The following is a 53,367-nucleotide window of genomic DNA, read 5'->3' as shown; positions in this document are numbered from 1 at the left end:
GGACTGCCTCGTCCTCGGCGGCACCCGCGAGCTCCTGGGGTACCGGGCCGTCGCCCGGACCGGCGCGCTGGTGCTGATCCAGCTGACGGCCTGTCTGCGGGAGCCGTCGCACCCCACGCTCCAGCAGGTGCAGGAGGTGCTCGACTCGATCCGGACCGTCGAAGGGATCAGTCCCTCGCCGCCCACGGTCCGCTGAGGACCGCCCGGGCCGCCGTGTCAGTGGCTCCTGCTAGCGTCCCGAGCACGATCGGAGAACGGGGGTCTTCTCATGGGTGGCGGGCTGCGACAGGTGGGTGCCGGGGGCTGCGACCGGTGGACGGCGCGGTGGAACGGCGAGGGCGGCATGGCGGCCCTGAGCGGTACGGACGCCCTGCCGATCACCGGCGGGCTGATACCCGGGGCCCGGTCGGTCTCCTCGGGTGCCGCCGGGCGGGCGTTCCACCGGGCGCTCCCTCAGCCGTGACACGGCCGTGACGCGGCGGTGCGAGCCCCGGCGGCCGTGCCGGGGCCCGCACCGGGGCGGGTCAGTACCGCAGGACGGCGGCGATGTGACCGCGCGCGTCGAGTTCGCCGGTGGGGACGAACTGCACCTTGGCGCCGGTGTCGAGGGCGCGCTCGACGATCTCGTCGACCATGTCCTCGCGGACGTCGGGCTCACCGGCCGCCGCCGGAACGAGGTGGTTGTCGGTCACCCGGACGGGCTGCCAGTAGTCCTCCTCCACGGCGACCAGCGCGGCGCGGCCCTCGGCGACGGTCTGCCAGACCTCGTCGATGCCGGCGGCCAGGCCCTTCACGCCCTGGGCCTGGTCGAGGCGCTCGTGCAGCTCGGTGACGGCCTGGCGGCCCTGCTCGGCGACGGTGGACCGGACGGCCTCGGCCACCGCAGCGGCGGCGGCGTGGCCGAGGCCCCCGCGCGAGACCTGGGCGGCGGCCCGCTTGGCGGCGGCGCCGACCTCGTCGAGCAGGGAGATCGCGGCGGCCTCGCCGAGCACGTACAGCGAACGGTTGTCGGACTCCAGCACGGCGGCCAGCGCGGTGTCGGCCGAGCGCAGGAAGCGGCGGGTCTCCTCATCGCGGAAGGTGCTCGGTACGTCCCCGATCCGCTCCTGGCGCTCGACGTCCCAGTCCGGCCGGACCTGGTCGAGCGGGAAGGCGCCGCTCGTGTGCTCGGCCAGGCGCGCCCCGCTGCCGCTGAACAGGGCGACCCGGTCGGCGGCGACGGTCAGCACCCAGTAGGGCGCGCCGGCGGTGTAGGCGGAGACCAGGTTGCGGGTCAGGAAGGTGTCGGACAGCACGACCCGCGCGGGCACCGGGCGCGGCAGGGACCACACCTGGTGCTCGCCGGGGGCGGCGAAGATCACCAGGCCGTCCTCGGCGTGCACGAGGTCGACCTCGGCGAGCGCGCGGTCCAGCTGCTCGACGACGTCCAGCCGGTCGGCCCGGCTGACCGCCTCGTCGGCGTGCAGCCGGTTCTTCGCCTCGGCGACGAGGTTGCGCAGGCGGACCGGGTCCTGGGTGTTGTCGGGCTCGCTGCGGTGGGTGGGCAGCAGAACGGAGACGGCCGGGTAGCGCCGGGGGCGGCGCAGCTCGGCGAGGACGGCTGGCGTGAGCTCGGCTGCGTGCATCGGGTGCCCTTCGTGTCGCGGTGGGTGGGTCCTGGTCGATGAGACCGGCAGCGCGGCGAATCGACCGATTTGCCGGAATCATTCCCGACCCCTCCCCATCCCACCGCCCTCCCATGCCTCCCGCCACCGGAAAAGGCCCGGGGCCCGACGGCCCCGCCCAGCGCCCCCGGCCGTCGTCGTTCGGCTGACCGGCCGTCACCAGGATGCGGCTGTTCCACGGCCCCGGCGGCACGGCCACGGACGAGGGAATCCGCCGTCGTCCTCGTAACCCGCCCGGCGGATCGTCGTTGGACCGGCCATGAAGAAGCGCAGCATGCTCGCCGTCGCCTCGCTCGCCGTGGGTTTCGCGGCCTCGCTCACCGCACCGAGTGCGCACGCCAGTGCCGTCGGAGGGCAGGACGGGCTGTCCGGGTCGTTGACCAGTGCGCCCGACGCGCTGCCGGGGCAGGTCGGGGACGCGGGTGGCGTGGTCGGGGAGGCGACCGGGTACGTGACGGGCTCGGCCGACGGGCTGGTCGGGGTCACCCCGGCATAGGCAGCACGGCACCGGGGCGGCACTCGGGGCAGTCCGGCCTGAGGGCAGCACGGCCTCAGGAGAGCGGGGCGCCGAGGTCCTGGGTCCAGTAGGCGCCGGCGGGGCCGGTGGCCAGGCCGATGCCGACGTCCCTGAAGCCGCAGTCCAGCAGGTTGGACTGGTGGATGCCGCCGTCCATCCAGTGGGCGAGCACCGTGGCGGGGGAGGTCGGACCCCGGTCGAGGTTCTCGCCCCACTGGGACCAGCGGTAGCCGACGGCGGTGAGCCGGGCGTCGGTGCGGACGCCGTCGGGGTTGACGTGGTCGAAGAAGCCACGGGCGACCATGTCGTCGGCGTGCTTCTGGGCGGCCGCGTGCAGCCGGGGGTCGATCCGCAGGGGGGCGCAGCCGACCTTGCCGCGTTCGGCGTTGACGAGGTCGACGAGCTGGCGTTCCGGGCTGGTCGGTGGCGGGGCCACCGACCGGGTGGCGGCGGGTGACGGTGTGGCCGTCGGCGTCCCGCTGGGGGTCTCCGTGGGCGACGGCGTGACCGCCAGGGTGACCGGGGCGGAGGCCGGCGTCACGGTGGGCACCGGGGTGTCGGGGGCGGCGGCCGGGGCGGTGGGTTCGGGGGCCGCCTCCGACGGGGTTTCGGCGGGGTGCGACCAGACCAGGGCGAGGGTGGTGACGGCCACCACCGCCACCGCACCGCTCGCCAGGACGGCCTTGCGCGCGGCGGTCCCGGCCCAGCCGCCGTGGGTGCTCGCGGCGGTCGGGGTGGCGGTGGCGACGGTGGCCGCGGTGTGCTGGAAGTGCAGCAGCGCGGGCGAGCCGAGCGGGATCGGCACCAGGGCGAGGCCGGCCAGCAGCCCTTCGGCGGGGAAGAGGTCGCGGCCGAGGCGGTCACAGGTGCCACAGCCGCGGATGTGGCGGGCGATGCGCTTGCGCCACACGGAGTTGGGGGTGCCGTCGAAACCGGTGGTGACGTCGGCGAGTTCGGGGCAGCGGGGGTAGGCGCCGAGGGCGCGGACGACGATCCGGCCGGCTTCGAGCTGCTTCTTCATCCGCTGGACGCGGACGGCGGTGTGCTGCGGGGTGAGGTCGAGGGCTTCGGCGAGTTCGGCGCGGGTGAGTTCACCGCTGGCCTCCAGCCACCAGAGGGCGAGGAGTTCACGGTCGTCGGGGTCGAGCCAGCGGGTGGCCTCGGCGACCTCCCGGCGCTGGCCGGAGAGGCCGAGGCGCAGGACGGTGAGGTCGGTGAAGTCGGCCCTGGGGTCGGCGAGTTCCCAGGTCTCGTCGAGGCCGCCGACGGTGGGCTGCTGCTGGCCGGCGGCGTGGCGGCGGCGGATCTGGTTCATGGTGATGGCGACCAGCCAGGAGCGGAAGGACTCCGGCTCGCGCAGGCCGCCGAGGCCGTCCAGGGCCCGGATCATGGTCTCCTGGGCGACGTCGTCGACGTCGGCGTGGCCGTCCAGGGCGCGCCCGGCGACGTTGTAGACGAGCGGCAGCCAGGCGGCGACCAGCGCCTCCTGGGCCTGCCGGTCGCCCGCCTGGGCCGCGCGTACCAGGGTGGTCCCGGTCCTGTTCTGCACGTCAGCGTTCATGGTCCGCACTCCGTCTTGCCGTGTTCCGTCCGCCGCTGCCTCCTCGGAGACCTGTGGTGAGTGATCAGATAACAACAATTTGCGCGGAATCGGAAAACGGGCCCCGCCGGAGGGCCGGTCAGGCCGGGGCGGCGAAGACCTGGGTCCACCAGGGGCCGCCGGAGCCGGTCCGCACGCCCACCCCGAGCTGCTTGAACGCGCAGTTCAGGATGTTCGCGCGGTGACCGGGGCTGTTCATCCAGGAGTCCATCACCGCGGCCGGGTCCTTCTGGCCGCGGGCGATGTTCTCGCCCCAGGTGCTCCAGCGGTAGCCGGTCACCTCGATGCGGTGGTCGGCGTGGTCGCCGTCGGGGCTGACGTGGTCGAAGTAGTTGCGGTCCGCCATGTCGTCGCTGTGCGACTGGGCGGCGCCGGCCAGCCGGGGTTCGGCGGTGACCGGGCCGCAGCCGGCCTTGGCGCGCTCGACGTTGACCAGGTCGACGACCTGCTGGGCGGAGGAGGGCGCGGCGCCGCCGCCGACCGGGGTCGGTGCCACGGTGTGCGCGGGGGCGGGGGCGCCGGTGCGCTGCGCGGTGGCCGGGGTGCCGGTGGGCTTCGCGGGACCGGTCGCGGTCGTGGTCGGGCTCGGCTTCCCGGCGGCCGTCGGGGTCGCGGTCGCCGGGGCCGTCGGAGACGCCGGGGCGGCGGGGGTGGTCGCGGCGGCACTGGTCGGGGCCGACGCCGGGTCGGTGGCGGCCAGGTTGACCGGCGGGGTGGCGCCGGGGCCCGCTCCCCCGGCGCCGGGGACCTGGATGCCGTCGTGGGTGCCGGCCTCGGCGGCTATCAGGGCGTCCGCCGCCAGCGCCTGGCCGGTGGCGTCCCGGTCGGTCTGCTTGCCGCCGTAGGCCGCGTAGCCGGCGCCGGCCAGGGCGGCGAGCAGTCCGGTGCCGGCCACGGCGGCGACGACTGCGGCGACCGGGCCCAGCGGACCGCGCCGGCGGGCCCGCCGGCCCGGGCCTCCGGGGTGCTCCGCGTGCCGCTGGGCGGCCCGGCGCGCGGCACGGCCGCCCGGTCGGCCGGAGGCTCCGCCCCGTGCACCGCTCTCGGCACCGTTCGCCGGGAGGATGGTCGTCCTGTCGTCGCTGCTCACGTGCCCACACTTCCTGTCCGGGTCGGCGGGTCAGGTGCCGACACCTGGGAGACCGCCCGGCGGCGCGCCGATAACAGAAAGTCCGAACGAATGTCCGGCAGCAGGCTCACGGGCCCGGTCGCGACCGCACCCGGGGCCCCGTTCCCGAGGCACGCCCTCAGGCCTCCCGGGCCCGGGTCACGGGGCGTCCGGGGCCATGTCGTAGGTGACGAACATCGTCCGGGTGGCGACCTGGTCGTACTTGCTGCGGGCGCGGTGGTTGTCGTCGGCGGTGATCCAGCGGACGGCGTTCCAGCCGCGCTCGGCGGCGATCGCCCGCAGCCGGGCCAGCAGCAGGTCCACCGCGCCGCCGCCGCGCGCCTCGGGCGCGACGAACAGGTCGTCGAGGAAGCCGCCGACGGCGCCGTGCAGGGGGCGGGAGAAGGGACGGTAGTGGGCGAGGCCGACCGGTGTGCCGTCGCCGTCGCGGACCAGCAGGCCCTCCAGTTCGTGGTCCGGGTCGTGGAGCCAGGACCAGACCAGTTCGGCCTTCTCCTCCGGCATCGGCAGCCGGTAGAACGCGCAGTAGCCGCGGAAGAGCTCGCGCCAGGCGGGGTAGTCGGCGCGCTCCGGCGTGCCGACGCTCCAGCGGGTCGTGGTGGTCAACTCGGTCTCCCTCGGTCGGGCGGGCCCTGGGTCGCCGGGCCGCGGTGTGGCGCCAGCATGACGGGCCGTCGGCTCCGCGCCGATCTCCACCACGGCCAAGACCGACGCCCGCGCACTCCACTGCGGCACGGTACGGGCGCACCGCCCGCCGTGCGGGGACCGGTCGGGTGGCCGATCCTGGACGCCCGGCCACGCACCACCCGAGGAGCGCCATGCGGCTGCGCGACCTGGCCCTGACCTCCCGCGCCGTCGCGGCCGAGCCCGGACGGCGGGCCAAGACGGCGCTGCTCGCGGACCGCCTGCGCGCACTCGGCCCGGCCGAGGCCCCGGCGGCCGTGGGCCTGCTGTCGGGCGAGTCGCAGCGGTTGCGCACCGGCGTCGGCCCGGCGGGCCTGCGCGATCTGCCGCCGCCCGCCGCCGAGGCCTCGCTCGGTGTCCGGGAGGCCGAACGGGAGCTGGAGCGGATCGCCGGGGTGCACGGGACCGGCGCGCAGGCCGAGCGGCGGCGGCTGTTGTCCGGGCTGTTCGCGCGGGCGACCGAGGTCGAGCAGGCGTTCCTGCGCGCGGTGCTGATCGGCGAGCTGCGCCAGGGCGCGCTGGACTCGGTGGTCGGCGACGCCGTCGCCCAGGCGGCCGGGGTGCCCGCAGCGGCGGTGCGCCGGGCGCTGATGTTCCGCGGCTCGGCCCGGGCGGTGGCCGAGGCGGCGCTGACCGGCGGGGCGCCCGCGCTGGCGGCGTTCCGGCTGGAGGTGGGCCGGGCGGTGCGGCCGATGCTGGCCGCCTCCGCGCCCGACGTGGCCTCGGCGCTGGAGCGCACCGGCCCGGCCGCGCTGGAGTGGAAGCTGGACGGCGTCCGGGTGCAGGTGCACCGGGACGGCGCGGAGGTCGCGGTGTTCACCCGCGGCCTGGACGACATCACCGCGCGCGTCCCGGAGGTGGCCGAGGCGGCGCTCGCGCTGCCACTGCGTTCGGCGGTGCTGGACGGCGAGGCGATCGCGCTCGGGCCCGACGGGCGGCCGCGCCCGTTCCAGGAGACCGCCGCGCGCACCGCCTCCCGGCGGGATCCGGAGCGGCTGCGCGCCGAAGTCCCGCTCAGCGCCTTCTTCTTCGACCTGCTGCACCGGGACGGCGAGGACCTGGTGGACCGGCCCGGCCGGGAGCGGTGGGCGGCGCTGGACGGGGCGGTGCCGGAGGGCCTGCGGGTGCCCCGCACCGAGACCGGGGACGGCGAACGGGCGCTGGCGTTCTTCCGCGAGGCCCTGGCCCGCGGTCACGAGGGCGTCCTGGTGAAGGACCCGGCGGCCGGGTACGCGGCCGGGCGGCGCGGCGCCGGCTGGATCAAGGTGAAGCCCCGGCACACCCTGGACCTGGTGGTGCTGGCCGCCGAGTGGGGCAGCGGTCGGCGGCGCGGCTTCCTCAGCAATCTGCACCTGGGCGCCCGGGCGGCGGGCGAGCCCGGGCTGGGCCCGTGGGTGATGCTCGGCAAGACCTTCAAGGGCCTCACCGACGAGACGCTCGCCTGGCAGACCGCCGAACTCCTCGCCCGCGAGAGCGGCCGGGACTCCTGGACGGTGCGGGTCCGGCCGGAACTGGTCGTCGAGATCGCCTTCGACGGCCTCCAGCGCAGCCCCCGCTACCCGGCGGGGCTGGCCCTGCGGTTCGCCCGGGTGGTGCGCTACCGGCCGGACAAGGGCGCGGCCGAGGCCGACACCGTCGCCACCGTCCGGGAGATTGCGGCCGCCGAGGGGCTGTGACCCGCCCTTTGGCGGAGTAACGTCAATTTCAAACCCCCTTCGCGGCGGCGCTGGCCCGGCGCCGAACCGAATCGGCCATTCTGGGCGATCCCGGCATCGGACCCTCCGTGGATGCAAGGGCGGCGGTTAGGTTGGCAATGACAACGAGAGGCGGCCGCCGGACGCCCGGCGCCGCACTGGCGAGAGGTGCTCGACCATGAAGGTGAGCGTCGACCGGGACCGCTGCTGCAGCTCCGGGATGTGCGTCCTGAACGCTCCGGAGATCTTCGACCAGGACGAGCGGGACAGTCTGGTGATCCTCCGTCAGACCGAGTTCGAACCCGAGCAGTTCGCGGTACTGAGGCTCGCCGCCGAGCTCTGCCCGGGCGGCGCGATCACCGTCACCGAGGAGGACTCCGCCGAGGACGCCGGCTGACGCCCCCGACGGCTCCCGACGGCTCCCCACCGTACCGACCGCCGTGACGGCCACCCGTGACGGCCACCGCTGCGGCCACCGCTGGCGACCACCGCCCCCGACCGCTCCCGGCCGCCGTCGCGCGAACCGCCGGCCCCGGCACCACCCCACCCACCCGAGGACATTGCGACGCAAGGAGACCCCACCTTGACGAGCACACCCACCGCCCAGACCGTGCCGATGCCCGCCCCGCGCGCCGCCGGCTGCCCGTTCAGCCCGCCGCCCGCCTACACCGAGGCCGCCGCGACGGCGCCCATCACCCGCGCCGCCCTGCCCGACGGCGAGTCCTGCTGGCTGGCCACCGGCTACGCCGAGGTCCGCACCATCCTGTCCGACCGCCGGTTCAGCGCGGACGCCCGCCACCCGGCGTTCCCGCTGCTGGTGCCCGGCCGCCGGGACGCCCTCGTCGCCAACCCGCCCTTCCTTCGGCTCGACGACCCCGAGCACGCCCGGCAGCGCCGGATGGTCACCGGCGACTTCCTGGTCAAGCGGGTCGAGGCGATGCGCCCCGGCATCCAGCAGATCGTCGACGAGGCGCTCGACCGGATGACCGACGGCCGGACCGAGGCCGACCTGGTCGCCGACTTCGCGCTGCCCGTCCCCTCCCTGGTGATCTGCCTGATGCTCGGCGTCCCGTACGAGGACCGGGACCGCTTCCAGGGCCTCAGCCGGACCCTGCTCAACAAGCACAGCTCGACCGAGGAGGTCCAGGCCGCCTCGGACGAGCTGCGGGACTACCTCGGCGGCCTCGCCGCCCGCAAGCGCGAGGAACCGGACGACGACATACTCAGCCGCCTCGCCGTCCGGGACGACCTCACGCCGGACGAGGTCGCCACGAACGGCATCCTGCTGCTGATAGCCGGGCACGAGACGACCGCGAACATGATCTCGCTCTCCACCGCCCTGCTGCTCGAACAGCCCGAGCAGATCGCCAGGCTCGCCGACCCGGCCGCGCTGCCCGGCGCCGTCGAGGAACTGCTGCGCCACCTCACCATCGTGGACAACGGGCTGCCCCGGGTCGCGCTGGAGGACGTCGAGCTGGGCGGCACCGTGATCAAGGCCGGGGAGGGCGTGATCGCGCTGATCTCCACCGCCAACCAGGACGAGGAGGTGTTCGGCGGCGCCGACCGGCGGCCGGCCGACCAACTCGACCTCGACCGGGACGCCCGGCGGCACATGGCCTTCGGCTTCGGCGTGCACCAGTGCCTCGGGCAACCGCTGGCCCGCGCCGAGCTCCAGATCGCCCTGGCCACGCTGTTCCGGCGGCTGCCCGGCCTGCGGCCGACGGCCACCGGGGGCGGGCGGAAGTTCCGTTCGGAGGCGTTCATCTACGGAATGCGGTCACTGCCCGTCACCTGGTGACGGCCGTCGGTCGACGAGCGGGCGGGGCCGGACGGACCCTAGGCCGTTCGGCTGGCCCCGGGGCCGGGGCGGGGGCAGGCTGGAGGGTGAGAGACAGACCCGGCCCCGTCGCGCCTCCGGCGCGGGGCGCGCCCGGACCGGCCGAGGAGACGGAGCCCGCGATGACCGACATGAGCGCACGGTCCGAGGTGAGCACCGACCGCGACGAGGACGTCCGCGCCGCGGATCCCGAAGAGGGCATCACCTCGATGCAGAACCTGCACGCGCAGGACACCTCCCAGGCGGAGGGCGAGCCCACCCTGGAGGAGTCCGGTCCGGACCGCTGAACAGCTGTGAGCACCCGACCGCCCAGTGGGACCGGGCGGTCTTCGCGACCGCAGGTGTCGCTGCCCGGACAGCGGCTCACCGGCGGGGGAGGATAGGCGCATGACAGAACACGATCAAAACGACAGGCAGGCCCGACCGCCCGTCGACCCGCGCACGTCGTGGGCGACCTGGACCACGCAGTCGATCATCAGCGGACCCGGCGGGGTCACCACCACCGAGGTCGGCCCGATCTCCGGCGACCTCACCGTGCACACCACCTGGGTGGACGGCGAGGCCCGGCTCACCGTCCAGTACACCGGCGCGCTGGACTGGTACACGGTGACCGGCAGCCCCGTCCCGGCGGCCGACGAGACCACCGCGCGGGCGATCCACCAGGCGATGGTGAACGGCGTCAAGGCCGGCCGGGGCTCGGCCGCCCCGGCTCCGCCGGGGAACTGAACCGCCAGGGCACCTCGGCACCGGGGCACTGACCCGGCAAGGCACCCTCAGTCCCCCGGGACGGCCTCGCCCCGCACCACCGGCGCTGCGGCGGCCCAGTAGGCGCGGTCGACCGGGGGACGCGTGCGCAGATCGGTGCGGACCTCGCCGGCCAGCCGGCGGGTGTCGCGCCGGTTGACGGTGGCGCCGACGCCGGCGCCGACCAGCAACGGGGTGAGCGACGGCAGGCGGCGCAGCGAGCTGCGGGTGAGCCGGCGGCGGACCTGCTGGCGCACCTCCGCCCCGAGCGCCATGGCCGCGAACCCGGCCGGCCGGGCCAGCAGCCCCGCGTCGATCCCCCGGCGGTTGGCCCAGGCGCTCAGGTAGGCCCCGGCCCGCTGGGTGGCGCCGCCCGGGGCCCGGGCGCCGTAGACCTCGTGCAGTTCGGCGATCAGTTTGATCTCCACGGCCGCCACGGCGAGCGTCTCGGCCGCGATCTCCACCGGCATCGCGGGCGGCACCGGCAGCATCGCCGCCGCGCCCACGCCGGCACCGAGCGCGCCGGAGGCCCGGGCCGCGCCGGTGACCAGCAGGTCGGCCAGCGCCTCGGGGTCGGCCGCGCCGGGGTGCTGGGCGCGCAGCGTGGCGAGGTCGCGCACCGGGATCCGCGGCGCGGCCCGCACCAACTGCTCGGTGAGGGCGCGGCCGCCGAACGCGGCGCCCTTGGCGGCGACCCGGCCACCCCGACCGAGCAGGCGGGCCACGTTCGCCACCAGGGCCCGGCCGCGGCCGCGACCGGCCCGGTACTCGGTGACCTGCCAGTCGCCCGTGGGCCGCTCGGCCCCCTCGACCAGTTCGGCGAGCTCGTCCGCCAGGCCGGCGTCGGGCGCGGGGGCGGGCCTGGAACGTCCGGGTTTGCGGAAGACTGCCATGGATGTCCGGTACCCGCTCCGCCCCCGGGGTACGCCCTACCCGGTGATCTCCACCCCGCGCCAGAACGCCACCCGGCCGCGGATCTCCTCGGCCTCCGGCTTCGGGTCGGCGTAGTACCAGGCCGCATCGGGGTTGGTCCGCCCGTCCACCTCCAGCGTGTAGTAGCCGGCGGTGCCCTTCCAGCTGCACACGGTGGTGGTGTCGGACGGGCGCAGGAACTCGGTCCGGACGGATTCGGCCGGAAAGTAGTGGTTGCCCTCGACGACGACGGTCTCGTCGCTCTCGGCGACGACGGTGCCCTGCCAGCGCGCTGTGGTCATGCGGCCGATTCTGCCCCAGGGACGGCCGGTGCCCGGGCGGTTCCCGGAAATCGCCGCGGAGGCCGGACGGTCAGGGCAGCGGCTCGGCGTGGACCGGCAGGTGCGGGGACTGGTGGCCGCCGCTGGCGAGCATCCGGACCTCCCCGGCGTCGCTGATCTCGGCCCGGACGATGCCGCTGGCGTCCTCGTACACCGGGTGTCCGCCCGGGCCCGTCGCGCTGGTGCGGCTCACCACGACGACGTCCTGCGGGGCCTGGGTGCCGGGGGTGCCGGGGAAGGTGAGCACGTAACGGTTCGCGGGGGTCATCTCCATCCTCCTGTCCCGATTGTCCCGATCTCCTGGTCCCGATGCACGGCCGCGGCCGGCGTGCCGGCGAACGGCGGTCGGCCCTACGCGGTGGCCCCGGCGGCCGGGGCGGTCGCGCCGCGGACCTCGAGGTCGGCGAGCAGCCGGGCGGTGGCCTCGGCCACCGCGTCCACGGCCCGGTCGAAGGCCTCGCGGTTGTGTGCCGCCGGGGCGCGGAACCCGGACACCTTGCGGACGTACTGCAGCGCGGCGGCGCGGAAGTCGTCCTCGTCGGCGTCGGGCGTCACCGGTGGGCGCAGCGTCTTGATGTTGCGGCACATGCCCCCAGTCTCGCGCGTGGACGCCGCGCTGGCGACCCCCTCCCGTCACACGCACCTCACGGCGGCGTCATCCGGCCGGATTAGGATGCCGGACGAACGAATCCCCCGTCCCGCCGTCGCAACCCGTTCGCGGGCGTCACCCCGGAGTCACCCCCTTGCCTCTCGCGCTGCTCGCGCTGGCCGTCACCGCGTTCGCCATCGGCACCACCGAATTCGCCGCGATGGGGCTGCTCCCCCAGGTCGCCGACGATCTGCAGGTCTCCATCCCGCAGGCCGGCTGGCTGATCTCCGCGTACGCGCTGGGCGTGGTCGTCGGCGCCCCGCTGCTCACCGCGCTGGCCTCCGGCCGGCCGCGCAAGGCGGTGCTGGTGACGCTCGCCGGGCTGTTCGCCGCCGGTAACCTGCTGTGCGCACTCGCGCCGGACTTCTGGACGCTGGCCGCCGCCCGGCTGATCACCGGGCTGCCGCACGGCGCGTTCTTCGGCGCCGGCGCGGTGGCCGCGGCCGAACTGGTCGCCCCCGACCGGCGGGCCCGGGCGGTGGCCGTGATGTTCTCCGGCCTGACCGTCGCCAACATCGTCGGCGTGCCGGCCGCCACCCTGCTCGGCCAGCACCTGGGCTGGCGGGCGACCATGCTGGTGGTCGTCCTGATCGCCGCCGCCGGGACGCTCGCCATCGCGCGGCTGGTGCCGTCGCTGCCCTCCCCCGGGCAGGCCGGGATCCGGCACGAGCTGCGGGCCTTCCGGGACGGCCAGCTGTGGTTGGCGCTGGCCACCGTGGTGTTCGGCTGCGGCGGCTTCTTCGCCTGCTACAGCTACATCGCGCCGCTGCTCACCGAGGTCTCCGGGTACGCCACCGGCTCGGTGACGCTGGTGCTGGCGCTGTTCGGGGTGGGGATGACGATCGGCAACGTGATCGGCGGGTTCGCGGCCGACCGGGCGCTGCGCCCGACGGTCTGCACCGCCTTCGTGCTGCTGGCCGCCACCCTGGCGCTGTTCGCGGTGACCGCGCACGCCCGCTGGTCGGCCGCCGTCACGGTGGTGCTGATCGGGCTGTTCGGCTTCGCGATCGTGCCGGCGGTGCAGACGCTCGTCCTGCAGAAGGCGCGCAGCGCGCCGACGCTGGCCTCGGCGACGGTGCAGGGCGCGTTCAACCTGGCCAACGCGCAGGGCGCCTACTTCGGTGGGCTGGCCCTGGACGCCGGGTTCGGCTGGACCGCGCCGACCCTGGTGGGCGCCGCCCTGGCCGGCGCGGGCGCGCTGATCGCGCTGCTGGCCTGGGCGGCCGACCGGCGCCGGCCCGTGCCCGCCGCACCGGAGCCGGCCGCGTCGGCGGCTCCGGTCGGCGTCCAGGGTTAGCTCCTGTCCGGGGCGAGCGGCTCGATCTCGCGGTGGGCGGCGGCCAGCAGCAGGTAGCCCTCGCCGTTGGCCTTGATGCCGGCCTTCTCGTCCTCGGTCAGCTCGCGGCGGACCTTGGCCGGCACGCCGGCGACCAGCGAGCCGGGCGGCACCTGCACGCCCTGCGGCACCACCGCGCCCGCCGCGACCAGCGAACCGGCGCCGATCCGGGCGCCGTTGAGCACGGTGGCGTTCATCCCGACGAGGGCGTCGTCCTCGACCACGCAGCCGTGCAGCACCGCGTTGTGCCCGACCGAGATCCGCTCGCCGACCACCAGCGGGCAGCCGGGGTCGGCGTGCAGGGTGCAGTTGTCCTGGATGTTGCTGTCCCGGCCCACGGTGATGGACTCGGCGTCGCCGCGCAGCACCGCCCCGTACCAGACGCCCGCGCCGGGGCCGATCGTCACGTCCCCGACCACCACGGCGTTCGGTGCGAGGAAGGCGCTCGGGTCGACGGTGGGCACCTTGCCCCCGACTGCGGCGATCAGCGGCTCTGCCATGTCTCGTCCTCCTGGTGACGGTCGGCCGTTCCTGTCGCCGGTCAGCGTAGGGGGCGGCCTGATCCGCACGACACGCCCTACCCCTGTCCGCCGCAGACGCCGGCGTTCACCGCCCGCTGCCAGGCGGCGAGGCCCGCGGCCGGGTCCGGGGTGTCGTAGAAGGTCGTGCTGTTGGCGAACTGGCGCTTCCCGTCGAGCGAGCCGAGCATCATCGTGCTGTAGCCGGGGATCCCGCCGGCGTGGCCCCAGAAGGCTCCGCACGGGGTGTCCACCCGCTGGAGGCCGAGCCCGTAGGCCTGGCCCCCGCCGTGGGCGCTGGTCTTCTGCATCTCGGCGAGTTCGGCGGGACGCAGCAGCCGGCCGCCGAGCAGGGCGCGGATGAACGTCGTCAGGTCCGCCGTGGTGGAGATGCCCGCGCCGGAGGGGCCGGCCATGGAGGGGTTCAGCGAGGTGACGTCGGCCGGGCCGCTGTCGAGCTTGAGGTAGGCGTGGGCGTGCGAGCCGGGGATGACCGGGGAGTCGAGGGGCATCGAGGTGCCGGTCAGGCCGAGCGGGCGGATGATCCGGCGTTCCACCTCCTCGTTCCAGCCGTGGCCGGTGAGGCGTTCGATGATCAGCGCGACCAGGGCGTAGTTGGTGTTGGAGTACTGCCAGTCCTGGCCCGGGCGGAAGGCGGGCGGGTACTTGTCGGCGATGTCCACCTGGTCCTGCGGGCTGTAGGACGTGTAGCGGCCGGCGTCGAGCCAGTTCTGGTCGTAGGTGTTGAAGGCCGGGTCCTGGGTGTAGTCGGCGACGCCGCTGGTGTGGTTGAGGAGTTCGCGGACGGTGATGTCCGCGCTGTTCGGCACCGCGCCGGGCAGCAGGCTCTCCAGCCGGTCGTCCAGGCCCAGGCGGCCCTCGCCGACGAGTTGGAGCAGCACGGTGGCCACGAAGGTCTTGGTGGTGCTGCCGATCCGGAAGCGGCCCGCGGGGTCGGCGGGGGCGTCGGCGCCGAGCCGGGCGACGCCACTGGCGGCGCGGTGGACGAGTCGGCCGTTCTCCCGTACGCCGCCGAGGGCGGAGGTGGCGACGTTCTTCGCGGTCAGGTCGGCGAGGGCCGTGTCGAGGACCGTCCAGTCGGTACTGCGGTCGGTGACGGTCGCCGGGCGGGCCGCGCCCTGGGCAGCGGCGGCCGGGGCCAGCGTGGCGATCAGGCCCGCGCCCGCGAGGGCCGCGACGGCAACGCGCAGGGCCGGCCCGCGTCGGCGGCGCGGGGTGGTGGCGGCTGGGTCAGTGGTCATGACGTCCTCCCTCGTCCGGCTGGCAGGGCTGTCAACCTCCGCCGCTGCCACGGTCTTTGACACCATGGCAGGGCGGCTGCGGGCGGTCGTCAGCCTCCGGGGCGGCGCGTCTGCTACCTGGGGAGGGGCGTGACCCTGACGGGTTCCCGGAGCCGCGCCCCTGAGACGGGTCGGGGGCGCGGCGGGCCGGGGCGGGTCAGGAGGCCGGCGCCTTGGTGCGCAGGATCTCGATGAACGCGCGCAGCCACGCCGGGTGGTCGGGCCAGGCGCGGGCCGAGACGACCACGCCGTCCACCACCGCCTCGCCGTCGACGAACTCGGCGCCCGCCGCCTTCACGTCCGGCTCCAGCGCCGGGTAGGCGGAGCTGCGGCGGCCGGCCAGCACCCCGGCGGCGGCGGTGATCAGCGGGCCGTGGCAGATCTGTGCGACCGGCTTGTCGCCCGCGAAGAAGTGCTGGACGATCCGCTGCACGTCCGGGTCGTTGCGCAGGTACTCGGGGGCGCGGCCGCCGGGGATGACCAGCGCGACGTAGTCGGCCGGGTCGACGTCGGCGAAGGCGAGGTCGGCGGGCCAGGTGTAGCCGGGCTTCTCGGTGTAGGTGTCGTAGCCGTCGACGAAGTCGTGGACGACGAACTGGAGGCGCTTCTTGGTCGGGGCGGCGATGTCGACCTGGTAGCCCTCCTCGCGCAGCCGTTGGTACGGGTAGAACACCTCCAGCGACTCGGCGGCGTCCCCGGTGACGAGCAGGATCTTCGATGTCATCGCCGACATCCCTCCACATGGTCGAGCGTCCGACAGGGCGCGGGCCCCGGCCGCTGGCGACCGGCCGCGGGCCCGGACCAACCTCCCGCACCGGCCACGCCGTTGGCAACAGGGCGCACCGGGCGTGCTGCGGCGCGCAACCGGGTGCGCGCGCCCGCCGAGGGCCGTGCGCACCGGGTGACCGCCCGGCTGCGGGCCGCGGCGGCCCGCGTCCTAGACTCCTGCTGCCCGCCACGACCGCACACCGGAGGAGCCCATGCCGGACCGCACCACCTACCTCGTCCTGCCCGGCTACCAGAACTCGGGCCCCGAGCACTGGCAGACCCGCTGGGAGTCCGCCGAACCGGACGCCTTCCGCCGGGTGCAGCAGGCGGACTGGGACCACCCCGACCGGCCCGACTGGGTGGCCCGGGTGGACGCGGCGGTGGCCGAGGCCGCCGCCGACGGGCCGGTGGTGCTGGTCGCCCACAGCCTGGGCTGCGTCACGGTGGCCCGCTGGGTGGCCACCGCGCCCGCCGAGCGGACCGCCGCGGTGCGCGGCGCGCTGCTGGTCGCCCCCGCGGACATCGACACCGCCGGGATCCCGGAGCTGTTCGGCTTCCGCCCGGTGGCCCTGGCGCCGTTCCCGTTCCCGACCGTGGTCGTCGCCAGCACCGACGACCCGTGGGTCAGCGCCGAGCGGGCCCGGCTGTTCGCCGGGGCCTGGGGCGCCCGGTACGTCGAGCCGGGCGCGTACGGGCACCTCAACTCGGGCTCCGGACTGGGCGACTGGCCGGAGGGCCGCAAGCTGCTCGCGGAGCTGTGACACATCGGACGGGGGGACGATGAGGAACCGGATGCCGAAGGCCAGACGCCTCCTGGTCCGGCTGCTGCTGGCGGGCGGGGCGGCCGCCGTGCTGCTCTACACCGAGGGGCAGTGGGAGAGCCGCTCGGGCGGGCTGATGCTGGTCGCCGACCTGTTCAACCAGCCCGAGCTGCTGCTCGGCGCGGCGCTGGCCGCGCTGATCTCCGCCGCCTGGCTGGGCGACCGGCGCACCGCCGTACGGACGGCCACCCGGGCGGTCACGGTGACCGCCGGCGTGGTGTTCCTGCTCGGCGTGCTGGCCGCGCACAAGGTCGCGGCGGCCGAGACGCGCAGCCGGGAGACCGCCCCGGCCCGCCCGGAACTGGCCCTGGTCGTGGTGCACCGCTCGTACGCCACCGCCCCGAAGGACGGCGACGACTGGCAGGTGCTGCTGGAGGTCGGCGCGGGCTGGTCCGCGCGGCGCTGGTCGCTGGCCCAGATCGGCCGGGCACCGGACGACGCCCGGCTGGTGGAGGCGAGTTGGACCGGCCGGGACCAGATCACCGTGGTCACCGACTCCTACCGGCGGGTCTTCAACCTGGACCAGGACACCGGCGAGCCGGTCGAGGCTCGGTAGCGTCCGCGCTAGGGCGTGTCTGGGACCGCGGCCCCGCCTGAGTACGGGTACTCAGGCGGGGCCGGGCGGCTCACTGGTCCTGGTTGTCGCCGGGGTCGGACTGCGCGGAGGGGGCCCCCGGGGTGGACGGCGCGGACGGCGCGGAGCGGCCGACCGGACTGTTCGGGTTGAGCGGGCCGACCGGACTGTTCGGGCTGCTCGGGTTGCCCGGGGTACTCGGGTTGCCCTGGTTGCTCGGGCGCTGCTTGCCCGAGCCGCTTCCGCAGGAGCCGCCCGGCGAGCCGCTGGGGGTGGCGCAGTTCGGGTCGCGCTTGGGCGGGTCCGGGATGTGGACGGTCGGGAAGTCCTTCTCGGGCATGTTCCGGACGGCGTCGCTCATCGCCTGCTCCCAGATCGGGCCCGGGCCGGTCGCACCGAAGACCTCCTGCTGGTAGTGGCCGCCGATCCGGATGTTCTTCATCGGGACCTTGGTACCCGGGCTGCCCAGCCAGACCGAGCCGGCCAGGTTTCCGGTGTAGCCGGTGAACCAGGCCGACTTCTTCTCGTCCGTGGTCCCGGTCTTGCCGGCGATCTGGCGGCGGTCGTCCAGGCCGAGGTCCTTGGCGGTGCCCTTCTCCGTCACCCCGAGCAGCACGCTGTTGATCACGTCGGCGGTGTCCTCGGACATCGCCTCGGTGCACTTGACCGGGCTCACCGGGACGTCCTTGCCGTCCACCGTGGAGATCTTGTTGATCGCCAGCGGCGCGCAGTAGGTGCCGCGGGCGGCGAAGCTCGCGTACACGTTCGCCATCGTCAACGGGCTCACCTCCTGGGTGCCGAGGCCGAGGGCGGGGACCTCTTCCAGCGGCTTGCCGCTGGCCTTGCCGGTGACGCCCAGCTTGTTGGCCATCTGCTTGACCGTGCAGAGGCCGATCTCCTGCTCCATCTGCACGAAGTAGGTGTTCACGGAGAGGGCCATCGCCTCCTTGAGCTCGTACGGGCCGACCTCGCGCGGGCTCTCGTTCGGGACGCTGCCCTCCTTCTTGCCCTTGTTCACGTTCTTCCAGGTGCCGTCGCAGGTCTTCATCGTCGGCCAGTCCATCCGGTTGGGCGAGTCGTACCGCTGGACGGGCGGCAGGCCGGCCTCCAGGGCGGCGGCGGCCACGATCGGCTTGAAGTTGGAGCCGGGCTGGAAGCCGATGCCGCCGCCCATCGCCGCGTCCACGTTGTAGTTGACGACGGTCTGGTTCTTCTCCTTCGCCAGGCCGTAGGGGCGGGTCTGCGCCATCGCCAGGATCTTGCCGGTGCCGGGCTCGACCATCGTCATCGCCGCCGAGACCGGGTCGGTGACGTACACCTGCTGGGAGACGGCGTTCTGGGCGGCGGCCTGCTTGTCCGGGTCCAGGGTGGTGTAGATGTTGAGGCCGCCGGTGTCCCAGAGCTTCTTGCGGTCGGCGGCGTTCTTGCCGAACACCGGGTCCTCCTTGACCACGTGGCGCACGTAGTCGCAGAAGAAGCCCATGCCGGCCTGGGCGGTGATGCAACCGTTCTGCGGTTCCCGGTACTTCAGGCCCAGCGGGGCCGCCTTGGCCTCCTTGGCCTGGTCCGCGGTGATGTGCTTGTTCTCGACCATCTTGTCGATGACGGTGTCCCGGCGCTTCTGCGCGGCCACCGGATGCAGCTTCGGGTCGTACTGGGACGGGTTCTGCACCAGCCCGGCGAGCATGGCCGCCTCGGGGAGGGCGAGGTCCTTGGCGTCCTTGCTGAAGTAGCGCTGGGCGGCCGCCTGGATGCCGTACGCCTGGTGGCCGTAGAAGGTGATGTTCAGGTAGTTGGTGAGGATCTGATCCTTCGTCAGATCCTCCTCCAGCTTGATGGCGTACCGGAGTTCCTGGATCTTTCGGCCGAGCGTCTTGCGCTGCGCCTCCAGGACGGCCACCGGATCGTCGCCGGCCTTCTCGACGTTGACGTTCTTCACGTACTGCTGGGTCAGGGTGGACGCACCCTGGACGGCGGCGCCGCTCTCCGCGTTCTTGGTGATCGCCCGCAGGATGCCCTTGAGGTCGACGGCGCCGTGCTCGTAGAAACGGGCGTCCTCGATGTCCACCTGCGCCTGGCGCATCAGCGGTGACATCTGCTCGGCGGGTATCACCGTGCGGTCCCGCTCGTAGACCTTGGCGATCAGGCCGCCCTTGGCGTCGAACACCTGCGTCGCCTGCGTCAGCGCCGGCGCCTTGAAGTCATCGGGGATGCTCTCGAAGCTTTCGGCGCCGCTCTTCGCCCCGAGCCCGACGGCGCCCGCCGCGGGAAGGACGAGGCCCGCCAGCAGGACGCCGCCGAGAGTGCAGCAGCCTAGGAACGTGACCGTGTGACCCAGGAATCCGAGCGGGGTCTCACGGCGCCGCGGGCGCGGCACCCAGGTGTCGCCCGCGTCCGGGGCAGGTATGCGGCTCTTCGGTGACATAGCTGGAACACTACGGCCGCGAATACCGTGCCGGGGCAGGGTGCTGGCGAAGCATTGTCACAAATCCGCCACAGATTCGGCTCATTCCAGCTGGTCGGACGGGTGTCCTGGCTCGAACAAGGGCCGTTCGTCCACGGCCTGTTGAGTCCGCCGCCCACAGGGCGGACCGGCCCGCCCCGCTCAGCCGGCCGGGCAGAACACGTCCCCGGCCGGGCGACGGCCGGTGACCAGGAAGTCCGTCACCGCCGCGTCGCCGCAGGCGTTCCCGTTCGCCCGGTAGACGTCGTGGCCGCCGGAGTCCACCGTCACCATCCGGGCCCGGTCCCCCAGCGCCGCACGGAGCCTGAGCGCACCCGCGTACGGGGTGGCCGGATCCCGCAGGTTCTGCGCCAGCAGGATGTCCGCCGGGCCGCGGTCGGTCACCCGCACCGGCGGCTCGCCCGGCGCGAACGGCCCGAAGGCGCACGGCATCACGTTCACCGGCATGCCCGCGGTGAGCGGACGGGCGACACGCTCGGCGGCCACGTCCCGGGCGTAGGCGGCCGGATCGGTGGGCCAGTCGACGTCGTTGCAGAAGGTGCCGACCGACACGGCGATGGTGTTCTGCACCGCCTCGTCCGGCGGCAGCACCGGGGCGGGCAACGGCCGACGGCCGAGGCCGGCCAGCATCAGCCGGGCCAGGTCGGGGAACTTGGCGTCCGCGAACAGGCTCTCCAGCATCGTCTCGCGCAGCACGTTGCCGCTCAGCTCCGCCGGGTTGGCGCCGGGCCAGGGCAGCGGTGCGGCGTCCAGGCGGGCGGCGAGGTCCAGGAACAGCGGGCGGACCCCGTCCGGGGCGTCCGCGACCCGGTCCGGGTTTCCCGGCGCCGAAGCCCACGCCGCGAAGTCCGGGAAGCGGTCCTCGGCACCCTGGCCGAAGGCGGCGAGCCAGCCGCGCCCCACCCGCGACGGGTCCGGGTCGTCGTTGCTGTCCAGCACGATCCGGTCGGTGCGCCCAGGGAACATCGTGGCGTACACCGCCCCCGTGTACGTGCCGTACGAGGTGCCCCAGGCGGAGAGCCGGCGCTCGCCGAGGGCCTCGCGGATCCGGTCGATGTCCCGGGCCTCGTTCCGGGTGGAGATGCTGCGCAGCACCGGGCCGCCGTTGCGGGCACAGGTCTCGGCCACCCGGCGGGCGGTGGCCAGGTCGTCGTCGATCGAGCCGTCCGCGGCCGGCCACGGGCGCAGCTTCACCATCGCGAGGTCGGCATGGTCCAGACCGCAGCTGACCGGGGTGGAGCGGCCCACGCCGCGCGGATCGAACCCGACCAGGTCGTAGCGGTCGAGGACGGACTGCGGCAGGCGCTTCACCGCGCCGCTCGGGACGTCCACGCCGGAGCCGCCCGGCCCGCCCGGGACGGTCAGCAGCACGCCGCGGCGCAGGCCTGGCTCGGCGGCCGCGATCCGGGAGACGGCGATGGAGATCCGCTCGCCGTCCGGGTGCGCGTAGTCGAGCGGCACGGTGACGGTGGCGCACTGCTGGCGGGGGTCGACCTGGCCCGGGCAGGCCGTCCAGGTGAGGCGGTCCGAGCCGGACGCGGCGGCGGGCTGGGCGGCGAGGGTGGTGACCGAGAGTGCGGCGGCCGCGGTGACCACGACGAGGGTGCGGTTGAGGTTCGGCATGCCCGGAAGTCTTCCGGCGGACCGGACTTGGGCCCATCCGGCCAGCGGGCCGACCGGGGGTGGGGTAAACCCCCTTAGGCCCGGCCGTCCTTGACGGTCCGTCAATTCACCCGGCGGCTCCGGCTCGGAGGCCGGCGCACGCGGCGGCCCGCACGGTCGGAACCGAGGCCGCCGCCGGTGGCGGTCAGGGCAGCAGGTCGAGCAGGGGCATCAGGGCGGCCGGGCGCTGCTCGACCGGCAGGTGGTCCACCGGGTGGAAGGCGCAGCCGAGGGCGGTCGCCCCGCCGTCACAGGTCCGGTCGTCGCCGACCATCAGCACCTCGGCCGGGGCCAGGCCGAGCCGCTCGCAGGCCGCCTCGAAGATCGCCGGGTCGGGTTTCTGCGCGCCGAGTTCGAAGGACAGCACGTAGGCGTCGACGAACTCGTCCAACCCGTGCGCGCGGAACACCGGCCGCAGGTCCCAGCCGATGTTGCTCACCACCGCCACGGGGACGCCCCGGCGGCGCAACTCCCGCAGCACCGGCCCGGCGTCCGGGTACGGCCGCCAACTCGCCGGGGCCATGTGGGTGTCGTAGAGGGCGTCCACGTCGAGGGCCGCGGGCGGCTCGGCCGCGCGCGCCAGCGCGGTGTACGCGGCCCGGTGCAGCTCCGGCTTCAAGTCCCGGTCCTGCCAGGCCTCCTGCACCTCCGCCGGGATGCGGAGCGGCGGTACCCCGCCCGGCAGCGCGCCGAACTCCTCCATCCGCCGCACCAGTCCGGCCCGCTCGGCGGCGGTCAGGGTGGGCCCGGCGGACGCCGTGAAGGCGTCCAGCCACTGGGCGGTCGAGGCGACCCGGAAGAGGGTGCCGGAGAAGTCGAACATCACTCCTTTGGTCATGCCGCCGAGCGTACCGGGCCGAGGCGAACGCCGGGGTGCGGGGCCGGCACCGCCCGGAGTCCTCGACGCCCACCCGCCCGCAGCGCTCCGGCTACCGGAGGGTCAGGATGCGCGGGCCGTCCTCGGTGATGGCGACGGTGTGCTCGATGTGCGCGGCACGGCTGCCGTCGGTGGTGCGCAGCGTCCAGCCGTCCGGGTCGGTGTGGTAGTCGCCCCGGCCGCCCGCGGTCAGCATCGGCTCGATCGCCAGCACCAGGCCGGGGCGCAACGGGTAACCCCGGTTCGGGCGGCCCTCGTTGGGCACGTGCGGGTCCTCGTGCATGCTCCGCCCGATGCCGTGCCCGCCGAAGCCTTCGAGCAGGCCGTAGCGCCCGGCGCGGGCGATCTTGCCGATGGCGTGCGCGATGTCGCCGATCCGGTTGCCGACCACGGCGGCGGCGATCCCGGCCTCCAGGGCGCGCCGGGCGGTGCCGATCAGCACGGTGTCCTCGGGCCGGGCGGCGCCGACGGTGAAGCTGACGGCGGAGTCCCCGGCCCAGCCGTCCAGGAGGGCGCCGCAGTCGATGCTCACCAGGTCGCCGTCGCGCAGCCGGTAGCCGTCCGGGACGCCGTGCACGACGGCGTCGTTCACGGAGGCGCAGATGACGGCCGGGAACGGCACGGGCGCGAAGGCCGGGCGGTAGCCGAGGAACGGCGAGGTGGCCCCGGCCGCCCGCAGCACGCCGCGTGCCACCTCGTCCAGTTCCAGCAGGCTGATGCCCACCGCCGCCGCGCCCTGAACGGCGGCCAACGCGTCCGCCACCACCCGCCCGGCCTCGCGCATCGCGTCCAGGGCGGCGTCCGACTTGATTTCGACCATGGTGAGTCCCCTCGCTCCAATTCTTATACCGGTATTTGTATCACGGTCGAAGGTGGGGGGAGGACGCCCGGCCGGAGGGGAGCGCCGGGGCGCACGCCCCGGCGACGGGCACAGAGCGTGATGCGGGCGGAGCGCGGCGCGACCCGGAAGGGGAGGGCCTCGGCCGGACATGGCCTAGCGCCACATCACGCAACCTTCGCCCCGGCGACGGGCAAGAGCCGCCCGGCGCGGCACTAGTATCGACGGCATGGTGAGGACTCCACTGACCCCCTGGGAGCGCGAGCGCGGGGAGCGCTTCGGGGCACTGCTACGCGAGGCGCGCGGTGAGCGCAGCATGGTCGAGGTGGCGGCGGTGGCCGGCGTCTCGGCGGAGACGTTGCGCAAGATCGAGACCGGGCGGGCACCGACGCCGTCGTTCTTCACCATCGCGGCGCTGGCGTTCGCACTGGATCTGTCGTTGGACGAACTGTCGGCCGCGTGCGCGCTCCCAGAGGACGGCGAAGCCCTGTCGGCTTGACGTCTTAACGGTTTAACGGCCTATTGTCGGGGCCGGAATCGCGATCATCGCCATTCGATTACCCGAGGCCTCGGACACCGCCACAGGCAATCCTTGACGCGTTCAGACCATCGAGGTAGCGTCCTGGATGGTCGGCCTTCGGTCGAGGGACAAACGGACCTGTCCCCCCTGGGTTTCGCCGCCGAATCGCCCTCCGAAGCCGCCTCCTCGCAGCCCCGTGGCGATATCTCCCCCAGGAATTCCACTGTCCGCAGATGTGCGTTCCCGGATTCTCCCCGGGCACTTCCGTGCCCGCCGCTGAACGATCCCATTCCCAACTCGCCGCCGCGCTGGACTACATCCGCTCCCACCTGGAGATCTGGGAGGTGATCTTCACCGGTGGCGACCCGCTCATCATGGCGCCCGACCGTCTGCGGCCGATCCTCAGGGCGCTCGACGGGATCGAACACGTCAAGGTGATCCGCTTCCACACCCGCGTGCCCGTGGTGGACCCGGACCGGGTGACCGAGGACCTGGTCGAAGCCCTCACCATGGACACGCCGGTCTGGGTGGTCATGCACACCGACCACAGCCAGGAGATCGGCGACGACGCGCGACGCGCGCTCCGGCTGCTGGCCGGCTCCGGGATCCCGCTGGTCAGCCAGACCGTGCTGCTCAAGGGGGTCAACGGCAGCCCCGAGGCGCTGGAGGACCTGTTCCGCACCCTGATCGTGAACCGGGTCAAGCCCTACTACCTCCACCACGGCGACCTCGCCGTGGGCACGAGCCACTTCCGCACCACCATCGGGGAGGGGCAGGCGCTAGCGCGCAGCCTGCGAGGCCGCGTATCGGGCCTGTGCCAGCCCACCTACGTGCTCGACATCCCCGGCGGCCACGGCAAGGTGCCCATCGGCCCGACCTACCTGAACGGGGACGGGACCGTGACCGACCCGTGGGGCACCGACAACTACGCCGCGACGCGGACCCCGGTCACCACGGCGGGCGTGCTGCTCAACATCATCCCGGTGTTCGGACTCGCCTTCGCCGTGGCGCTGCTGGGCGAGCGCATCGACGGCTGGCAGTACGTGGGGGCCGCGCTCATCCTGGCCGGGATCTTCCTCTTCTCGGAGATCCCGGCGGCGGACGCCGATGGCTGAGCCCCGGACGGCGGCGGCCCGCCGGGCGCGTGCTGCGCCGGGCGGGCCGTCGTGGGGCGGGCCGTCGTGGGGCGGGAAGGTGCTCAGTTCACGGAGCTGTTGTAGCTCTCGATGGCGGGCTGGAGTTCCTTGGCCGCGTCGGCGAGGGCCTGCTGGGCGGTCTTGGAGCCGGCGATGGTCTGCTCGATGGCGGTCTCGACGCCCTTGCGGGCCTGCGGCATCACGCCGAGCAGGCAGCCGGCGGTGGCCGGGGTGGGCTTGGTGGCCTTGAGCTGCTCGATGGCGGTCTGGAACTGCGGGTACTTGGCGACCCACTCCTTGTCCTTGGGGTCGTCCAGGGACTTGCGGTTGACCGGGAAGTAGCCGGTGCCGGTGTGCCAGGCGGCCTGCTGCTCGGGGGCGGTGACGAACTTCTCGAACTCCCAGGCGGCGCGCTTCTCGGCGTCGGAGTGGCCGGGGCCGCTGATCCACAGCGAGGCACCGCCGATGACCGGGCCGCCCTGGTCGGCGGCGGCGACCTTGGGGAAGGCCGCGGTGCCGACGGCGAACTTGGCGGCCTCGGTGTAGCCGCGCAGCACGCCGGTGGACTCCAGGTGCATGGCGACGGTGCCGGCCTTGAACGCGGCCTGGGCGTCGTCGGTGTTGCGGCCGGTGTTGGCCGCGTAGCCGCCCTTGACGAGATCGGCCCACCACTGGACGATCTGCGCGCCCTGGGCGGAGTCGAAGACGGCCTTGCCGGCCTTGTTGCTGCGGCCGTTGTCCTGGTCGCAGTACATGGTGCCGGACTCGGCGAGCAGCTGCTCGACGAACCAGCCGTAGATGGCGGCGCCGAAACCGTAGCGGACGGTCTTGCCGTCGGCGTCCTTCTTGGTCAGCTTCTTCGCCAGCTCGCCGAGTTCGGCGAGGTCCTTGGGCGGCTGGGCCGGGTCGAGGCCGGCCTCCTTGAAGGCGTCGGCGTTGAGGTAGAGCAGCGGCATGGAGGAGTTGAACGGCATCGAGACGAGCTTGCCGCCGACGGAGTAGTAGTTGCGGATGTTCGGGTCGAGGTCGTCGAGGGCGAACCCGTCCTTGTCGGCGAAGGCCTGGGCCGGGACGGTCTGCTTGGAGTCGATCATGAACCGGGTGCCGATGTCGTAGACCTGCACCAGGGCGGGGGTGCCCTTCTGCTGCACCGCGGCCTTGTACTTGGCGACCAGGTCGTCGTACTTGCCCTGGAACTGCGCCTTGACCTCGATCTTGCCCTGGTGGGCGGCGTTGAACTGGCTGACCAACCCGGTGAGGACCTCGGCGTTCTTCCCCGTCATCGAGTGCCAGAACTCGACGCCGGTGACGCCCGAGGCCTGGTCGAGCGCCTGGGCGCCGGGGGCGGCGTCGGAGGAGCCGCCGGAGCCGGACGTGGAGTCGCCGGAGCTACAGGCGGTCAGGGACAGGCCGGCCACCAGCAGGGCCGCGAGCGCGCGGGCACTCTTCTTCACGGGAGGGTTCTCTCTCTGTCGGGAGGGACGTACGCACAAGAGCGGGAGGAAGCGGCGGAGCGGGAGGAAGTGGCGGAGCGGTTCAGCGGACGGCGCCCGCGGTGAGGCCGCGGACGATGAAGCGCTGGCCGAAGACCACCAGGGCGAGCGTGGGCAGCAGGGAGAGCACGACGCCGGCCAGGATCAGGCCCGGGTCGGACATCTCGGAGTCGCGCAGCGAGGTGAGGCCGATCTGCAGGGTCTGCATGTTCGCCGTGCGGGTGATGATGAGCGGCCAGAAGTACTGGTTCCAGGCGGACAGGAAGACGTAGATCGACAGCGCCGCCAGGGCCGGCTTGTTGAGCGGGACGACGATCCGCCACAGGAACCGCCAGTGGCCCGCGCCGTCGATCCGCGCGGCGTCGCGCAGTTCGCCGGGGAGCTGCCGGAAGGCCTGCCGCAGCATGAAGGTGCCGAAGCCGGAGGCGAGGAAGGGCAGCACCAGGCCGAAGTAGGTGTTCCCGAGCCCCCAGCCGGACAGCGTCAGGTAGTTGGGGATGATGATGGCCTCCCACGGGACCATCAGCGTCGCCAGGAACACCCCGAACACCACGGCCCGCGCCTTGAGCGGCAGGAACACGAAGGCGTACGCGGCGAGGACCGAGGTGAACAGCTGGGCGAGCGTGATGACGGTCGCCACGATCGCCGAGTTGGCGTACTGCCTCGCCAGCGGGACGGTGTCGACGGCGCCGGAGAAGTTCCGCCCGGTGACCGAGTGGGGCACCAGCGCCGGCGGGTAGGAGGAGAGTTCGGACGGGCTCATGAAGGCGCCGGCGATCGCGTAGTACACCGGGAAGGCCACGGTGACGACGGCGACGGCGAGCAGCAGGTAGACGGCGGCGCGGCCGAGCAGGTCGCGCGGCGAGCGGCCGGCCAGCACGCGGGGGCGCGGACGCGGCGCGGCGGCCCCGCCCCGGGCCCCGGGCCCGGCCTCGGTGGCGGTCACGGTCATGCGTAGTGCACCTTCCGCTCCAGGACGCCGAACTGGACGGCCGTGCAGGCGAGGACGACCACGAGCAGCACCACGGCCTGGGCACTCGCGGTGCCGAAGTCGCTGGAGCCGTAGGCGAAGGCCTTCTCGTAGACGGAGTAGACGAGGGTCCGGGTGGCGCCGTCCGGGCCGCCCTTGGTGAGGATGTGGATCTGGCCGAAACTCTGCAGCGAGTGGACGGTGGAGACCACGGTCAGGAAGAACAGGTTCGGGCCGAGCATCGGCACGGTGATCGAGCGGGCCAGCCGCAGGCCCGAGGCGCCGTCGATCCGCGCGGCCTCCAGGATCTCGCCGGGGATCGAGCCGATGCCGGCGGACAGCACCAGGACGTTGTAGCCGAGGCTCATCCACACCGTGGTGACGGCCACCGAGAGCAGCGCGTACCGGGAGTCGGTCAGCCAGCCGATCGGGCCGAGCCCGAGGTGCGAGAGCAGGCCGTTGAGCACCCCGCTGGCGGGGTTGAAGAACACCGCGAAGACCACGGACGCACTGGCCACCGAGAAGGCGAAGGGCAGCGCGAACGCGGAGCGCAGCAGCCGCACGCCCCGGATCCGGTTCTCCAGGAGCAGCACCAGCGCCAGCGCGCCCAGCACGCCGGGCACCACGGTGAGCAGCGTGAACAGGGCGGTGGTGACGAGCGTGCGCCGGAAGTCCGCCGAGGTCAGCAGCTCGGTGTAGTGCTTCAGCCCGACGTAGCGGGAGGGCGCGCCGAACAGGTCGTTGGCGTGTCCGCTCAGGTAGACGGTCCGCCCCAGCGGGTAGCCGATGAAGAGGACGAAGACCACCAGGGAGGGCAGCAGGAAGGCCCAGGCGAGCCCGTGCTCGCCCCAGCGGTTTCGGCGGCCCGGGTGGGGCTTGGTGTGCGGTGCGGTCGGCATGGGTTTGCGCGTCCCGCCTTTCGTTGCGTCGGTTCCGGCCGAAACCGTGTCCTGCCCACACGGCGGGCCGGAAACCCCACGGTGACCAACGGGTGTCGGTGGGCTTACGCGTTCGCGCCGGATTCGGCCGGTCGTGGGCGGACGGGCGTTGGGGCACGTTCCCGGCCGTTCCGGCACGCCCTCCGGCGGCCGCTCCAGCACCCCTCCGGCGCGCCGGCCTGTCGGTGCGGCGTCGTACGGTTCCCGGATGAACGACGACACCGCATTCGACCTACCGGCCGCGATGGCCGAATCCCTGCGGGGCCGCGCGGACGCCCGGGCGCTCGTCGAGGGCTTCGCGGCCTACTGGGGCGAGCCGCTGCAACCCGGCGACGGCTTCGAGGACGCCGAACTCGACGCCGCCGAGCGGCGCCTGGGCCTGCGGCTGCCGCCCGCGCTGCGCGAGGCGTACCGGCTGTTCGGCCGCCGGGAGGACCTCACCGGCAACCACAACCGGCTGCTCCCGCCGGAGGGGCTGTTCGTCCTGGACGGCGCCCTGGTGTACCAGGAGGAGAACCAGGCCTGCGCGCACTGGGGCGTGCTGCTGGCCGACCTCGACCAGGACGATCCGCCGACGGTGGGCCGGCCGGACCTCGCGGACAAGTCGGCGGAGCGGTGGGAGCCCTGGGAGGAGCGCTTCTCGACGGCCGCGGCGGCGATGGCGATGGTGGAGAAGCTGCTGCAGGACGACGAACTGAGCGTGTTCGCCGAGTCGGACACGGAGGTTCCGGAGGGGATGACGGAGCTGCCCCGACTCGGCCGTGGCTGTCGCTGGTTCGCCTGGCCGGACGTGCTGGTCGTCGAGATCGACGAGGGCTTCGTGGTGGCCCGGGCCCGGACCGAGGAGGCGCGGGACGCGTTCGCGGAGCTGTAGCCGTGGGGCGCTAGGACCTGTCCGCTGACGGCCCAACGACCGGGTGTGGAGCGGTCGTTGGGCCGGGATGGGTCAGGCGGTGGCGCCGCCGTCCAGGACCAGGTCGGCGCCGACGGTGAAGGCCGCCTCGGACGAGGCCAGGTACAGCACCGCGGCGGCGATCTCCTCGACCGCACCCGCCCGGCCGACCGGGAGGCTCTCCTTCATCCGTGCGGCCTTGTCGGCCTCGTTCTCGCCGGGCCGGGTGGACATGCTGGTGTCCACCGGGCCGGGGCTCACCATGGTGATCCGGACGCCGTCCGCGATGTGGTCGAGCGCGGCGCTGCGGGTCAGCGCGGTGACGGCGGCCTTGCTGGCGGCGTAGGCGCCGAGGCCGGGCACGCGCATGTGGACGCCGAGGTTGGAGGAGACGTTGACGATCGCGCCGCCGCCGTGCGCCCGCATGTGGCCGATCTGGTGCTTCATGGCGAGCCAGGTACCGGTCAGGTTGACGTTGAACACCCGGTGCCACTCGTCCTCGTCGATGTCGGCGACCGGGCCGACGGCGCCGAACACGCCCGCGTTGTTGACGGCGACGTCCAGGCCGTCGAGCAGCTCGACGGTCTCCCGGACCAGCCGGGCGGCGTCCTGACCGTCCGCCACGTCCCCGGTCAGCGCGACGGCCTTGCCGCCGGCCCGCTCGATCAGCTCGACCGTCTCGGCGAGCGGGCCCGCGCTGCGGCCCGCGACCGCGACCCGGGCGCCCTCTCGGGCGAAGGCGAGCGCCACGGCCCGTCCGATACCGCTGCCGCCGCCGGTGACCAGGACGGACTTGTCGGTGAAACGCGTGGTCATGAGATGTGCTCCTTGATCTGGATGGTGCGTTCTGGTGCGGTGTCGGTCTCTGCGGTGTCGGTCTCAAGGGTGGCCTCGGGGGTCGCCTCGGGGGTCGCCCGCGCCAGCGTGGCGACCGCGACGGCGGTGAGCGCCAGGGCGACGCCCGCCGCCGCGAAGGCCGTGGCGTAGCCGCCGACCACGCTCGGGCGGGTGGCGGCGAGCGCCATCAGGGCGGCCACCCCGGCGGTGGGGCCGAGTTCCATGGCGGTGTTGAGCACGCCTGCGGCGAGGCCGGTCCGTTCGGGCGGCACGCCTGCGGTGGCGAGCACGGCCGCGCCGGCGAAGGCGGCCGCGGCCCCGGCGGGCAGCAGGAGCAGCCCGGGCAGCAGCCCGGTGGCGTAGCCGCTGCCGGGGGCGAGGCCCGCCAGCAGGCCGAGCCCGGCCGCGGCGAGGGCGAGCCCTCCGGCGGTGACCGCGACGGCGCCGTAGCGGGCGATCAGCGGCCCGGCCAGGCGGCCGGCCGCCAGCAGCGCCGCCGCGTACGGGAGGAAGGCGCCGGAGGTGGCCAACACGCCCCAGCCGCGGACCTGTTGGAGGTAGAGCGCGAGCAGCAGGAAGGTCAGGGCGGTACCGGCGGCGGCCGCCATGACGGCGGCGAGGGCGGTGGCCCGGCGGCGGTCGGCGAGGAAGCCGGGCGGCAGCAGCGGGTCGGCGGTGCGCCGTTCGGCGGCGGCGAAGGCGAAGAGCACGGCGAGGCCGACGACCAGCGGCAGCAGCGTCGCGGGGCTTCGCCAGCCGTGTTCGGTGGACGCCACCAGGCCGCAACTGGCCGCGCAGACACCGGTGGCGGCCAGGGCGGCGCCGGACAGGGCGAAGCCGGGCCGGCCGGCCGTGGTGACGCTCATGGACCCCCCCTCTCTATAATGACCGTTCGGTCCAGTATCGGGACGACAGAAGAGGCCCCCCGCCATCGCCCCGCGATCCGTCAGTCGAGCAGCACCAGCGCCTGCTCGGCGGCGTCCCGCACCCGGGACGCGCCGTCGGCGGTCTTCCCCATCACCCGCATGCCCTGCATCAGCACCATCAGCATCCGGGCCAGCGCCCGGGGTTCGCGCCCGGCGGGCAGCTCCCCCTGCGCCTCGGCACGCACCAGGGCGGCGGTCAGCACCGTCTCCAGGTGGGCGAGGCTGGCGCCGACCCGACGGGCCGCCGAGGGGTCGTGCGGGGCGAGCTCGACGGCGGTGTTGACGACGAAGCAGCCGCGCTCCCGCCCGTCCCCGGCCGACTCCGCCGCGTACCGGCGGACCAGCGCGCGGACGGCCGGCAGCACCGGGCCGGGCTGGGACAGCTCGGTCAGCAGCACCGGGTCGACCTGCTCGCCGTACCGCTCCAGCGCCCGCAGGAACAGTTCGTGCTTGCTGCCGAAGGTGGCGTAGATGCTCGCCCGGGCGATCCCGAGCTCCTCGACCAGGTCGGCCATCGAGGTGGCCTCGTAGCCGCGCCGCCAGAACAGCTCAAGGGCCGCCTGGAGCACGGCGTCCGGGTCGAATTCCTTCGTTCGCGCCATGGGAGAACGCTAACCCTTTCCAGAATGATCAGTCAAGATAGGCCCCGAAGGTCGCACACGTGTGATCTGACGGAGCATTGCCAACTGGACTAGACCATGGCTACCCTTACCGCCCCGTACCTCCTCCTCCCCCCACAGGAGGCGTTTCCCCATGCCCGCGAACCTTCCCAGCTCCCCCCAGCAGGCGGCCGAGGCCGCCCGCCCGCTCGTCCTGACGGCCTTCCGGATCGTCGTCGGCCTGCTCTTCGCCTGCCACGGCGTCGCCTCCGTCTTCGGAGTCCTCGGCGGGACCAAGGGCGGCGGCAGCATCCCGCTCGGCCAGTGGCCCGGCTGGTGGGCCGCACTGATCCAGCTGGTCGGCGGCGCCCTGGTGCTGCTCGGCGTCGGTACCCGGACCGCCGCCCTGCTCTGCTCCGGCTCGATGGCGTACGCCTACTTCACGGTCCACCAGGAACACTCCCTGCTCCCGCTGCAGAACGGTGGCGAACCCTCCGTCATGTTCTGCTGGGCCTTCCTCGCCATCGCGGTGCTCGGCTCCGGCCCCTACGCCCTGGACCGGCTGCTGACCCGGCGCACCACGGCCGAGCCGGCCGCCCGACCCGCCCCGGCCGGCGCGCACCCGGGCCAGGCCGGCTGAGCACCCGGCCCGGCCCGGCCCAGGGCCCGACGGGCGGCTCGACGAAGAGCCTGGCGAAGGGCTCGGCCGGAAGGCCCGACGGACTGACTGTGCGGGGTCAGTCCTCGGCCAAGTGCCGTTCCACCGAGGCGACCTTGGCGGTGAGCCCGTCGGTGACCCCGGCCCGGTCGTCGATCTTGATGACCGTGCTCACCCGGTCGCTGTAGGCCTTCACCGCCTCGATCGCCTCCCGGATCACCGGCATCACCTCGTCCCACTCCCCCTCGATGCTGGTGAACATCGCGTCGGTCCGGTTGGGCAGTCCGCTCGCCCGGACCACCCGGACGGCTGCTGCCACCGCCTCTCCCACGTCCTCGCCGATCCCCAGCGGGGTCACCGAAAAGGCTGCGATCACGGCTCTGCGCTCCTTCCGCCGACGGCACTCACCGGCGGCACTGGTCGTGGCCGGGACCAGGTTCCGGTCCGGGCCGCGACCAGGCTAACCAGCCTTGCCGGCGCTCACACCACGGTCGGCAGCGGCGGTTCGACCGCGAGCGGAGCAGTGGCGCGGGCCCGGTGCTGGGCGGCCCACGCGGTGAGGGCCACCGTGCAGGCGTGGTCCAGGTGGCGCAGCCCGGACCAGTCGAGTTCCACCGGCCGGTCGGCCGGCAGCCGTTCCAGGGCGTCCAGCAGCCGGGGCAGCCGCAGGAAGGTCGCGTTGCCGGTGAGCCGGACGCGCTGCAGGGCCTCGCCGGACGGCAGGACCAGTTCCTCCAGGCCGATCTGGAGGTGCGAGGTCTGCCAGGCGGACTTGGCCACGGCCAGGCCGATGCCGATCAGCACCCCCTCGAACAGGTCGGTGGCGATGATGGCGCTCGCGGTCACCGCGAGCACCAGCGCCTCGCCCCGGTGGCCGCGGCAGAGTGCGGCGATCCGCCGCAGCGGGACGAGCTTGGCGCCGGCGTGGACCAGGACGGCGGCCAGCGCGGTGAGCGGGACGAGCCCGAGCACGCCGGGCAGCAGCGCGGTGAACAGCAGCAGCCAGAGCCCGTGCAGGGTGCGCGAGGCCTTGGTCCGCGCCCCCGCCTGGACGTTGGCCGCGCTGCGGACGATCACCGCGGTCATCGGAAGGGCGCCGAGCAGCCCGCAGACGGTGTTGCCGATGCCCTGGGCGGTCAGCTCGCGGTCGTAGTCGGTGCGCCGGCCGTGGTGCATCCGGTCGACGGCGGCGGCGCTGAACAGCGTCTCGGCGGAGGCGATCAGGGTGAAGGCGACGACCGTACCGAGGCCGGCGGTGCCGGCCAGCGCGCCCAGCGCGGCGCGGTCGGGCAGTTGGACGACGTCGAGCAGGCCGGACACCCGGACCCTCGCCACCGGCAGGTCGGCGGCGGCCGTGACGGCGGCGGCCAGCCCGACCGCGGCCAGCGGCGCGGGGACGCTGCGGGCGACGCGCCCGGGCAGGTACTTCCAGCCGACCAGCACCAGCAGGGTGGCCAGGCCCAGGGCGATCGCGCTCGGGTCGGCCGCGCCGGTGACCGCGTCCGCCAGCAGGCCGGGCAGTCCGGTGATCTTCTCCGGCCCGGTGGCCGGGGCGCGGCGGTCGGCGAGCGCGTACAGCTGGCCGAACAGCAGGGTCAGCCCGATGCCGGCCAGCATGCCGTGCACCACCGAGGCGGACATCGCCCGGAACCAGCGGCCGAGCCGCAGGGCTCCCATCGCGATCTGGAGCAGCCCGGTGCCGAGCACGAGCAGGCCGAGCGCGGGGGCGCCGAAACGCTGGACGGCGTCGTAGACCAGGACGGTCAGCCCGGCCGCCGGGCCGCTGACCTGGAGACTGCTGCCGGGCAGGAGTCCGACGACCAGGCCGCCGACGATGCCGGTGACCAGCCCCAGCTCGGCGGGGACGCCGGAGGCGACCGCCACCCCGACGCAGAGCGGCAGGGCGACCAGGAACACCACCAGCGAGGCGGGCAGGTCGTAGCGCCAGGGGACGGCGCGCAGCGCGGCGAGCGGGGGCCGGCGGCGGCCCGGCGGGGCGGCCTTGCCGGGGTGGCCCGGCGGGGCCTTGCGGCGGCGGGGCGGTCGGCTCACCCGGTCACCACCGGGGGGCGGGCAGGGAGACAGCGCATGGCGGCGTTCCTTTCGCGCGCCCGCCGCTGCGGGCACGCCGTCACAGGGGGGTGAGGAGGGGGCAGGGGCGAGGAGAGAGGAGAGAGGCAGGGGTGAGACGAGCGAGGGGGTGGACCGCACGGCGGGGGCGACAGCGGTACGGCCGCGGGTCCGGGCGGACCGGGCGGCGGCGGGTGTCGGGTCGGTGCGGCCAGGGGGTGCGTCCCCCGCTCGGGCGCGGCGGACCGGGCACGCTGGTCCTGGACGGGACCGGCCCCCGGAGCTCCCCCGCTCCCGGACCGTCCCGAACCCCCCTGCCGCGCCCTCAGTCGGACGTCACGGGCCCGGCGTGCCACCGACGGTACCCAGGGGTGCGGGGCGGGCCGACCTCGGGCACCGTCCCTTCACCCGCACTGCACACCGGCCGCGCTTTCCGCCGCGGAACGGCCGGTTCCCCGGGTACACCAGCGCGATCGACGCCTGTGCGTACGAACCGGACCCCCTCTCCGCGGCCCCCGGACGCCTACGGCGGCCTGCGGTTTCGCACCCCGGAGCCGGCTTCCACATTCTGTTGAACCTCCCCTTGACGCCCCGACGAGCCCCGCCGTACCGTGTTTCCGCATACAGAAACCATTCTTCCGTATGGTGGAATTCTGGAGATGAGCCCTCCGACCCACTGCGGGCCGACGCAGGAGAAACCCGATGCCTCGTATGACAGCCGCCCGCGCGGCCGTGGAGATCCTCAAGCTCGAAGGCGTTGAGGTCGCGTTCGGCGTGCCGGGCGCAGCCATCAACCCGTTCTACGCCGCGCTCAAGGCCTCCGGCGGGATCAGGCACACGCTGGCCCGGCACGTCGAGGGCGCCTCCCACATGGCCGAGGGCTACACCCGCGCCAAGGCCGGCAACATCGGCGTCTGCATCGGCACCTCGGGCCCGGCCGGCACCGACATGATCACCGGCCTGTACTCGGCCATCGCCGACTCCATCCCGATCCTGTGCATCACCGGCCAGGCCCCGGTCGCCCGCCTGCACAAGGAGGACTTCCAGGCCGTCGACATCGCCTCGATCGCCAAGCCCGTCACCAAGTCGGCCACCACCGTGCTGGAGGCCGCGCAGGTCCCCGGCGTGTTCCAGCAGGCCTTCCACCTGATGCGCTCCGGCCGCCCCGGCCCGGTCCTGATCGACCTGCCGATCGACGTCCAGCTGACCGAGATCGACTTCGACCCCGAGGCCTACCAGCCGCTCCCGGTCTACAAGCCGGCCGCCAACCGGATCCAGATCGAGAAGGCCATCGCGCTGCTCCAGGAGTCGGAGCGCCCGCTGATCGTCGCCGGCGGCGGCGTCATCAACGCCGACGCCGCCGACCTGCTGCGGGAGTTCGCCGAGCTGACCGGCGTCCCGGTGGTCCCGACCCTGATGGGCTGGGGCATCGTCCCCGACGACCACGAGCTGAACGCCGGCATGGTCGGCCTGCAGACCTCGCACCGCTACGGGAACGAGAACTTCCTCGCCTCGGACTTCGTCCTGGGCATCGGCAACCGCTGGGCCAACCGCCACACCGGCGGCCTGGACGTCTACACCGCGGGCCGCACGTTCGTCCACGTCGACGTCGAGCCCACCCAGATCGGCAAGATCTTCGCCCCCGACCTCGGCATCGCCTCCGACGCCAAGGCCGCGCTGGAGCTCTTCGTCCAGGTCGCCCAGGAGCTCAAGGCCGCCGGCCGGCTCAAGGACCGCAGCGAGTGGGCCGCCTCCACCCAGGCCCGCAAGGCGCAGTTGCAGCGCCGCACCCACTTCGACGACGTGCCGATCAAGCCGCAGCGCGTCTACGAGGAGATGAACAGGGCCTTCGGCCCGGAGACCCGCTACGTCACCACCATCGGCCTCTCCCAGATCGCCGGCGCGCAGCTGCTGCACGTCTACCGGCCGCGGCACTGGATCAACTGCGGCCAGGCCGGCCCGCTCGGCTGGACCATCCCGGCCGCGCTCGGCGTCGCCACCGCCGACCCCGAGGGCCAGATCGTCGCGCTCTCCGGCGACTACGACTTCCAGTTCATGGTCGAGGAGCTGGCCGTCGGCGCCCAGCACCGGATCCCGTACGTCCACGTGCTGGTGAACAACGCGTACCTGGGCCTGATCCGCCAGGCGCAGCGCACCTTCGACATCGACTTCCAGGTCAAGCTGGAATTCGAGAACATCAACGCGCCGGAGCTGGGCGTCTACGGCGTGGACCACGTCAAGGTCGCCGAGGGCCTGGGCTGCAAGGCGATCCGGGTCACCGAGCCCGAGGGCCTGCTGCCGGCCTTCGAGGAGGCCAAGAAGCTGGCCGCCGAGTTCCGCGTCCCGGTCGTCGTCGAGGCGATCCTGGAGCGGGTCACCAACATCTCGATGGCCGCCGCCGACATCGACAAGGTCAACGAGTGGGAGGAGATCGCCACCCTCCCCGAGCACGCGCCGACCGCCGTCAAGCCGCTGGCGCCCTGAGCCCGCCGCGGGCCGCTCGGGGCGGGATCCGGCCCGGATCCACCACTGCGCCCCGCCCCGAGTGGCCCGGACGCGCACCGGGTACAAACCGGAAGACGCTCGCGCCCGACCTCCGTGCGCGGGCCCGGAGCCCCCTGGAGCGGACACCATGCCCTTCAGCATGAGCAAGGCCGAGCGCGAGCGGTTCCTCGCCGCACCGCACGTCGGTGTGCTGGCCGTCGACTCCGGCGCCGGAGCGGACCGGGGCCCGCTGGCCGTACCGGTCTGGTACACCTACGTCCCCGGCGGCCTGCTCACCGTCGTCACCGGCCGCGACTCCGTCAAGGCCCGGCGGATCCGCGCCGCCGGGCGGTTCACCCTCTGCGCCCAGCGCGAGCAGGGCCCGGCCGCGTACGTGAGCGTCGAGGGCCCGGTGGTGGCGGTCGAGGACCGGCTCGACCGCGACGAGTGGGCCGCCCTCGCGAACCGCTACCTGTCACCCGAAGCCGCGCGCGACTACCTGGCCGCCGCCCGGGAGCAGTTGGCCGCCGACACCACCTTCCGGATGCGGCCCGAGCGCTGGTCGAGCGCCGACTTCTCCTCCTTCGGGGCCGACCTGTCGCAAGACCGGTAGGTCGGGCTCGGTCCAGGTGGTCGCGGCCACTACGGTGGCCAGGCGACCACCTGTTCCGCACTCCTTTCGAAAGGACCACCACCGTGAGCCTGTACGACATCCCGCTGCGCACGCTCTCCGGCGAGGCCGCCTCGCTGGCCGACCACAAGGGCAAGGCGCTGCTGATCGTCAACGTCGCCTCCAAGTGCGGCCTGACCCCGCAGTACACCGGCCTGGAGAACCTCCAGAAGCGCTACGCCGCACGCGGGTTCACCGTGTTGGGCTTCCCCTCGAACCAGTTCGCCGGGCAGGAGCCGGGCAGCGCCGAGGAGATCCAGACCTTCTGCTCCACCACCTACGGCGTCACCTTCCCGCTGTTCGAGAAGATCGACGTCAACGGCGACGACCGGCACCCGCTGTACGCGCGGCTGACCGAGACCGCCGACGCCGAGGGCCAGGCCGGCGACGTCAGCTGGAACTTCGAGAAGTTCCTGATCTCCCCGGACGGCACCGTCGCGGCCCGGCTGCGGCCGCGTGTCGAGCCGGAGTCGGCCGAGCTGATCGCGGCGATCGAGGCCGTCCTGCCGGCCTGATCCCCACCCACCCGCCGACGGACCGGCCCCGGGCACCCGCCCGGGGCCGGTCCGTCGTTCCCCCGGGCCGTCGAGCAGCCCCTCTCGATTGCCGAGTCGGCCTCGACTGAACTGGGCCAGTAGAACTGCGCACTACCCATGTCCGTTCGTGTGGGGGTTCGTCGAGCGGACCGTGGAGAAGACCGAGCTGCTGATGCCGGTGCGACAGCAGCCACTTCGCAGGCTCGGCCGCCCAGCGCCCGTGCCTCACCAACTCGCGCTGCTCCCACCCTCAGACTGGACGGCGCTGCTGATCCCAGCCGTCGGGTGGCGTCCACTCGTGCTCCAGGATCGAGTAGGTGATCGAGTCGCGCCAGGCGCCGTGGACGAAGACGTGAACGCGGATCCGCCCGTCCTCGGTCATCCCGGCACGGAGAAGTCTTCGCGCGGATGCCTCGTTGAACGGAGAGCGGACGGCCCAGACGCGGTGCAGGCCGAGGACGTCGAAGCCGAGCGCGCACAGCAGGTGTGACCGAACTGATGCCGCAGGCGGAGCAAGTCGTGGGGGAAGTCATCCTTACCCCGGTCCTCGCCCCTTGGGGCGAGCACATTGGCGCGTTGGATTATCCCAAGGGCTACCCAATGCGCCGCCCCCGGCCGAGGGTCGGTGGCCAGTCATCTGGTGATCGCGGAGAGCCGCCTTCGCAGGGGCTCCTCCAGGTCGAGGTTGTCGCCTCGAGTAGTGGTCTGCAGCAGTTCAGTGATGACGACAAGCTCGGCGAACTGCCCGGCTGGCGTGCCGAGGATATGGGCGAGTCGGTGACGGACCTGGGCGGCGGTGTCCGGCACGAGGAGGCTGTACGAGTGCAACACTGCCGCGTCGTACCCGGCAGGCGCGACGCCCCAGCCTTCCCAGTCGAGGACCGTCAGGGTTGGGCCCGTGAGGTTGGCCCAGTGCAGGTCACCGTGGGCCGTCGTCCAGGCAGACACCCTGGTGTCCATCGGGATGCCCAGGTACTGGGGCATGGCGCGGTCCAGGTACTCCTGCCGGACCGCGACCCGGTCGCTGGGAACGGCGGCGATGGCGTCGAGGGCGGTGCCGAGTTCGTCCCACCAGGCGCCGTCCAGATCAGGAGCTTTCCGGAGGATCGGCTCGTGAGTGGTGATGGTGGAGGCGATGACCTTCTCGTACAGCTCCGCCAGATAGCCGTGCTCGCCCTCGGTCCAGGTACGTCGCTCCCGCAGGCGTGGCTTGGGAACCGCAGGAGGCATGAGTCGTTCTGCCTCCTGCGGTCCCTCCCAGAGCTTTCCGCCGGCCTTGTCGGACGGGGCGGACACCAGTCGGAGCCAGCCCTCGCCGGACGCCGTGGCGACCGGGCGGCTGAGGGTACGTCCGCGCCAGCCCCACGCTTCGCGCGAGCCGATCGGCGTGGCCTTGAACGCGGTTGCTGCCGTGGCGTGCATCCCACGCATCCGCCTGGCGGTGCCCGGCTCAGGTTCCGAGTACATCAACAACCCTTCGGAGTACGTCCGGAGACAACGGCGGTCGGCCGACGGTTTCGGCGGCCTGCATCCAGTGTTCCGGGTTCCCCGTCGACAGGAGCACGCGTCTCACCCCTGGGGCTGAAGCCACGACGGCAAGGGCGGTCTCGGCAGAGGTCATACCGGGATTGATCAGCTTGGTCAGTTCCGGGGTCACCACGCCGGGGACCTCACCTCCGTGGAGCGGGGCGGAGGCGAACACCTCCAGTCCCGCATCCAGGGCATCGGCCAACGGGCCGTGTCCGTCGAGAGCCTGGGCGATGGGCGCGAGGTGGACGAGGGAGACCGGGAGCTGGACGGCCCACAGGTGATGATTCGGCCCGCCGGCCTGGTCGCGAGTTCGATCAGCGTGGGTACGTCGAACAGGCCACTGCTGAAGCCGCGCCAGGTCGCCACTCCATAGGCGCTGATGGTCTGTTGGCTGCACGCCTCCTCCAGAGCCAGGAAGGCGTTGTAGAGCCGGCCGGTGATCTCGCCGTCCGAGCAGACATGCTCGGGGTTGTGGACGAACACCAGGTCGGGTACCCGGCTGAGCATGAGCTTGGAGCGCGCGAGCTGCCAGGCGATGTAGTCCGGGGTGAGGCAGTGCCCGCGCTCGGCGTCCGCCGCGGACAGGGCACCGGCTCGTACCCCGATGTGCCTGGTGCCGGCCGGGACGAAGCCCACCTTCGTGGAGACGCACAGATCCGGGTAGGCAGCCAGAGCCACTGCGAGCGACGCCTCCGCCCGGCCGCCTGCGTAGTTGGGCGCCGTGTCCACCCAGTCGGCACCTCGGGAGGCGGCCATCAACGCCGCCTCGGCCACATCGAGGCAACGGTAGGTGCCGAGGCCCAGCCGGGCGGTCATCGAAGGCCTCCGATCGCGGCGGCCTGGCCGTCGACCAGCTCCGTCACGACACCGGCCGCCTGTCCGAGAGCGACGCCCGCGGCCTGCGCGAGATCGGCCAGCCGGTGAGGTTCCCCATCGGCGAGGAGCGCGAGCATCGGCTCGGCCTTGGCGGCGAACGTCCACTCCTCGCCGCCGGCGGTCAGCCGGACGGTGCCGTCGGGCAGGGCAGTGAGAACGGGCCGCGTGGTGACCAGGCGTACCTGCAGGTCGGCATCCGGTGGGGCCGCCGTGATGTGGGGCAGCGACGGCGTGAGCCGGGCTCGCTCGGTGGCGTCGCGAGCGGAGGAGAAGCGGGCGATCAGGTCGTCGCTCTCCAGCTCGGTCGCGAGGAGCTTGCCGATCGCGTCGAGGAAGGCACGCTGCTCCTCCGCGGCCCCGAAGCGCGGGATGTCCGCCCGGACGGTCTCGTGGGCACGCAACATCTCCGACAGCCAGGTGATCAAGTCGGCACCCGTCGTGCCCTGCAGCCCGCACGTGACGTGCAGCGAGTGCCGGCCCTCGGAGGCGGCGACGGCGTGCCACCAGCCCCGAGGCAGATAGAGCACATCGCCGGCGGTGAGAACCAGATCGGCGACGGGCTCTTCGGGCGGCTGCTCGGGCGTCTCGACGTCGCGGTGCATCGGCACCGTACGGGTGGGACCGCAGATGCGCCAGCGTTTCGCGCCGTCGAGCTGGACGACGACCACGTCGTGATCGTCCCAGTGGACGCCGAAGCCCTCGATGTCGGTCCAGGAGGCGTACAGGTTAACCTGCACGCCGGTTCGCAGCCGGCGCTCAAGCCGGCCGGCCAGAGCACCGATGCCGGGGTGGAGTTCGTCCCCGCCCAGACGCTCAACCACCGAGAAGTGCTCGGCGGTCATCGTGATACAGCCGTCAGTCGTTGGTGTCGGTTCGGCCGGTGGAGCCGCCGTCCGACGGCTGCTCGCTGCGCGAGCGGGCCGCGGCGACCTTGGTGCGGGCGACCAGCAGACCGTCGCCCTCCGGCTCGGTGCCGGTCGTCAGGTTCTCGGGCATGAAGCACTCCTTCGGTTTCATGGGGTGGGCCGACTGCCCGGCCCCGTCGTGGGTGCAGCGATGGATCCGTTGCCAGGACAAAGCCGCTGGCAAGGAACCTCAGGTGCTTGTGCCGCACGGCTGTTGACCGGCGCGGCCACCTGCATCCCCCAAGCCCGCGTCGGAGCGGGAGGAAGTCGTGTCAGGCACTGGTCGGGACGACGTCCCGTGCCTTCGGGGCCGGGGCCCTCACCAGCTCGGTGAGTCGCTCGTCGCCCGAGACTGCGGCGGTGGTGCCGACCTCGAACCAGATCCGCTTGCCAGCGGGGTCCGGCTCGGCGCCCCAGTTCGTCGCGAGCGCTGCCACCAGGAACAGTCCTCGCCCGCCGGTGGCGTCGAGATCGACCCCGCCAGCAACCGGCAGTTCGTGGCCGACGTCCGTCACCTCGACGCGCAGCCGTTCACCGTCCCAGGACACGCACACGACGCACGGGGCGTGGGTGTGGGTGTGGGTGTGGGACACAGCGTTGGTGATCAGCTCGCTGGACAGCAACTCGACATCGCGGAGCGCGTCCTCCGCGAGCGGAAGGCCCCAACTGCGCACGGCCTGTATCACCCGCCGCCGGGCGTTCGGTACGGCCTCGGCAGTGGGCAGCACGCGAAAGCCGAACGGGGCAGGAGTGACCGTTTGGCGAGTGGCGACGGACATGAGCGCGGACCTTTCAACCGGACGAGGTCGGCAGGGGGCCGATTCGCGCCGGGATTCACCCGGCAGGTATCTACAGAACCGCCTCCAACGCCGGTGAACCAGACCAGAATAGAAGCGGCAATGAGGCATCCGTGCTGCAAACCCGGGCATGACCTGGCCTGTTATGGCTGCAGACGAACTGACGTACCTCCGGAGGACGCGGGATGGCATCCAGGAGGTCCCGGCTGATCCAGCGCAGGGAGGCGGTCGGGCACACCCAGGAATCCCTGGCTGAAGCCCTCGACGTGGACCGTACGACCGTGGGGCGATGGGAGAGCGGCAGAGGCGCCCCACAGCCCTGGATGCGGCCGAAGCTCGCCCGCGCCCTGAAACTCTCGGTCGACCAGTTGGCCGACTTGCTGGCAGCACCCCCTGCAGCCGCCAAAGCAGTTCCACCGTCCAGCAGCGTCAACGAAGCCTCGCTTCTTGTGCCTGCCCGGCGCACGGACCACGACAACGACCTCGTATCGGCCGTGGCAGCCGACTCGGCAGAGTCCGCGCTGTTCCTCCGTTTCGCGAGCGCGTCCAACGTGGACGACACGCTGCTCGAACAGATCGACGCGGACCTCGCGAGGCTGGCAGGGGACTACGTGAGCAAGCCGGTGTCCGAGCTCTTCCATGACATCGGAACCCTCCGGCGAGGAGTGTTCGACTTACTTCGAGGCCGTCAACGCCCCTACCAGACAGGCCATCTCTACCTGCAGGCCGGACGCCTCTGCGGCCTGGCCACCCATGTCGCCCTCGACCTCGGCCAGTACACAGCTGCGGCTACGCATTCGCGAACCGCCTGGCGTTGCGCGGAGCCACCCGGCCACAACGGTCTCCGGGCCTGGATCCGATCCATCCAGTCCCTGATCGCCTACTGGCAGCAGGACCACCACCAGGCCGCCGAGCTGGCCAGAGCCGGGCTGCCGTATGCGGACAGCGGGACGATCGCAGCGCGTCTGCTCAGCCTCGAAGCACGGGCTGCTGCGGCGCTCGGCGACAGCGCGAGCGCGCTACGGGCCGTGGAAGCTGCCGAGGCGGCGCGGAGCGCCGTAGCCGGAGTGGATCTTCCCGGCGTATTCACGTTTCCCGATGCCAAGCAGTGGACCTACGCCGGCACCGCCCTCCTTGCCCTGGGCAGCCAGGTTCACGTGAACCGTGCCATCGAGGCGTCCTCCAGGACCATTGCCCTGTACGAGTCCGCACCGCGGCAGGAACAGTCCTCCGGTGACCTGTTGGCGGCCCGCCTCGACCTCGCCAACGCCCACCTCGCCCACGGCGACCTCGACGGCGTGCAGGAGAAGCTCTCGGTGGTGCTGAACGCCGCACCGGACCGGCGAACAGCGAGCATCTCTGCCCGACTTCGAGCCCTGAGCACCCGTCTCGCCGAGCCCGCCTACGCAGGCTCCCCGATCGTCCTGAGTCTCCGCGAGAATGTCAGAGAAGCCTGCTCTCGACCCGCACTCACGAATCCTCCGGAGCTGCCCCAGTGACGAGCAACACCGCACAGCAGGACGCCGCTATCGCCGACAAGGCGATCCTCGCGAACAGCGCCTACACCGACGGACGCCACCTGGCCGCCCGCCAGTCCATCTACCGGTGGCAGCAGCCGCGGTACGACCTGCCCGGGATCGTCCTCGAAGAGCTGGCCGGCACAAGCGGGATCGTCCTGGACGCCGGGTGCGGCAACGGCAAGTTCGTCAGCCGCCTGCACAAGGATCGCCCGGACCTCCAGGTCGTCGGGATGGACATTTCGGCGGGCATCCTCGCCGACGTCGAGAAGCCGGTCCTGGTAGCCGACGCCCAGGCCCTGCCCTTCGCCGACGACAGCGCCGACGCCGTGTTGGCCCTGCACATGCTGTACCACGTCAGCGATATCGAGGCCACGATCGAGGAACTGGCCCGCGTCCTCCGGCCTGGCGGTGTGCTCATCGCCTCGACCAACAGCACCAGCGATAAAAAGGAGTTGGACCGGCTCTGGGCCCGGGCCGCAGGCGACATCCTCGGGATTCCCGAGGGGCCGGCGCGGGTTTCCCTCAGCTCCCGCTTCTCCCTGGAAAAGGCCCCCGGCTACCTCGGAACAGCGTTCAAGGACATCCGGGTCCGGGAACTGCCTGGCGCCATCGAGATCACCGATCCTGCGCCGATCGTTTCCCACCTCGCCTCCTACGAAGCGTGGGCTGACCAATGCGGCGTCCCTTTCCGCGAGACGGTCAGTCGGGCGGCAGAGATCGCTGCCGCCGCCATCAAGACAGAAGGCTCATTCAAGATCACGTGCCTCGGTGGCATTCTGACTTGTAGGCGGTAAGGCGGCCGAGCGACATGGTCACTGCCTAAAACGACAAGGTGGTTTCCTCGCGTCATCATGGCTGCTCTGGTCCATCTGGACTCCTCCAGGGCGAAAAGAGCAGTCGTTCATATGCCGTCCGGTCGGCCTGATCCCCACCCGCCGGCGGGGAGGGCCGCAGGTGGTGGCCCTCCCCGTCACAGCAACAGGCGGGTCCCCGGTGGGAGTTCACCGGATCCGGCGGCGTCGCGCAGATGTGCCAGCAGGGTCGCGCGCAGCGCCTCCGCCGCGCGGGTGAGCGGCACTTCGTGGCCGTGGGCGACGGCGATGGTGCGGCCCAGGCCCGGCCCGGCGAAGGGTGTGACCGCGAGGCCCGAGCGGGCCGCGACCATCCCCGGGACGACCGCGGGCCCGAGTCCGGCCCGGACGAAGCCGAGGACCGCGTCCATCTCGCCGCCCTCCACCGCGAACTCCGGCTCGAAGCCGGCCGCCCGGCAGGCTGCCAGGGTCGCCTCCCGGACGTCGTAGCCCTCCCGGAACATCACCAACGGCCGCCCCCGCAGCTCCGCCACCCGCGCCTTGCGCCGGGCCCGCCGCTCGGCGGAGACCAGCACCAGCTCCTCGTGCAGCAGCTCGGTGACGGCCAGCGCGGGCGCGGCCTCCCCGCTCGGCGGGGTGATGATCAGCGCGAGGTCCAGCTCCCCCGCCGCCAGCGAGCGGACCAGGTCCCGCGAGCCGCCCTCCCGGACGGCCAGCGCCACCCCCGGGTGGCGGTCCCGGAACAGCCGCAGCACGTCCGGCACCAGGCTGGTGCACAGACTCGGCGGCGCGCCCAGCCGCACCCGGCCGCGGCGCAGCTGGACCGTCTCCTGGACGGCCAGCCGGGCGCTCTCGGTGTCCGCGAGGATGCGCCGGGCCAGCGGCAGCAGCGCCTGCCCGGCGTCGGTCAGGGCGATGTTGCCGCGCGTGCGGTGGAACAGCTCGGCGCCCAACTCCCGCTCCAGTGAACGGATCTGCTGGGAGAGCGAGGGCTGGGCGACGTGTGCCGCCTCGGCGGCCCGGGTGAAGTGGCGGGTCTCGGCGACGGCCAGGAAGTAGCGGAGTTGCTGGAGCTGCACCCCACCAGGATAGGCCGCGCCGATAGGCCCTGGCTATCGTCGTGAGCCGCATCATGTCTTGGACGCACCCTGGCGCCCGTCCCTACCGTTGCTGCCATGACAACCGCGACTCGGACGGCCCGGCGCCCGTCCACCCTGGCGACCCTGTGGCGGTCGACCGTCGGCAAGAAGGCGGTGATGGCCGTCAGCGGGCTGGTCATGCTGCTGTACCTGGTCGCACACATGCTGGGCAACCTCAAGGTGTTCGCCGGCCCCGACGACATCAACGGCTACGCGGCCTGGCTGCGCACCATCGGCCAGCCGTTCCTGGGCCACGAGTGGTTCCTCTGGATCGCCCGGTTCGGCCTGCTCGCCGCCGTCCTGCTGCACGGCGTGTCCGCCTACCAGCTCAGCCGCCGCGACCTCGCCGCCCGGCCGAGCAAGTACGTCCACAAGCGCCGCCGGGCGAGCTACGCGACCCGGACCATGCGCTGGGGCGGGGTGATCCTGGCGCTGTTCATCGTCTGGCACATCCTCGACCTCACCACGCTCACCGTGAACCCCGCCGCCGAGCACGGCCACCCGTACCAGAACATCGTGGCCTCCTTCGGCCAGTGGTACAGCTGCGTGTTCTACATCGTCGCGATGCTGGCCGTCGGCCTGCACATCCGGCACGGCTTCTGGAGCGCCGCGCAGACCCTCGGCGCCAACAACGCCCGCCGCGACCGCGCGCTGAAGCTGACCGCCAACGGCCTGGCGCTCGTACTGACCGCCGGCTTCCTGTCCGTCCCCGTGGCCGTGATGACCGGAGTCGTGAAGTGAGCTACCTGAACTACACCCTCGGCGAGCCGATCGCCGACACCAAGGCCCCCGGCGGGCCGATCGAACAGCGCTGGGACCAGCGGCGGTTCGACGCCAAGCTGGTCAACCCGGCCAACCGGCGCAAGCACACCGTGATCGTGGTCGGCACCGGCCTGGCCGGCGGCGCGGCCGGCGCCACCCTGGCCGAACAGGGCTACCACGTCGTCCAGTTCTGCTTCCAGGACTCCCCGAGGCGCGCTCACTCGATCGCCGCCCAGGGCGGCATCAACGCGGCCAAGAACTACCGCAACGACGGCGACTCGATCCGCCGGCTGTTCTACGACACCGTCAAGGGCGGCGACTTCCGCGCCCGTGAGTCCAACGTGCACCGGCTCGCCCAGGTGTCGGTCGAGATCATCGACCAGTGCGTCGCCCAGGGCGTCCCGTTCGCCCGCGAGTACGGCGGCCTGCTGGACACCCGCTCCTTCGGCGGCGTGCAGGTCTCCCGGACCTTCTACGCCCGCGGCCAGACCGGCCAGCAGCTGCTGCTCGGCGCCTACCAGGCGCTGTCCCGGCAGATCGCCGCCGGGAACGTGGAGATCCACCCGCGCACCGAGATGCTCGACCTGCTGGTCGTCGACGGCCGGGCCCGCGGCATCGTCGCCCGCGACCTGGTCACCGGCGCGATCAGCACGTACACCGCCGACGCCGTGGTCCTCGCCAGCGGCGGCTACGGCAACGTCTTCTACCTCTCCACCAACGCCAAGAACTCCAACGCCACCGCGATCTGGCGGGCCCACCGGCGCGGCGCCCACTTCGCCAACCCGTGCTTCACCCAGATCCACCCCACCTGCATCCCGCGCTCCGGCGACCACCAGTCCAAGCTCACCCTGATGAGCGAGTCGCTGCGCAACGACGGCCGGATCTGGGTGCCCAGGGCCCAGGGCGACACCCGGCCGCCGGCCGAGATCCCCGAGGACGAGCGGGACTACTACCTGGAACGGATCTACCCGGCCTTCGGCAACCTGGTGCCGCGCGACATCGCCTCCCGGGCCGCCAAGAACGTCTGCGACGAGGGCCGCGGCGTCGGCCCCGGCGGGCAGGGCGTCTACCTGGACTTCGCCGACGCCATCCGCCGGCTGGGCCGGGACGCCGTCGCCGCCAAGTACGGCAACCTGTTCGACATGTACGAGCGGATCACCGCCGAGGACCCGTACCGGGTGCCGATGCGGATCTACCCCGCGATCCACTACACGATGGGCGGACTCTGGGTCGACTACGACCTGCAGACCACCGTCCCCGGCCTGTTCGCCGTCGGGGAGGCCAACTTCTCCGACCACGGCGCCAACCGGCTCGGCGCCAGCGCGCTCATGCAGGGCCTCGCCGACGGCTACTTCGTCCTGCCGCCCACCCTGAACGACTACCTGGCCCGCAACCCGCTGCCCGCCGTCCCCGCCGACCACCCGGCGGTCACCGAGGCCGAGGCCGAGGTCGAGGACCGGCTGAACCTCATCCTCGCGGTGGACGGCGACCGCACCCCCGACTCCTTCCACCGCGAACTCGGCGAACTCCTCTGGGACGAGTGCGGGATGGCCCGCGACGAGGCCGGACTGCGCCGGGCCCTGGAACGGATCCCGCAGCTGCGCGAGGAGTTCTGGCGCCGGATCAAGGTGCCCGGCACCGGGCAGGAGCTCAACCAGTCGCTGGAGAAGGCCAACCGGCTCGTCGACTACTTCGAGCTCGCCGAACTCATGTGCCTGGACGCCCTGCACCGCGCCGAGTCCTGCGGCGGCCACTTCCGCACCGAGAGCCAGACGCCCGACGGCGAGGCCGCCCGGCGCGACGAGGAGTACGGCTACGCCGCCGCCTGGGAGTTCACCGGCACCGGCGCCGCCCCCGTCCTCCACCGCGAGGCCCTCGACTTCGCGTACGTCCACCCCACCCAGCGGAGCTACGCATGAACCTCACCCTGCGCATCTGGCGCCAGGCGGGCCCGGACGCACCCGGGTCGATGACGACCTACCAGGTCGGCGGCATCAGCCCCGACATGTCCTTCCTGGAGATGCTCGACAGCCTCAACGAGGAGCTGATCACCCGCGGGGACCAGCCCGTCGCCTTCGACCACGACTGCCGCGAGGGCATCTGCGGCGCCTGCGGCATGGTCATCAACGGCCAGGCCCACGGCCCCGAGCGGACCACCACCTGCCAGCTGCACATGCGGCACTTCCAGGACGGCGACACCATCGACGTCGAGCCGTGGCGGGCGGCGGCCTTCCCGGTGGTCAAGGACCTCGTGGTGGACCGCTCCGCCTTCGACCGGATCATCGGCTCCGGCGGCTACATCTCCGCCCCCACCGGCAGCGCCCCCGACGCGCACGCCACGCCCGTCCCCAAGGAGGCCGCCGACACCGCCTTCGAGCACGCCGAGTGCATCGGCTGCGGCGCCTGCGTGGCGGCCTGCCCGAACGGCTCGGCGATGCTGTTCACCTCCGCCAAGGTGGTCCACCTCAACGTGCTCCCCCAGGGCGCGCCGGAGCGCGCCTCCCGGGTGCGGAACATGGTCACGGCCATGGACGCCGAGGGCTTCGGCGGCTGCACCAACACCGGCGAGTGCGCCACCGCCTGCCCCAAGGGCATCCCGTTGCCCAGCATCGCCGCGATGAACCGCGAGTTCCTGCGGGCCACGCGCGGTTGACGGGCCACGCCGACCGGCCCCGCGCCCCCGGGCGCGGGGCCGACGGCGTGCAGTGGGGCGTGCGGGGCGTTCGCACGCTCCCCCAAGGGGTGGCGGATCGTCAGGACCGGCGCCCGTGCCCGGGAATTCGCGCTACCGTGGTCCTCCGCTACGGAAGGACGGCATATGCCCGAGGTTCAGTCCTGTTCCGGTTGCGGCGGGTCCGGGGGGACCCAGAAGACCGAAGCCACGGTCGAACGGGACGACGAAGGGAGCATGGTGCCGAGGATCCACACCTTCTGGTCGCCCTGCGGTCGGTGCCACGGATCCGGGACGGTGGTCATCGGATGAGGCTGGTCTTCGAGTGTGTCGAGTGCGGCGGACACTACCTGCCGCCCGAGAGCATGGCGTACCCGGACGGGCCCGCCTCACCGATCTGGTGCTCGCACTGCCAGACGGCCAAACGGTCCGCCGGCCTCCAGGAGGACCCGCTGCTCACCCGCGTGGCGCTGGCCGCCGCCCGGGCCGCGCTGGCCCGGCGCACCGCCGACGGCGAGCCCACCGCGCGCGCCGACGTCCGCCCGTCCCGGCCGCCGCTGTCCCGCCGGGCCGGGCCCGGCCCGGGCGGGGTGCGCAGCAGGCTGGGCTGAGTCGCCGGCCCCCGGCGCTCGCGAGGAACCGCTCCAGCACGACGGCGCCGGCGAGTACCGCCGGACACACCCGTGCCGCGTCCTAGAAGAGCGCCTCCTGGGTGTCCGGCTCCGGCGGGCGGACCCGCTCCTCCAGGACCACTCCGGACGTCGGGCGGCCGGAGACGGGCGCGAGCGTCCAGCCGGTGAGCAGCCGGGTGTCCAGCAGCAGCGGCCCCGAGCCGTCGGCCTGGTCCAGGAACAGGTGGCGGCCCACCGGCGGCCGCAGGGTGCCCGCGATCACCGCCCCGGCGGCCAGACCGCCGACCTGCCGGTACGCCTCCGGGGCGCCGTCGGACAGCCCGAACCGCGCCACGTGGTCGACCACCGGGCGCTCGGCGAGCAGTTCCAGCGCGTGGCCGGCCAGCAGGCGGTGCGTCTGCGTCCGGGCCTCGGCCAGCACGGCCCGGCGGTACGGCTCGTCGCCGTGCGCCCACCAGTGCTCGGTCTTCAGCCTGGCCTTGAACCGCTCGCGCGCCAACCCGGAGGCGGCGACGGTGAGTTCGGCGCGCCGGATGGCCGGCAGCCCGCCCCGGGCGGTGAACGCGTAGGCCAGTGCGCCCTGTTCGAGCAGTCGGCTGTCGCCGCGCTGCTCGGCGGTCAGGCCGACCTTCAGCAGGCCGTCGCCGAACCAGGCGAGGTAGAGCAGGTACGTCCGGCCGTCGTCGAGGATCTGGTCCCGGGCGAGGGCCAGGCCCCGGTCGACGCTCTGGCAGGCCGGGCACTGCACCGCGGCGCCGTCCGGCGCGATCACCGCGTGGTGCGGGCACGGGGTGCGCTCCGTCGCCCCGGCCAGCCAGGCGCCGGTGCAGCGGCGCGGCCCGCCCAGCAGCCAGCCGACCTCCGCGCCGGGCGTGACGGCCCGCTCGTGCGCCTGGCCGCCGCGCACGGCGCCGAGCAGGGCGCGGCCCCCGTGCCAGCTCAGCCCGGTGGAGACCCAGCCGCCGGGCCGGTCCGGGTGCTGCGGTGCGATCGTCACGGGTATCCCTCCCTCTCGAACCAGTGCAGAGTACCCGCCACCCCTGACAAACGCCCCCGGCGACGGTGCCCCCCATAGCAGTGCTCCCGTGACAGTGCCCCCTGCTAGCCTCCGCGATCATGACGCCCGACTCCGCCGCCCAGCCCGCCGCCACCGCCAGCCCGTCCCCCCTCAGCGCCGACGACCTCGCGCTCGCCCTCCGGCTCGCCGCCGCCACCCTGCGCGAGGCGCCCGCGGACGCCGACTGGTCCCGGCCCGCCGGCGCCGTCGCCTGGGCCCGCGCACCGGCGTTGGGGCACGCACCTCGCCACGTCGTCGCCGGCCGCCCGAACGCCCCCAGCCTCCGGCCGGGAGGTGCCCCCACCGCATCGCCTCCCGCCTCCGCCTTGCGCTGCCCGCACCCCGACTCCGCCACCGCCCGCCCTCCGGGCGCACGACGGGAACGTGACGACGCGCCCCGGGTGTACTGACCGGTGCAGTGAAGCCGTGCTGGTCGCGGGGCTTGGCCGGGCGGGGTGTTCACGTTCTATTGTTGCGGGCGCGGTTGGCGGCGCGGCCGGGAGGCCCGCGGCGCGACCGGTCCGGCGTGCAATGAAGGGGTGGACGGTGGCGGGGCGGCGGAACGACGGAGTGCTGGCGATCTGGGCGGAGGCGCAGCGGCAGCAGCAGCGCCGGGAGGAGGCCCGCTGGCGCGCCGAGGCGGCGCAGCAGCGCCGACTGGAGCGCGAGCAGCGCGAGGAGCAGCGGGCCGCGGCCCGCAACGAGCGGGAGGCGCAGCGGGCGTACCAGCAGTCCCGGGAGGCGGAGGCGGCCCGGCTGACGGCCGAACTGGACGCCCGGGTCGAGGAGTTGCGCGGGCTGCTGGCGGCCGGGCTGGCGGCGCCGGCGTTCGGCCCGCAGGCGCTGCTGGCGCCGCGCCCGGTGCCGCCGTTCGACCCGGGCCCGCTGGGCCGGGCGGTGGCGATGCCCGACCAGGGCGGCCCGAAGTACCACGTGCCGCCGCCGGACCAGGTGCAGTCGCGCAATCCGGGGGTGCGGCGGCAGTACGAGCAGTACCTGGCGCAGGCCCGGGCCCGGTTCGAGCAGGACTGGTACGCCGCCCAGGCGCAGGAGGCGGACCGGCAGCGCCGGCTGGCCGTGTACCACCAGGAGTACCTGGCCTGGGCGGCGCAGTTCCGCCGCCAGGACGAGGACCGCGCCGCCCGTACCGAGGAGTTGCTGCGGCGGCTGCGCGCGGGCGAGCCGGAGGCGGTGCAGGAGTACTTCACCGCCGGCCTGTACGCCTCGGCGGCCTGGCCGGAGGGCTTCCCGCACCGGCTGGTGGCGGCCTGGGAGTCCTCGACCCGGCAGCTGGTGGTGAACTGGGAGCTGCCCGGCCCGGGCGTGGTGCCGGCCGCCGGCCGGGTGCGGTACGTGAAGACGGACGACCGCGAGGCCGAGGTGGCCCGCCCGGCGACGGAGCGCAAGGCGCTGTACCGGGAGGTGCTGGCGCAGTCGGCGCTGCGGCTGGCGGCGGAGCTGTTCCGGGCGGACCGGGACGGGATGCTGGACTCGGTGGTGCTGAACGGCTTCGTCCTCGGCATCGACCCGGCGACCGGCCGGGAGGCTGAGCGCTTCCTGTCCACCCTGACCGCTTCCCGGGCCGAGTTCGCGGGGCTGGCGCTGGACCGGGTGGCACCGGTGGAGTGCTTCCAGGGCCTGGGCGGCAAGCTGTCGGCGCGCCCGGAGCGGCTGGACGAGGTGCGGCCGGACCGGCTGCCGGAGACGGTCGGCGGGAGCATGGCCGGGCACGGCGGCGAGGACGCCCCGGACCTGTTCGAGATGGACCCGATCGAGTTCGAGGAGCTGATCGCCGAACTGTTCCGGCTGCGCGGCTTCCGGGTGATGACCACGGCCCGCAGCGGCGACGTCGGGGTGGACGTGGTCGCCGAGGACCTGGATCCGGTGACCGGCGGCAAGATCGTGATCCAGGCCAAGCGCTACCGCAAGACCGTCCCCCCGACGGCCGTGCGCGACCTGGAGTCGACCGTTCGGCACCACGGGGCGAACAAGGGCATCCTGGTGACCACCGCCGGCTTCGGCCGCGGCTCGTACAGCTACATCGAGGGGAAGCCGCTGACGCTGGTCAGCGGGCCGGAGCTGGTGGAGCTGCTGGCCGAGCAGGGGTTGCGGGGTCGGCTCGGCGGCGGCTCCGCGGAGCAGGAGAAGCCCGCACCGGCCGCCGCGCCGACGGACCGGCACAGCAGCCTGACGGTCAGTTGGCAGAGCCGGACGGCCGGCGGCGACGCGGTGGAGCTGGACGTCACCGCGTTCCTGTGCACCGCCGGGCGGGTGCTGAGCGACGAGCACTTCGTGTTCTTCAACAATCCGCAGGACCCGGACGGCGCCGTGCGGCTGCACCCCACCCACTCGGTGCCGGGCGAGCCGTCCCGGGCGGTCCGGCTGACCCTGGACCTGGAGCGGCTGGCGGCCACGGTGGACGAGGTGGTGGTCGCCGTCTCCACCGAGGAGGAGGAGCCGCGGGCCCTGCCGCTCGGCTACGTGCACGGTGTCGCCCTGGCGGCGACGTACGGTCCGGGCGCGGGCGGTCCGGCGCAGTGGGCGGCCGGCACCGGCGGCGTGCCGGACAGCGCGATGCTCGTCGGCTCGTTCCAACGCACTGGCGGAGGCTGGCAGTTCAGCCCGTCGGGCCGCGCGGTGACGAATGGTCTGCTCGGGCTGGCGGGCGCGTTCGGCGTCGCGGTGGAGTAGTTCCGGGACCATGGTCCGCAGCGGCGGGACCATGGTCCTCAGGGGTCGATGTCATACCTGAGGAGGAGAAGGCCCCCGCCGAGCCGCCGAGACGGCGGGGGTCGCCCCTCCTCGGGACATACGCATCGCGCTCGAACGGATTGGGAGGATGGAACGGAACCCGAATGCCCGTTCCCGCCCTCAGGAGCACCTCCGTGACGACCCCCGCAACCGCCGTCCGTACCGGCCTGGCGGCCGCCCGCGCCACCGGCCTCAACAAGGTCTACGGGGACGGGGAGACCCGCGTCGTGGCCCTCGACAACGTCAGCGTCACCTT

Annotated in this window: 56 protein-coding genes (1 of these 56 only partly in view); 25 read left to right on the top strand and 31 right to left on the bottom strand. The window is 73.4% G+C overall.

What is annotated here, in order from left to right:
• Positions 1–196, top strand: the final stretch of a protein-coding gene (locus ACIPLC_RS32170; RefSeq protein WP_400476562.1) for a hypothetical protein. 686 nt of this gene lie to the left of the window's left edge; the window shows 196 of its 882 coding nt (coding positions 687–882); its start codon lies beyond the left edge, outside the window; it ends in the stop codon at positions 194–196.
• Between the two features lie 328 nt (positions 197–524).
• On the opposite strand, the gene ACIPLC_RS32165 is transcribed toward ACIPLC_RS32170, so the two are convergent.
• The gene (locus ACIPLC_RS32165) at positions 525–1,625 is read right to left on the bottom strand and encodes a chemotaxis protein (RefSeq protein ID WP_400476561.1); all 1,101 of its coding nucleotides are present in this window, start codon (positions 1,623–1,625) and stop codon (positions 525–527) included.
• A gap of 298 nt (positions 1,626–1,923) precedes the next feature.
• Here ACIPLC_RS32165 and ACIPLC_RS32160 point away from each other — a divergent pair, with 298 nt between their 5' ends.
• A complete protein-coding gene (locus ACIPLC_RS32160) occupies positions 1,924–2,160 on the top strand; it encodes a hypothetical protein (protein WP_400476560.1) in 237 nt (78 codons plus the stop codon).
• Positions 2,161–2,215: 55 nt separating this feature from the next.
• On the opposite strand, the gene ACIPLC_RS32155 is transcribed toward ACIPLC_RS32160, so the two are convergent.
• The 3 genes from ACIPLC_RS32155 to ACIPLC_RS32145 all read right to left on the bottom strand — a co-directional run bounded on the left by ACIPLC_RS32155 (position 2,216) and on the right by ACIPLC_RS32145 (position 5,516).
• A complete protein-coding gene (locus ACIPLC_RS32155; protein ID WP_400476559.1) occupies positions 2,216–3,742 on the bottom strand; it encodes a sigma-70 family RNA polymerase sigma factor in 1,527 nt (508 codons plus the stop codon).
• A gap of 118 nt (positions 3,743–3,860) precedes the next feature.
• Entirely contained in the window at positions 3,861–4,871 is a 1,011-nt protein-coding gene (locus ACIPLC_RS32150) for a CAP domain-containing protein (protein WP_400476558.1), read from the bottom strand.
• Positions 4,872–5,048: 177 nt separating this feature from the next.
• Entirely contained in the window at positions 5,049–5,516 is a 468-nt protein-coding gene (locus tag ACIPLC_RS32145; protein ID WP_400476557.1) for a GNAT family N-acetyltransferase, read from the bottom strand.
• A 212-nt stretch (positions 5,517–5,728) separates the two neighbouring features.
• On the opposite strand from ACIPLC_RS32145, the gene ACIPLC_RS32140 reads away from it, so the two are divergent.
• The 5 genes from ACIPLC_RS32140 (at position 5,729) to ACIPLC_RS32120 (ending at position 9,851) form a co-directional block, all read left to right on the top strand.
• Positions 5,729–7,270 carry an ATP-dependent DNA ligase gene (locus tag ACIPLC_RS32140; protein ID WP_400476556.1) on the top strand — a complete coding sequence of 514 codons (1,542 nt, stop codon included), beginning with the start codon at positions 5,729–5,731 and terminating at the stop codon, positions 7,268–7,270.
• Positions 7,271–7,466: 196 nt separating this feature from the next.
• Positions 7,467–7,685 carry a ferredoxin gene (locus ACIPLC_RS32135; protein ID WP_400476555.1) on the top strand — a complete coding sequence of 73 codons (219 nt, stop codon included), beginning with the start codon at positions 7,467–7,469 and terminating at the stop codon, positions 7,683–7,685.
• 186 nt (positions 7,686–7,871) lie between these two features.
• The gene (locus ACIPLC_RS32130; protein ID WP_400476554.1) at positions 7,872–9,086 is read left to right on the top strand and encodes a cytochrome P450; all 1,215 of its coding nucleotides are present in this window, start codon (positions 7,872–7,874) and stop codon (positions 9,084–9,086) included.
• 161 nt (positions 9,087–9,247) lie between these two features.
• Positions 9,248–9,412, top strand: a complete 165-nt coding sequence (locus tag ACIPLC_RS32125) for a hypothetical protein (RefSeq protein ID WP_400476553.1) — start codon at positions 9,248–9,250, stop codon at positions 9,410–9,412.
• A 100-nt stretch (positions 9,413–9,512) separates the two neighbouring features.
• On the top strand, positions 9,513–9,851 hold the full coding sequence (locus tag ACIPLC_RS32120; RefSeq protein ID WP_400476552.1) for a hypothetical protein: 339 nt from the start codon (positions 9,513–9,515) through the stop codon (positions 9,849–9,851).
• 47 nt (positions 9,852–9,898) lie between these two features.
• Here the strand turns inward: ACIPLC_RS32120 and ACIPLC_RS32115 are convergent, their stop codons facing one another.
• The 4 genes from ACIPLC_RS32115 to ACIPLC_RS32100 all read right to left on the bottom strand — a co-directional run bounded on the left by ACIPLC_RS32115 (position 9,899) and on the right by ACIPLC_RS32100 (position 11,710).
• Positions 9,899–10,762, bottom strand: a complete 864-nt coding sequence (locus ACIPLC_RS32115; protein WP_400476551.1) for a hypothetical protein — start codon at positions 10,760–10,762, stop codon at positions 9,899–9,901.
• A 36-nt stretch (positions 10,763–10,798) separates the two neighbouring features.
• Positions 10,799–11,083 carry a DUF427 domain-containing protein gene (locus ACIPLC_RS32110; RefSeq protein WP_400476550.1) on the bottom strand — a complete coding sequence of 95 codons (285 nt, stop codon included), beginning with the start codon at positions 11,081–11,083 and terminating at the stop codon, positions 10,799–10,801.
• Between the two features lie 70 nt (positions 11,084–11,153).
• Complete coding sequence (locus tag ACIPLC_RS32105; RefSeq protein ID WP_400476549.1) at positions 11,154–11,390, bottom strand: DUF6296 family protein; 237 nt, start codon at positions 11,388–11,390, stop codon at positions 11,154–11,156.
• A gap of 83 nt (positions 11,391–11,473) precedes the next feature.
• A complete protein-coding gene (locus ACIPLC_RS32100) occupies positions 11,474–11,710 on the bottom strand; it encodes a DUF2277 domain-containing protein (RefSeq protein WP_400476548.1) in 237 nt (78 codons plus the stop codon).
• 155 nt (positions 11,711–11,865) lie between these two features.
• On the opposite strand from ACIPLC_RS32100, the gene ACIPLC_RS32095 reads away from it, so the two are divergent.
• On the top strand, positions 11,866–13,068 hold the full coding sequence (locus tag ACIPLC_RS32095; protein WP_400476547.1) for an MFS transporter: 1,203 nt from the start codon (positions 11,866–11,868) through the stop codon (positions 13,066–13,068).
• Here ACIPLC_RS32095 and ACIPLC_RS32090 read toward each other — a convergent pair.
• The 3 genes from ACIPLC_RS32090 to ACIPLC_RS32080 all read right to left on the bottom strand — a co-directional run bounded on the left by ACIPLC_RS32090 (position 13,065) and on the right by ACIPLC_RS32080 (position 15,650).
• Positions 13,065–13,607 (bottom strand): gamma carbonic anhydrase family protein, encoded by a 543-nt coding sequence (locus tag ACIPLC_RS32090; protein ID WP_400476546.1) that lies wholly within the window; start codon positions 13,605–13,607, stop codon positions 13,065–13,067. The genes ACIPLC_RS32095 and ACIPLC_RS32090 overlap by 4 nt on opposite strands.
• 77 nt (positions 13,608–13,684) lie before the next feature.
• A complete protein-coding gene (locus ACIPLC_RS32085) occupies positions 13,685–14,887 on the bottom strand; it encodes a serine hydrolase domain-containing protein (protein WP_400476545.1) in 1,203 nt (400 codons plus the stop codon).
• A gap of 196 nt (positions 14,888–15,083) precedes the next feature.
• Complete coding sequence (locus ACIPLC_RS32080; protein WP_400476544.1) at positions 15,084–15,650, bottom strand: DJ-1/PfpI family protein; 567 nt, start codon at positions 15,648–15,650, stop codon at positions 15,084–15,086.
• 256 nt (positions 15,651–15,906) lie between these two features.
• Between ACIPLC_RS32080 and ACIPLC_RS32075 the strand changes: the two genes are divergently transcribed.
• Positions 15,907–16,455 carry an RBBP9/YdeN family alpha/beta hydrolase gene (locus tag ACIPLC_RS32075; protein ID WP_400476543.1) on the top strand — a complete coding sequence of 183 codons (549 nt, stop codon included), beginning with the start codon at positions 15,907–15,909 and terminating at the stop codon, positions 16,453–16,455.
• A 31-nt stretch (positions 16,456–16,486) separates the two neighbouring features.
• Positions 16,487–17,071 carry a hypothetical protein gene (locus tag ACIPLC_RS32070; RefSeq protein WP_400476542.1) on the top strand — a complete coding sequence of 195 codons (585 nt, stop codon included), beginning with the start codon at positions 16,487–16,489 and terminating at the stop codon, positions 17,069–17,071.
• A gap of 70 nt (positions 17,072–17,141) precedes the next feature.
• Here the strand turns inward: ACIPLC_RS32070 and ACIPLC_RS32065 are convergent, their stop codons facing one another.
• From ACIPLC_RS32065 to map, 4 genes are all read right to left on the bottom strand, one after another.
• On the bottom strand, positions 17,142–19,514 hold the full coding sequence (locus ACIPLC_RS32065; protein ID WP_400476541.1) for a transglycosylase domain-containing protein: 2,373 nt from the start codon (positions 19,512–19,514) through the stop codon (positions 17,142–17,144).
• A 180-nt stretch (positions 19,515–19,694) separates the two neighbouring features.
• Entirely contained in the window at positions 19,695–21,176 is a 1,482-nt protein-coding gene (locus ACIPLC_RS32060) for an alpha/beta hydrolase (RefSeq protein WP_400476540.1), read from the bottom strand.
• A gap of 184 nt (positions 21,177–21,360) precedes the next feature.
• Positions 21,361–22,053: an HAD-IA family hydrolase gene (locus ACIPLC_RS32055; protein ID WP_400476539.1), complete on the bottom strand. Its 693-nt coding sequence runs from the start codon at positions 22,051–22,053 to the stop codon at positions 21,361–21,363.
• Between the two features lie 91 nt (positions 22,054–22,144).
• A complete protein-coding gene (map, locus tag ACIPLC_RS32050; protein WP_400476538.1) occupies positions 22,145–22,912 on the bottom strand; it encodes a type I methionyl aminopeptidase in 768 nt (255 codons plus the stop codon).
• 247 nt (positions 22,913–23,159) lie between these two features.
• Here map and ACIPLC_RS32045 point away from each other — a divergent pair, with 247 nt between their 5' ends.
• Entirely contained in the window at positions 23,160–23,429 is a 270-nt protein-coding gene (locus ACIPLC_RS32045) for a helix-turn-helix domain-containing protein (RefSeq protein WP_400476537.1), read from the top strand.
• A gap of 254 nt (positions 23,430–23,683) precedes the next feature.
• Complete coding sequence (locus ACIPLC_RS32040; RefSeq protein WP_400476536.1) at positions 23,684–24,565, top strand: EamA family transporter; 882 nt, start codon at positions 23,684–23,686, stop codon at positions 24,563–24,565.
• Between the two features lie 83 nt (positions 24,566–24,648).
• Here the strand turns inward: ACIPLC_RS32040 and ACIPLC_RS32035 are convergent, their stop codons facing one another.
• From ACIPLC_RS32035 to ACIPLC_RS32025, 3 genes are all read right to left on the bottom strand, one after another.
• Positions 24,649–26,040, bottom strand: coding sequence for an ABC transporter substrate-binding protein (locus ACIPLC_RS32035; protein ID WP_400476535.1), 1,392 nt, complete (start codon positions 26,038–26,040; stop codon positions 24,649–24,651).
• An 82-nt stretch (positions 26,041–26,122) separates the two neighbouring features.
• A complete protein-coding gene (locus ACIPLC_RS32030) occupies positions 26,123–27,031 on the bottom strand; it encodes a carbohydrate ABC transporter permease (RefSeq protein WP_400476534.1) in 909 nt (302 codons plus the stop codon).
• The gene (locus ACIPLC_RS32025) at positions 27,028–27,948 is read right to left on the bottom strand and encodes a carbohydrate ABC transporter permease (protein WP_400476533.1); all 921 of its coding nucleotides are present in this window, start codon (positions 27,946–27,948) and stop codon (positions 27,028–27,030) included. Before ACIPLC_RS32025 ends, ACIPLC_RS32030 begins: the two co-directional genes overlap by 4 nt.
• Before the next feature lie 247 nt (positions 27,949–28,195).
• Here ACIPLC_RS32025 and ACIPLC_RS32020 point away from each other — a divergent pair, with 247 nt between their 5' ends.
• Complete coding sequence (locus ACIPLC_RS32020; RefSeq protein WP_400476532.1) at positions 28,196–28,861, top strand: SMI1/KNR4 family protein; 666 nt, start codon at positions 28,196–28,198, stop codon at positions 28,859–28,861.
• 72 nt (positions 28,862–28,933) lie between these two features.
• Here ACIPLC_RS32020 and ACIPLC_RS32015 read toward each other — a convergent pair whose 3' ends face one another.
• The 3 genes from ACIPLC_RS32015 to ACIPLC_RS32005 all read right to left on the bottom strand — a co-directional run bounded on the left by ACIPLC_RS32015 (position 28,934) and on the right by ACIPLC_RS32005 (position 31,244).
• Positions 28,934–29,695 (bottom strand): SDR family NAD(P)-dependent oxidoreductase, encoded by a 762-nt coding sequence (locus tag ACIPLC_RS32015; protein ID WP_400476531.1) that lies wholly within the window; start codon positions 29,693–29,695, stop codon positions 28,934–28,936.
• Positions 29,692–30,582 carry an MFS transporter gene (locus tag ACIPLC_RS32010; RefSeq protein ID WP_400476530.1) on the bottom strand — a complete coding sequence of 297 codons (891 nt, stop codon included), beginning with the start codon at positions 30,580–30,582 and terminating at the stop codon, positions 29,692–29,694. Before ACIPLC_RS32010 ends, ACIPLC_RS32015 begins: the two co-directional genes overlap by 4 nt.
• Positions 30,583–30,662: 80 nt before the next feature.
• Positions 30,663–31,244, bottom strand: a complete 582-nt coding sequence (locus tag ACIPLC_RS32005) for a TetR/AcrR family transcriptional regulator (protein WP_400476529.1) — start codon at positions 31,242–31,244, stop codon at positions 30,663–30,665.
• 151 nt (positions 31,245–31,395) lie between these two features.
• Here ACIPLC_RS32005 and ACIPLC_RS32000 point away from each other — a divergent pair, with 151 nt between their 5' ends.
• Positions 31,396–31,881: a DoxX family protein gene (locus ACIPLC_RS32000; RefSeq protein WP_400476528.1), complete on the top strand. Its 486-nt coding sequence runs from the start codon at positions 31,396–31,398 to the stop codon at positions 31,879–31,881.
• Positions 31,882–31,978: 97 nt separating this feature from the next.
• Here the strand turns inward: ACIPLC_RS32000 and ACIPLC_RS31995 are convergent, their stop codons facing one another.
• Together ACIPLC_RS31995 and ACIPLC_RS31990 are read right to left on the bottom strand one after the other, a co-directional pair.
• Positions 31,979–32,275, bottom strand: a complete 297-nt coding sequence (locus ACIPLC_RS31995) for an MTH1187 family thiamine-binding protein (protein ID WP_400476527.1) — start codon at positions 32,273–32,275, stop codon at positions 31,979–31,981.
• A 104-nt stretch (positions 32,276–32,379) separates the two neighbouring features.
• Entirely contained in the window at positions 32,380–33,861 is a 1,482-nt protein-coding gene (locus ACIPLC_RS31990; protein ID WP_400476566.1) for a SulP family inorganic anion transporter, read from the bottom strand.
• 810 nt (positions 33,862–34,671) lie between these two features.
• On the opposite strand from ACIPLC_RS31990, the gene gcl reads away from it, so the two are divergent.
• The 3 genes from gcl to ACIPLC_RS31975 all read left to right on the top strand — a co-directional run bounded on the left by gcl (position 34,672) and on the right by ACIPLC_RS31975 (position 37,638).
• Positions 34,672–36,453: a glyoxylate carboligase gene (gene gcl, locus ACIPLC_RS31985; protein ID WP_400476526.1), complete on the top strand. Its 1,782-nt coding sequence runs from the start codon at positions 34,672–34,674 to the stop codon at positions 36,451–36,453.
• A 148-nt stretch (positions 36,454–36,601) separates the two neighbouring features.
• Positions 36,602–37,066 carry a pyridoxamine 5'-phosphate oxidase family protein gene (locus tag ACIPLC_RS31980; RefSeq protein WP_400476525.1) on the top strand — a complete coding sequence of 155 codons (465 nt, stop codon included), beginning with the start codon at positions 36,602–36,604 and terminating at the stop codon, positions 37,064–37,066.
• Between the two features lie 83 nt (positions 37,067–37,149).
• A complete protein-coding gene (locus ACIPLC_RS31975) occupies positions 37,150–37,638 on the top strand; it encodes a glutathione peroxidase (protein WP_400476524.1) in 489 nt (162 codons plus the stop codon).
• A gap of 271 nt (positions 37,639–37,909) precedes the next feature.
• Here ACIPLC_RS31975 and ACIPLC_RS31970 read toward each other — a convergent pair whose 3' ends face one another.
• The 6 genes from ACIPLC_RS31970 to ACIPLC_RS31945 form a co-directional block, all read right to left on the bottom strand.
• Positions 37,910–38,041 carry a hypothetical protein gene (locus tag ACIPLC_RS31970; protein WP_400476523.1) on the bottom strand — a complete coding sequence of 44 codons (132 nt, stop codon included), beginning with the start codon at positions 38,039–38,041 and terminating at the stop codon, positions 37,910–37,912.
• A 251-nt stretch (positions 38,042–38,292) separates the two neighbouring features.
• Positions 38,293–39,081 (bottom strand): hypothetical protein, encoded by a 789-nt coding sequence (locus ACIPLC_RS31965; RefSeq protein ID WP_400476522.1) that lies wholly within the window; start codon positions 39,079–39,081, stop codon positions 38,293–38,295.
• Positions 39,082–39,312: 231 nt separating this feature from the next.
• A complete protein-coding gene (locus ACIPLC_RS31960) occupies positions 39,313–40,005 on the bottom strand; it encodes an aldo/keto reductase (protein ID WP_400476521.1) in 693 nt (230 codons plus the stop codon).
• Entirely contained in the window at positions 40,002–40,907 is a 906-nt protein-coding gene (locus ACIPLC_RS31955) for a JmjC domain-containing protein (protein WP_400476520.1), read from the bottom strand. Before ACIPLC_RS31955 ends, ACIPLC_RS31960 begins: the two co-directional genes overlap by 4 nt.
• Before the next feature lie 13 nt (positions 40,908–40,920).
• Positions 40,921–41,061, bottom strand: coding sequence for a hypothetical protein (locus tag ACIPLC_RS31950; protein WP_400476519.1), 141 nt, complete (start codon positions 41,059–41,061; stop codon positions 40,921–40,923).
• 181 nt (positions 41,062–41,242) lie between these two features.
• The gene (locus tag ACIPLC_RS31945) at positions 41,243–41,749 is read right to left on the bottom strand and encodes an ATP-binding protein (RefSeq protein WP_400476518.1); all 507 of its coding nucleotides are present in this window, start codon (positions 41,747–41,749) and stop codon (positions 41,243–41,245) included.
• 203 nt (positions 41,750–41,952) lie between these two features.
• Here ACIPLC_RS31945 and ACIPLC_RS31940 point away from each other — a divergent pair, with 203 nt between their 5' ends.
• Both ACIPLC_RS31940 and ACIPLC_RS31935 read left to right on the top strand, forming a co-directional pair.
• On the top strand, positions 41,953–43,266 hold the full coding sequence (locus ACIPLC_RS31940; RefSeq protein WP_400476517.1) for a helix-turn-helix transcriptional regulator: 1,314 nt from the start codon (positions 41,953–41,955) through the stop codon (positions 43,264–43,266).
• The gene (locus ACIPLC_RS31935) at positions 43,263–44,081 is read left to right on the top strand and encodes a class I SAM-dependent methyltransferase (protein ID WP_400476516.1); all 819 of its coding nucleotides are present in this window, start codon (positions 43,263–43,265) and stop codon (positions 44,079–44,081) included. Before ACIPLC_RS31940 ends, ACIPLC_RS31935 begins: the two co-directional genes overlap by 4 nt.
• A 176-nt stretch (positions 44,082–44,257) precedes the next feature.
• Here the strand turns inward: ACIPLC_RS31935 and ACIPLC_RS31930 are convergent, their stop codons facing one another.
• On the bottom strand, positions 44,258–45,178 hold the full coding sequence (locus tag ACIPLC_RS31930) for a LysR family transcriptional regulator (RefSeq protein WP_400476515.1): 921 nt from the start codon (positions 45,176–45,178) through the stop codon (positions 44,258–44,260).
• A 96-nt stretch (positions 45,179–45,274) separates the two neighbouring features.
• Between ACIPLC_RS31930 and ACIPLC_RS31925 the strand changes: the two genes are divergently transcribed.
• The 4 genes from ACIPLC_RS31925 (at position 45,275) to ACIPLC_RS31910 (ending at position 49,282) form a co-directional block, all read left to right on the top strand.
• Entirely contained in the window at positions 45,275–45,979 is a 705-nt protein-coding gene (locus ACIPLC_RS31925; protein WP_400476514.1) for a succinate dehydrogenase cytochrome b subunit, read from the top strand.
• Positions 45,976–47,919: a fumarate reductase/succinate dehydrogenase flavoprotein subunit gene (locus ACIPLC_RS31920; protein ID WP_400476513.1), complete on the top strand. Its 1,944-nt coding sequence runs from the start codon at positions 45,976–45,978 to the stop codon at positions 47,917–47,919. The genes ACIPLC_RS31925 and ACIPLC_RS31920 overlap by 4 nt, the downstream gene beginning before the upstream one ends.
• Entirely contained in the window at positions 47,916–48,653 is a 738-nt protein-coding gene (locus ACIPLC_RS31915) for a succinate dehydrogenase/fumarate reductase iron-sulfur subunit (RefSeq protein WP_400476512.1), read from the top strand. The genes ACIPLC_RS31920 and ACIPLC_RS31915 overlap by 4 nt, the downstream gene beginning before the upstream one ends.
• 326 nt (positions 48,654–48,979) lie before the next feature.
• Entirely contained in the window at positions 48,980–49,282 is a 303-nt protein-coding gene (locus ACIPLC_RS31910) for a hypothetical protein (protein ID WP_400476511.1), read from the top strand.
• A gap of 82 nt (positions 49,283–49,364) precedes the next feature.
• On the opposite strand, the gene ACIPLC_RS31905 is transcribed toward ACIPLC_RS31910, so the two are convergent.
• Positions 49,365–50,300, bottom strand: coding sequence for a DUF2797 domain-containing protein (locus ACIPLC_RS31905; protein WP_400476510.1), 936 nt, complete (start codon positions 50,298–50,300; stop codon positions 49,365–49,367).
• Between the two features lie 119 nt (positions 50,301–50,419).
• Here ACIPLC_RS31905 and ACIPLC_RS31900 point away from each other — a divergent pair, with 119 nt between their 5' ends.
• Positions 50,420–50,770, top strand: a complete 351-nt coding sequence (locus ACIPLC_RS31900) for a hypothetical protein (RefSeq protein ID WP_400476509.1) — start codon at positions 50,420–50,422, stop codon at positions 50,768–50,770.
• A 136-nt stretch (positions 50,771–50,906) separates the two neighbouring features.
• On the top strand, positions 50,907–53,051 hold the full coding sequence (locus ACIPLC_RS31895; RefSeq protein WP_400476508.1) for a restriction endonuclease: 2,145 nt from the start codon (positions 50,907–50,909) through the stop codon (positions 53,049–53,051).
• Positions 53,052–53,367: the final 316 nt, after the last annotated feature.

The organism is Kitasatospora sp. NPDC086801 (assembly GCF_044745805.1).
In the GTDB taxonomy this organism is placed as follows: Bacteria; Actinomycetota; Actinomycetes; order Streptomycetales; family Streptomycetaceae; genus Kitasatospora.
This window is presented reverse-complemented; position numbering and strand designations above follow the sequence as displayed.

What these genes read in the sequence shown, in the direction of transcription:
- ACIPLC_RS32110 (WP_400476550.1), bottom strand. Translation starts at nt 11,083, where the DNA reads ATGACCACAGCGCGCTGGCAGGGCACCGTCGTCGCCGAGAGCGACGAG.
- ACIPLC_RS31965 (WP_400476522.1), bottom strand. Translation starts at nt 39,081, where the DNA reads ATGCACGCCACGGCAGCAACCGCGTTCAAGGCCACGCCGATCGGCTCG.
- ACIPLC_RS32140 (WP_400476556.1), top strand. Translation starts at nt 5,729, where the DNA reads ATGCGGCTGCGCGACCTGGCCCTGACCTCCCGCGCCGTCGCGGCCGAG.
- ACIPLC_RS32005 (WP_400476529.1), bottom strand. Translation starts at nt 31,244, where the DNA reads ATGGCGCGAACGAAGGAATTCGACCCGGACGCCGTGCTCCAGGCGGCC.
- ACIPLC_RS31960 (WP_400476521.1), bottom strand. Translation starts at nt 40,005, where the DNA reads ATGACCGCCCGGCTGGGCCTCGGCACCTACCGTTGCCTCGATGTGGCC.
- ACIPLC_RS32165 (WP_400476561.1), bottom strand. Translation starts at nt 1,625, where the DNA reads ATGCACGCAGCCGAGCTCACGCCAGCCGTCCTCGCCGAGCTGCGCCGC.
- ACIPLC_RS32160 (WP_400476560.1), top strand. Translation starts at nt 1,924, where the DNA reads ATGAAGAAGCGCAGCATGCTCGCCGTCGCCTCGCTCGCCGTGGGTTTC.
- ACIPLC_RS32135 (WP_400476555.1), top strand. Translation starts at nt 7,467, where the DNA reads ATGAAGGTGAGCGTCGACCGGGACCGCTGCTGCAGCTCCGGGATGTGC.
- ACIPLC_RS32000 (WP_400476528.1), top strand. Translation starts at nt 31,396, where the DNA reads ATGCCCGCGAACCTTCCCAGCTCCCCCCAGCAGGCGGCCGAGGCCGCC.
- ACIPLC_RS31955 (WP_400476520.1), bottom strand. Translation starts at nt 40,907, where the DNA reads ATGACCGCCGAGCACTTCTCGGTGGTTGAGCGTCTGGGCGGGGACGAA.
- ACIPLC_RS32020 (WP_400476532.1), top strand. Translation starts at nt 28,196, where the DNA reads ATGAACGACGACACCGCATTCGACCTACCGGCCGCGATGGCCGAATCC.
- ACIPLC_RS31970 (WP_400476523.1), bottom strand. Translation starts at nt 38,041, where the DNA reads ATGACCGAGGACGGGCGGATCCGCGTTCACGTCTTCGTCCACGGCGCC.
- ACIPLC_RS32070 (WP_400476542.1), top strand. Translation starts at nt 16,487, where the DNA reads ATGCCGAAGGCCAGACGCCTCCTGGTCCGGCTGCTGCTGGCGGGCGGG.
- ACIPLC_RS32075 (WP_400476543.1), top strand. Translation starts at nt 15,907, where the DNA reads ATGCCGGACCGCACCACCTACCTCGTCCTGCCCGGCTACCAGAACTCG.
- ACIPLC_RS31940 (WP_400476517.1), top strand. Translation starts at nt 41,953, where the DNA reads ATGGCATCCAGGAGGTCCCGGCTGATCCAGCGCAGGGAGGCGGTCGGG.
- ACIPLC_RS32030 (WP_400476534.1), bottom strand. Translation starts at nt 27,031, where the DNA reads ATGACCGTGACCGCCACCGAGGCCGGGCCCGGGGCCCGGGGCGGGGCC.
- ACIPLC_RS32055 (WP_400476539.1), bottom strand. Translation starts at nt 22,053, where the DNA reads ATGACCAAAGGAGTGATGTTCGACTTCTCCGGCACCCTCTTCCGGGTC.
- map (WP_400476538.1), bottom strand. Translation starts at nt 22,912, where the DNA reads ATGGTCGAAATCAAGTCGGACGCCGCCCTGGACGCGATGCGCGAGGCC.
- ACIPLC_RS32060 (WP_400476540.1), bottom strand. Translation starts at nt 21,176, where the DNA reads ATGCCGAACCTCAACCGCACCCTCGTCGTGGTCACCGCGGCCGCCGCA.
- ACIPLC_RS32025 (WP_400476533.1), bottom strand. Translation starts at nt 27,948, where the DNA reads ATGCCGACCGCACCGCACACCAAGCCCCACCCGGGCCGCCGAAACCGC.
- ACIPLC_RS32090 (WP_400476546.1), bottom strand. Translation starts at nt 13,607, where the DNA reads ATGGCAGAGCCGCTGATCGCCGCAGTCGGGGGCAAGGTGCCCACCGTC.
- ACIPLC_RS32040 (WP_400476536.1), top strand. Translation starts at nt 23,684, where the DNA reads ATGTGCGTTCCCGGATTCTCCCCGGGCACTTCCGTGCCCGCCGCTGAA.
- ACIPLC_RS31900 (WP_400476509.1), top strand. Translation starts at nt 50,420, where the DNA reads ATGACGCCCGACTCCGCCGCCCAGCCCGCCGCCACCGCCAGCCCGTCC.
- ACIPLC_RS32125 (WP_400476553.1), top strand. Translation starts at nt 9,248, where the DNA reads ATGACCGACATGAGCGCACGGTCCGAGGTGAGCACCGACCGCGACGAG.
- ACIPLC_RS32010 (WP_400476530.1), bottom strand. Translation starts at nt 30,582, where the DNA reads ATGAGCGTCACCACGGCCGGCCGGCCCGGCTTCGCCCTGTCCGGCGCC.
- ACIPLC_RS32120 (WP_400476552.1), top strand. Translation starts at nt 9,513, where the DNA reads ATGACAGAACACGATCAAAACGACAGGCAGGCCCGACCGCCCGTCGAC.
- ACIPLC_RS31950 (WP_400476519.1), bottom strand. Translation starts at nt 41,061, where the DNA reads ATGCCCGAGAACCTGACGACCGGCACCGAGCCGGAGGGCGACGGTCTG.
- ACIPLC_RS31915 (WP_400476512.1), top strand. Translation starts at nt 47,916, where the DNA reads ATGAACCTCACCCTGCGCATCTGGCGCCAGGCGGGCCCGGACGCACCC.
- ACIPLC_RS31945 (WP_400476518.1), bottom strand. Translation starts at nt 41,749, where the DNA reads ATGTCCGTCGCCACTCGCCAAACGGTCACTCCTGCCCCGTTCGGCTTT.
- ACIPLC_RS32065 (WP_400476541.1), bottom strand. Translation starts at nt 19,514, where the DNA reads ATGTCACCGAAGAGCCGCATACCTGCCCCGGACGCGGGCGACACCTGG.
- ACIPLC_RS31910 (WP_400476511.1), top strand. Translation starts at nt 48,980, where the DNA reads ATGAGGCTGGTCTTCGAGTGTGTCGAGTGCGGCGGACACTACCTGCCG.
- ACIPLC_RS31925 (WP_400476514.1), top strand. Translation starts at nt 45,275, where the DNA reads ATGACAACCGCGACTCGGACGGCCCGGCGCCCGTCCACCCTGGCGACC.
- ACIPLC_RS31980 (WP_400476525.1), top strand. Translation starts at nt 36,602, where the DNA reads ATGCCCTTCAGCATGAGCAAGGCCGAGCGCGAGCGGTTCCTCGCCGCA.
- ACIPLC_RS32015 (WP_400476531.1), bottom strand. Translation starts at nt 29,695, where the DNA reads ATGACCACGCGTTTCACCGACAAGTCCGTCCTGGTCACCGGCGGCGGC.
- ACIPLC_RS32085 (WP_400476545.1), bottom strand. Translation starts at nt 14,887, where the DNA reads ATGACCACTGACCCAGCCGCCACCACCCCGCGCCGCCGACGCGGGCCG.
- ACIPLC_RS32100 (WP_400476548.1), bottom strand. Translation starts at nt 11,710, where the DNA reads ATGTGCCGCAACATCAAGACGCTGCGCCCACCGGTGACGCCCGACGCC.
- ACIPLC_RS32105 (WP_400476549.1), bottom strand. Translation starts at nt 11,390, where the DNA reads ATGACCCCCGCGAACCGTTACGTGCTCACCTTCCCCGGCACCCCCGGC.
- ACIPLC_RS32115 (WP_400476551.1), bottom strand. Translation starts at nt 10,762, where the DNA reads ATGGCAGTCTTCCGCAAACCCGGACGTTCCAGGCCCGCCCCCGCGCCC.
- ACIPLC_RS32080 (WP_400476544.1), bottom strand. Translation starts at nt 15,650, where the DNA reads ATGACATCGAAGATCCTGCTCGTCACCGGGGACGCCGCCGAGTCGCTG.
- ACIPLC_RS32155 (WP_400476559.1), bottom strand. Translation starts at nt 3,742, where the DNA reads ATGAACGCTGACGTGCAGAACAGGACCGGGACCACCCTGGTACGCGCG.
- gcl (WP_400476526.1), top strand. Translation starts at nt 34,672, where the DNA reads ATGCCTCGTATGACAGCCGCCCGCGCGGCCGTGGAGATCCTCAAGCTC.
- ACIPLC_RS32045 (WP_400476537.1), top strand. Translation starts at nt 23,160, where the DNA reads ATGGTGAGGACTCCACTGACCCCCTGGGAGCGCGAGCGCGGGGAGCGC.